This is a genomic window from Mesorhizobium sp. M1217 (assembly GCF_040318275.1).
In the GTDB taxonomy this organism is placed as follows: Bacteria; Pseudomonadota; Alphaproteobacteria; order Rhizobiales; family Rhizobiaceae; genus Mesorhizobium.
In genome coordinates this window covers 1-54,492 of the sequence record NZ_JAMYMA010000025.1, presented here as the reverse complement: position 1 = coordinate 54,492, position 54,492 = coordinate 1, and the positions used below count along the sequence as shown (strand labels likewise).

The 54,492-nt window shown below is 63.3% G+C and carries 58 protein-coding genes (1 of these 58 only partly in view); 31 read left to right on the top strand and 27 right to left on the bottom strand.

What is annotated here, in order from left to right; all coding sequences use genetic code 11:
* Together NKH37_RS30485 and NKH37_RS30480 are read right to left on the bottom strand one after the other, a co-directional pair.
* Positions 1-91, bottom strand: partial view of a Bug family tripartite tricarboxylate transporter substrate binding protein gene (locus NKH37_RS30485; protein ID WP_352453995.1) — the beginning only. It extends 887 nt beyond the left edge of the window; the window shows 91 of its 978 coding nt (coding positions 1-91); the start codon lies at positions 89-91; the stop codon falls past the left edge of the window.
* Between the two features lie 203 nt (positions 92-294).
* Complete coding sequence (locus tag NKH37_RS30480) at positions 295-834, bottom strand: GNAT family N-acetyltransferase (RefSeq protein WP_352816808.1); 540 nt, start codon at positions 832-834, stop codon at positions 295-297.
* Positions 835-1,061: 227 nt separating this feature from the next.
* Between NKH37_RS30480 and NKH37_RS30475 the strand changes: the two genes are divergently transcribed.
* The 4 genes from NKH37_RS30475 (at position 1,062) to NKH37_RS30460 (ending at position 4,744) form a co-directional block, all read left to right on the top strand.
* Positions 1,062-1,517 (top strand): DUF2214 family protein, encoded by a 456-nt coding sequence (locus NKH37_RS30475; RefSeq protein ID WP_023718978.1) that lies wholly within the window; start codon positions 1,062-1,064, stop codon positions 1,515-1,517.
* 184 nt (positions 1,518-1,701) lie between these two features.
* The gene (locus tag NKH37_RS30470; protein WP_023718977.1) at positions 1,702-2,679 is read left to right on the top strand and encodes a tripartite tricarboxylate transporter substrate-binding protein; all 978 of its coding nucleotides are present in this window, start codon (positions 1,702-1,704) and stop codon (positions 2,677-2,679) included.
* A 76-nt stretch (positions 2,680-2,755) separates the two neighbouring features.
* Entirely contained in the window at positions 2,756-3,223 is a 468-nt protein-coding gene (locus NKH37_RS30465) for a tripartite tricarboxylate transporter TctB family protein (RefSeq protein WP_023718976.1), read from the top strand.
* A gap of 9 nt (positions 3,224-3,232) precedes the next feature.
* A complete protein-coding gene (locus NKH37_RS30460; protein WP_023718975.1) occupies positions 3,233-4,744 on the top strand; it encodes a tripartite tricarboxylate transporter permease in 1,512 nt (503 codons plus the stop codon).
* Between the two features lie 34 nt (positions 4,745-4,778).
* Here NKH37_RS30460 and nth read toward each other — a convergent pair whose 3' ends face one another.
* Positions 4,779-5,600 (bottom strand): endonuclease III, encoded by an 822-nt coding sequence (nth, locus tag NKH37_RS30455; RefSeq protein WP_352495480.1) that lies wholly within the window; start codon positions 5,598-5,600, stop codon positions 4,779-4,781.
* A gap of 22 nt (positions 5,601-5,622) precedes the next feature.
* On the opposite strand from nth, the gene NKH37_RS30450 reads away from it, so the two are divergent.
* Positions 5,623-6,117: a DUF2244 domain-containing protein gene (locus NKH37_RS30450; protein WP_023718973.1), complete on the top strand. Its 495-nt coding sequence runs from the start codon at positions 5,623-5,625 to the stop codon at positions 6,115-6,117.
* A gap of 3 nt (positions 6,118-6,120) precedes the next feature.
* On the opposite strand, the gene NKH37_RS30445 is transcribed toward NKH37_RS30450, so the two are convergent.
* Entirely contained in the window at positions 6,121-6,933 is an 813-nt protein-coding gene (locus tag NKH37_RS30445; protein ID WP_353005896.1) for a class I SAM-dependent methyltransferase, read from the bottom strand.
* Between the two features lie 114 nt (positions 6,934-7,047).
* On the opposite strand from NKH37_RS30445, the gene NKH37_RS30440 reads away from it, so the two are divergent.
* The 6 genes from NKH37_RS30440 (at position 7,048) to NKH37_RS30415 (ending at position 12,052) form a co-directional block, all read left to right on the top strand.
* Entirely contained in the window at positions 7,048-7,941 is an 894-nt protein-coding gene (locus NKH37_RS30440; protein ID WP_023718971.1) for a methylated-DNA--[protein]-cysteine S-methyltransferase, read from the top strand.
* Positions 7,942-8,053: 112 nt separating this feature from the next.
* Positions 8,054-8,962, top strand: coding sequence for a ribokinase (locus NKH37_RS30435; RefSeq protein WP_353005897.1), 909 nt, complete (start codon positions 8,054-8,056; stop codon positions 8,960-8,962).
* 6 nt (positions 8,963-8,968) lie between these two features.
* On the top strand, positions 8,969-10,429 hold the full coding sequence (locus tag NKH37_RS30430) for an amidase (protein ID WP_353005898.1): 1,461 nt from the start codon (positions 8,969-8,971) through the stop codon (positions 10,427-10,429).
* 103 nt (positions 10,430-10,532) lie between these two features.
* A complete protein-coding gene (locus NKH37_RS30425; RefSeq protein WP_023675274.1) occupies positions 10,533-11,147 on the top strand; it encodes a LysE family translocator in 615 nt (204 codons plus the stop codon).
* A 98-nt stretch (positions 11,148-11,245) separates the two neighbouring features.
* The gene (locus tag NKH37_RS30420; protein ID WP_352816822.1) at positions 11,246-11,566 is read left to right on the top strand and encodes a hypothetical protein; all 321 of its coding nucleotides are present in this window, start codon (positions 11,246-11,248) and stop codon (positions 11,564-11,566) included.
* A 249-nt stretch (positions 11,567-11,815) separates the two neighbouring features.
* Positions 11,816-12,052, top strand: a complete 237-nt coding sequence (locus tag NKH37_RS30415; RefSeq protein ID WP_353005899.1) for a hypothetical protein — start codon at positions 11,816-11,818, stop codon at positions 12,050-12,052.
* Positions 12,053-12,058: 6 nt separating this feature from the next.
* Here the strand turns inward: NKH37_RS30415 and NKH37_RS30410 are convergent, their stop codons facing one another.
* Positions 12,059-13,000 carry a nucleoside hydrolase gene (locus NKH37_RS30410; RefSeq protein WP_352483583.1) on the bottom strand — a complete coding sequence of 314 codons (942 nt, stop codon included), beginning with the start codon at positions 12,998-13,000 and terminating at the stop codon, positions 12,059-12,061.
* Positions 13,001-13,144: 144 nt separating this feature from the next.
* Between NKH37_RS30410 and NKH37_RS30405 the strand changes: the two genes are divergently transcribed.
* Together NKH37_RS30405 and NKH37_RS30400 are read left to right on the top strand one after the other, a co-directional pair.
* Positions 13,145-13,570, top strand: a complete 426-nt coding sequence (locus NKH37_RS30405; RefSeq protein ID WP_023718964.1) for an Hsp20 family protein — start codon at positions 13,145-13,147, stop codon at positions 13,568-13,570.
* 63 nt (positions 13,571-13,633) lie between these two features.
* A complete protein-coding gene (locus NKH37_RS30400; RefSeq protein ID WP_352483584.1) occupies positions 13,634-13,891 on the top strand; it encodes a BQ00720 family protein in 258 nt (85 codons plus the stop codon).
* A 71-nt stretch (positions 13,892-13,962) separates the two neighbouring features.
* On the opposite strand, the gene ptsN is transcribed toward NKH37_RS30400, so the two are convergent.
* From ptsN to lptC, 6 genes are all read right to left on the bottom strand, one after another.
* Entirely contained in the window at positions 13,963-14,427 is a 465-nt protein-coding gene (gene ptsN, locus NKH37_RS30395; RefSeq protein WP_023718962.1) for a PTS IIA-like nitrogen regulatory protein PtsN, read from the bottom strand.
* A gap of 59 nt (positions 14,428-14,486) precedes the next feature.
* Entirely contained in the window at positions 14,487-15,071 is a 585-nt protein-coding gene (gene hpf / locus NKH37_RS30390) for a ribosome hibernation-promoting factor, HPF/YfiA family (RefSeq protein WP_352483585.1), read from the bottom strand.
* Positions 15,072-15,359: 288 nt separating this feature from the next.
* The gene (rpoN, locus tag NKH37_RS30385; RefSeq protein WP_353005900.1) at positions 15,360-16,886 is read right to left on the bottom strand and encodes an RNA polymerase factor sigma-54; all 1,527 of its coding nucleotides are present in this window, start codon (positions 16,884-16,886) and stop codon (positions 15,360-15,362) included.
* Between the two features lie 198 nt (positions 16,887-17,084).
* Positions 17,085-17,903 carry an LPS export ABC transporter ATP-binding protein gene (gene lptB / locus NKH37_RS30380; protein ID WP_023718959.1) on the bottom strand — a complete coding sequence of 273 codons (819 nt, stop codon included), beginning with the start codon at positions 17,901-17,903 and terminating at the stop codon, positions 17,085-17,087.
* Positions 17,903-18,514, bottom strand: a complete 612-nt coding sequence (locus NKH37_RS30375; protein ID WP_023718958.1) for an LptA/OstA family protein — start codon at positions 18,512-18,514, stop codon at positions 17,903-17,905. Before NKH37_RS30375 ends, lptB begins: the two co-directional genes overlap by 1 nt.
* Positions 18,501-19,214 (bottom strand): LPS export ABC transporter periplasmic protein LptC, encoded by a 714-nt coding sequence (gene lptC / locus NKH37_RS30370; protein WP_023718957.1) that lies wholly within the window; start codon positions 19,212-19,214, stop codon positions 18,501-18,503. The genes NKH37_RS30375 and lptC overlap by 14 nt, the downstream gene beginning before the upstream one ends.
* 305 nt (positions 19,215-19,519) lie before the next feature.
* Here lptC and sppA point away from each other — a divergent pair, with 305 nt between their 5' ends.
* The 4 genes from sppA to lhpI all read left to right on the top strand — a co-directional run bounded on the left by sppA (position 19,520) and on the right by lhpI (position 22,243).
* Positions 19,520-20,476: a signal peptide peptidase SppA gene (sppA, locus tag NKH37_RS30365; RefSeq protein WP_353005901.1), complete on the top strand. Its 957-nt coding sequence runs from the start codon at positions 19,520-19,522 to the stop codon at positions 20,474-20,476.
* A gap of 78 nt (positions 20,477-20,554) precedes the next feature.
* Positions 20,555-20,839 carry an integration host factor subunit beta gene (locus NKH37_RS30360; RefSeq protein ID WP_006200394.1) on the top strand — a complete coding sequence of 95 codons (285 nt, stop codon included), beginning with the start codon at positions 20,555-20,557 and terminating at the stop codon, positions 20,837-20,839.
* Positions 20,840-20,888: 49 nt separating this feature from the next.
* Complete coding sequence (locus tag NKH37_RS30355; protein WP_353005902.1) at positions 20,889-21,221, top strand: DUF1049 domain-containing protein; 333 nt, start codon at positions 20,889-20,891, stop codon at positions 21,219-21,221.
* A 53-nt stretch (positions 21,222-21,274) separates the two neighbouring features.
* Positions 21,275-22,243 (top strand): bifunctional Delta(1)-pyrroline-2-carboxylate/Delta(1)-piperideine-2-carboxylate reductase, encoded by a 969-nt coding sequence (gene lhpI, locus NKH37_RS30350; protein WP_352856876.1) that lies wholly within the window; start codon positions 21,275-21,277, stop codon positions 22,241-22,243.
* A 98-nt stretch (positions 22,244-22,341) separates the two neighbouring features.
* Here the strand turns inward: lhpI and NKH37_RS30345 are convergent, their stop codons facing one another.
* Positions 22,342-22,710 carry a VOC family protein gene (locus NKH37_RS30345; RefSeq protein WP_031193999.1) on the bottom strand — a complete coding sequence of 123 codons (369 nt, stop codon included), beginning with the start codon at positions 22,708-22,710 and terminating at the stop codon, positions 22,342-22,344.
* 87 nt (positions 22,711-22,797) lie between these two features.
* Positions 22,798-23,481 (bottom strand): helix-turn-helix transcriptional regulator, encoded by a 684-nt coding sequence (locus NKH37_RS30340; protein ID WP_352856874.1) that lies wholly within the window; start codon positions 23,479-23,481, stop codon positions 22,798-22,800.
* Positions 23,482-23,605: 124 nt separating this feature from the next.
* On the opposite strand from NKH37_RS30340, the gene NKH37_RS30335 reads away from it, so the two are divergent.
* The 7 genes from NKH37_RS30335 (at position 23,606) to olsB (ending at position 31,056) form a co-directional block, all read left to right on the top strand.
* Positions 23,606-24,091: a DUF1772 domain-containing protein gene (locus NKH37_RS30335; protein WP_352856872.1), complete on the top strand. Its 486-nt coding sequence runs from the start codon at positions 23,606-23,608 to the stop codon at positions 24,089-24,091.
* 89 nt (positions 24,092-24,180) lie between these two features.
* Entirely contained in the window at positions 24,181-25,245 is a 1,065-nt protein-coding gene (locus tag NKH37_RS30330; RefSeq protein ID WP_352592651.1) for an RsmD family RNA methyltransferase, read from the top strand.
* Positions 25,246-26,109: a TrmH family RNA methyltransferase gene (locus tag NKH37_RS30325; RefSeq protein ID WP_353042176.1), complete on the top strand. Its 864-nt coding sequence runs from the start codon at positions 25,246-25,248 to the stop codon at positions 26,107-26,109.
* A gap of 26 nt (positions 26,110-26,135) precedes the next feature.
* Positions 26,136-26,612: a signal peptidase II gene (gene lspA, locus NKH37_RS30320; protein ID WP_023718949.1), complete on the top strand. Its 477-nt coding sequence runs from the start codon at positions 26,136-26,138 to the stop codon at positions 26,610-26,612.
* 52 nt (positions 26,613-26,664) lie between these two features.
* On the top strand, positions 26,665-27,654 hold the full coding sequence (gene acuI / locus NKH37_RS30315; protein ID WP_352495488.1) for an acrylyl-CoA reductase (NADPH): 990 nt from the start codon (positions 26,665-26,667) through the stop codon (positions 27,652-27,654).
* Between the two features lie 88 nt (positions 27,655-27,742).
* Positions 27,743-30,031 (top strand): response regulator, encoded by a 2,289-nt coding sequence (locus NKH37_RS30310; RefSeq protein WP_353005903.1) that lies wholly within the window; start codon positions 27,743-27,745, stop codon positions 30,029-30,031.
* 149 nt (positions 30,032-30,180) lie between these two features.
* Positions 30,181-31,056 carry a l-ornithine N(alpha)-acyltransferase gene (olsB, locus tag NKH37_RS30305; protein WP_023675251.1) on the top strand — a complete coding sequence of 292 codons (876 nt, stop codon included), beginning with the start codon at positions 30,181-30,183 and terminating at the stop codon, positions 31,054-31,056.
* A 9-nt stretch (positions 31,057-31,065) separates the two neighbouring features.
* Here the strand turns inward: olsB and NKH37_RS30300 are convergent, their stop codons facing one another.
* Positions 31,066-31,698: a trimeric intracellular cation channel family protein gene (locus NKH37_RS30300; RefSeq protein WP_023718946.1), complete on the bottom strand. Its 633-nt coding sequence runs from the start codon at positions 31,696-31,698 to the stop codon at positions 31,066-31,068.
* A 75-nt stretch (positions 31,699-31,773) separates the two neighbouring features.
* On the opposite strand from NKH37_RS30300, the gene NKH37_RS30295 reads away from it, so the two are divergent.
* Both NKH37_RS30295 and NKH37_RS30290 read left to right on the top strand, forming a co-directional pair.
* Positions 31,774-32,424 carry a TetR/AcrR family transcriptional regulator gene (locus NKH37_RS30295; protein WP_353005904.1) on the top strand — a complete coding sequence of 217 codons (651 nt, stop codon included), beginning with the start codon at positions 31,774-31,776 and terminating at the stop codon, positions 32,422-32,424.
* 53 nt (positions 32,425-32,477) lie between these two features.
* On the top strand, positions 32,478-33,257 hold the full coding sequence (locus tag NKH37_RS30290; protein WP_352495491.1) for a quercetin 2,3-dioxygenase: 780 nt from the start codon (positions 32,478-32,480) through the stop codon (positions 33,255-33,257).
* A 119-nt stretch (positions 33,258-33,376) separates the two neighbouring features.
* On the opposite strand, the gene grpE is transcribed toward NKH37_RS30290, so the two are convergent.
* A complete protein-coding gene (gene grpE, locus NKH37_RS30285) occupies positions 33,377-34,012 on the bottom strand; it encodes a nucleotide exchange factor GrpE (RefSeq protein WP_023675250.1) in 636 nt (211 codons plus the stop codon).
* A 236-nt stretch (positions 34,013-34,248) separates the two neighbouring features.
* On the opposite strand from grpE, the gene NKH37_RS30280 reads away from it, so the two are divergent.
* Together NKH37_RS30280 and NKH37_RS30275 are read left to right on the top strand one after the other, a co-directional pair.
* The gene (locus tag NKH37_RS30280) at positions 34,249-34,452 is read left to right on the top strand and encodes a hypothetical protein (protein WP_023718943.1); all 204 of its coding nucleotides are present in this window, start codon (positions 34,249-34,251) and stop codon (positions 34,450-34,452) included.
* Positions 34,453-34,573: 121 nt separating this feature from the next.
* Positions 34,574-35,596: a fatty acid desaturase gene (locus NKH37_RS30275; protein WP_023675248.1), complete on the top strand. Its 1,023-nt coding sequence runs from the start codon at positions 34,574-34,576 to the stop codon at positions 35,594-35,596.
* A 146-nt stretch (positions 35,597-35,742) separates the two neighbouring features.
* On the opposite strand, the gene NKH37_RS30270 is transcribed toward NKH37_RS30275, so the two are convergent.
* The 6 genes from NKH37_RS30270 to cysG all read right to left on the bottom strand — a co-directional run bounded on the left by NKH37_RS30270 (position 35,743) and on the right by cysG (position 41,489).
* On the bottom strand, positions 35,743-36,363 hold the full coding sequence (locus NKH37_RS30270; RefSeq protein ID WP_352483597.1) for a DJ-1/PfpI family protein: 621 nt from the start codon (positions 36,361-36,363) through the stop codon (positions 35,743-35,745).
* 137 nt (positions 36,364-36,500) lie between these two features.
* Positions 36,501-37,037, bottom strand: a complete 537-nt coding sequence (locus tag NKH37_RS30265) for a DUF934 domain-containing protein (protein ID WP_023718941.1) — start codon at positions 37,035-37,037, stop codon at positions 36,501-36,503.
* Positions 37,038-37,252: 215 nt separating this feature from the next.
* Entirely contained in the window at positions 37,253-38,017 is a 765-nt protein-coding gene (locus tag NKH37_RS30260) for a phosphoadenylyl-sulfate reductase (RefSeq protein ID WP_023718940.1), read from the bottom strand.
* Positions 37,992-39,662 carry a nitrite/sulfite reductase gene (locus NKH37_RS30255; protein ID WP_353005907.1) on the bottom strand — a complete coding sequence of 557 codons (1,671 nt, stop codon included), beginning with the start codon at positions 39,660-39,662 and terminating at the stop codon, positions 37,992-37,994. The genes NKH37_RS30260 and NKH37_RS30255 overlap by 26 nt, the downstream gene beginning before the upstream one ends.
* 73 nt (positions 39,663-39,735) lie before the next feature.
* On the bottom strand, positions 39,736-40,041 hold the full coding sequence (locus NKH37_RS30250) for a DUF2849 domain-containing protein (protein WP_023718938.1): 306 nt from the start codon (positions 40,039-40,041) through the stop codon (positions 39,736-39,738).
* Positions 40,038-41,489, bottom strand: coding sequence for a siroheme synthase CysG (gene cysG, locus NKH37_RS30245; RefSeq protein ID WP_352592662.1), 1,452 nt, complete (start codon positions 41,487-41,489; stop codon positions 40,038-40,040). The genes NKH37_RS30250 and cysG overlap by 4 nt, the downstream gene beginning before the upstream one ends.
* A 441-nt stretch (positions 41,490-41,930) precedes the next feature.
* Here cysG and NKH37_RS30240 point away from each other — a divergent pair, with 441 nt between their 5' ends.
* Both NKH37_RS30240 and NKH37_RS30235 read left to right on the top strand, forming a co-directional pair.
* Positions 41,931-42,380, top strand: coding sequence for a baeRF12 domain-containing protein (locus tag NKH37_RS30240; RefSeq protein ID WP_023718936.1), 450 nt, complete (start codon positions 41,931-41,933; stop codon positions 42,378-42,380).
* A gap of 227 nt (positions 42,381-42,607) precedes the next feature.
* On the top strand, positions 42,608-44,380 hold the full coding sequence (locus tag NKH37_RS30235; protein ID WP_353042174.1) for a cation:proton antiporter domain-containing protein: 1,773 nt from the start codon (positions 42,608-42,610) through the stop codon (positions 44,378-44,380).
* A 114-nt stretch (positions 44,381-44,494) separates the two neighbouring features.
* On the opposite strand, the gene NKH37_RS30230 is transcribed toward NKH37_RS30235, so the two are convergent.
* The 6 genes from NKH37_RS30230 to NKH37_RS30205 form a co-directional block, all read right to left on the bottom strand.
* Positions 44,495-45,247, bottom strand: a complete 753-nt coding sequence (locus NKH37_RS30230; protein ID WP_023718933.1) for an SDR family NAD(P)-dependent oxidoreductase — start codon at positions 45,245-45,247, stop codon at positions 44,495-44,497.
* Between the two features lie 97 nt (positions 45,248-45,344).
* On the bottom strand, positions 45,345-45,683 hold the full coding sequence (locus NKH37_RS30225; RefSeq protein WP_352483599.1) for a hypothetical protein: 339 nt from the start codon (positions 45,681-45,683) through the stop codon (positions 45,345-45,347).
* 3 nt (positions 45,684-45,686) lie between these two features.
* Positions 45,687-47,939, bottom strand: a complete 2,253-nt coding sequence (locus tag NKH37_RS30220; RefSeq protein WP_023718931.1) for a transglycosylase domain-containing protein — start codon at positions 47,937-47,939, stop codon at positions 45,687-45,689.
* A gap of 291 nt (positions 47,940-48,230) precedes the next feature.
* Entirely contained in the window at positions 48,231-48,482 is a 252-nt protein-coding gene (locus NKH37_RS30215) for a hypothetical protein (protein ID WP_352483601.1), read from the bottom strand.
* A gap of 204 nt (positions 48,483-48,686) precedes the next feature.
* On the bottom strand, positions 48,687-49,307 hold the full coding sequence (locus tag NKH37_RS30210; protein WP_031193995.1) for a ribonuclease D: 621 nt from the start codon (positions 49,305-49,307) through the stop codon (positions 48,687-48,689).
* A 103-nt stretch (positions 49,308-49,410) separates the two neighbouring features.
* The gene (locus NKH37_RS30205) at positions 49,411-50,796 is read right to left on the bottom strand and encodes a M20/M25/M40 family metallo-hydrolase (RefSeq protein WP_352483602.1); all 1,386 of its coding nucleotides are present in this window, start codon (positions 50,794-50,796) and stop codon (positions 49,411-49,413) included.
* Positions 50,797-51,241: 445 nt separating this feature from the next.
* Here NKH37_RS30205 and polA point away from each other — a divergent pair, with 445 nt between their 5' ends.
* Positions 51,242-54,190 carry a DNA polymerase I gene (gene polA / locus NKH37_RS30200; RefSeq protein WP_353005909.1) on the top strand — a complete coding sequence of 983 codons (2,949 nt, stop codon included), beginning with the start codon at positions 51,242-51,244 and terminating at the stop codon, positions 54,188-54,190.
* The last annotated feature ends 302 nt before the right edge of the window (positions 54,191-54,492 follow it).

The following is a 54,492-nucleotide window of genomic DNA, read 5'->3' as shown; positions in this document are numbered from 1 at the left end:
CCTGCGCGAAAGCGGGGATAAAATGCGATGCCGCGAGCCCGGCAGCACCTGCCGCCGCGGTGCTCATCAAGAATCTGCGTCTGTTCAGCATGGGATTCCTCCAAATCGCGACACCTCCTCCGGTGCCTGCCAGAAACGTAGCCTGAATTCAGACCCGCTCGATAAAATTCATGCAGAGTTTGCGTCATCCTGTCAAAGACAGAACACTCCCCATGCGCCACAATCGGCCCGTGCGATGTTCAGGCTGGCGAACTCGACGCCCGACGACGGCAGGCAGTGCCCAGACAGCATCCGTCAGGGCTGCCGCTGCAGCAGGATGGTCGGCTTGTCTTGATAGACGGTTCGCAGCACTTCGCCATAACCGCATTTTGCCGCGACGTTCAGCGAGCCGGTGTTTTCCGGATCGATGATGCAGACGGTCTTCGCGGCTGCAAATGCCTCATCGCCCCAGGCAAGCACCCGTGCGACGACTTCGCTGGCCAACCCCTGGCCATGCACGGCCGAAACCAGAGCCCATCCGGCCTCCGGAATGCCCTCGATCGACGGCGTCATGTCGCGTTTCAGATCGTGGAAGCCGGCCTCGCCGATGAAGCGGCTGGTCGCCTTTTCCTCGACCGCCCAGAAGCCGTAGCCCAGAAGCGACCACAGGCCGGCATGGCGCAGGAAACGCATCCAGCTTTCCTCCCGCGTGCGCGGCTTGCCGCCGATAAAACGGGTGACGACGGGATCGGCCCACATTGCGACATAGGCGTCGAAATCGTCCAGCCGGTGCGGTCGCAGGACCGTGCGAGAGGTCTCAATCACTGGGGCGACAATTGTCTGCGGACTGGTCATGGTCATGCCTCGGTTGTGTTGCCGGTGCCTAATGCCGGTCATCCAACGGTTAGGACAGCGACATGCATGAAATGGGGAATCAAAATCCGTTGCGTAAAACAAGAACCAAGGCTGTGTAGATCATCTTCCAGGCTGATGTGAATCCCGCCAAGCGGTGTTAGTTTTTCGCCAGTATTTGGTTCACTGCGTTCGGTTTCGGCGCTGCCGTCCGACAGAGGGGAAACAGCATGGACACCACCGACCTTGTGCTTGCCATCTTCCATCATCTGCTGGTGTTTTCGCTGGCAGGCATCATCGGCGCCGAATTCGTCCTGATCCGCAGCGACCTGTCCGCCGCGACGCTGAAGCGGCTTGTCGGTATCGATCGCCATTACGGCATCATTGCCATGCTGATCATCGTCGTCGGCATCGGCCGCGTCATCTATGGTCTCAAGGGCTGGGAATTCTACGTCTACAACTGGATGTTCTGGGCAAAGATGGCCGCTTTCGCAATTGTCGGCCTGTTGTCGATTATCCCGACCGTCCGATTCCTGTCCTGGAGCAGGCAGGCGAGCGCCAGTCCCGGCTTCCAGGTGCCTGCGGCGGAGCTAGCGTCCGTTCGCACCTATGTCCGCACCGAGGCATTCATCTTCCTGTTGATCCCGGTGTTCGCGGCGGCGATGGCGCGCGGCTACGGCTATTAAGATAGGTCGGAGGAAGGGCATCGCGCGGCCCGACCTTTCCACTCATTTGCGCGGACAAACGTGCAGTTTGCCGTTTGAGGCGATTGTCATTTGTCGGGTTGCGCTAGTTATTGCTCCATCTACATTCGGTTTGAGAGGAACTCCGCGCAGCGGTTGGTAATTCGTATTCTGGGAGGAAATCACGATGAGAAAATTCGTCGCCGCGCTGGCTGCCGTTGCGGTCGCCATGCTTTACCCGTTGGCCGCGGGCGCGCAGACGTACCCCGAACGCACCATCACCGTTGTCGTGCCGTTTTCGGCCGGCGGCCCAACCGACACCGTCACGCGTCTTGTCGCGGAAGCCATGTCGAAGGACCTCGGCCAGCAGGTCATCGTCGAGAATGTCGGCGGCGCCGGCGGCACGCTAGGCGCCGGCCGCGTCGCGAATGCCGATCCTGACGGCTATACGCTGCTCCTGCATCACATCGGCATGGCGACCAGCGCGACGCTGTATAGGAACCTCGCCTACGACACGCTGAACGCGTTCGAATATATCGGTCTCGTCACAGAAGTGCCGATGACCATCGTCGGCCGCAAGGATCTCGAGCCGACCGATCTGAAGGGACTGGTCGACTATGCCAAGGCCAACAAGGACACCGTCACCGTCGCCAATGCCGGGATAGGCGCGGCCTCGCATCTGTGCGGCATGCTGTTCATGAGCGCCATCGGCACGCCGCTGGTCACCGTTCCCTACAAAGGCACTGGCCCGGCCATGACCGACCTTCTCGGCGGCCAGGTCGACATCATGTGCGACCAGACGACCAACACCACCAAGCAGATCCAGGGCGGCACGATCAAGGGCTATGCCGTAACCTCGGCGCAACGCCTCGACGTGCTTCCGGACGTGCCGACAACGACGGAAGCCGGCCTTCCGCAGGTGCAGGTCGGCATCTGGCACGGAATCTATGCACCCAAGGGCACGCCGGCCGAGATCACCGAGCGCCTGTCGAAATCGCTGCAGGTGGCGCTGAAGGATCAGAACGTCGTCGCCCGCTTTGCCGAACTCGGCACCAAGCCGTCGCCCGAGGCCGACGCCACGCCGGCCGCGCTCAAGGCCAAGCTGGAAAGTGAGATCGCGCGGTGGAAGCCTATCATCGAAGCGGCCGGCCAGTACGCCGACTAAAGCTTGAACGGGGCGCCACCAGCGCCCCGTTTTTACACGGCATGGGCAAGCCCGCGGCGCGGCCCGGGAGGACGTCATGAAACCGTTCGCAATCGACAGAACCAACGGCATTTGCGCAGCGCTGTTCATCTTCCTCGGCGCATTTTTCGCGCTGCAGTCGCTCGGCCTCGAAATCGGCACCGCCTTCCGTATGGGACCGGGCTATTTCCCGCTGGTGCTGGCGATCGTGCTGATCCTGCTTGGCGCCGTCATCCTCGTCCAAGCGGTGCGTTTCGAGAGCGACCCGATCGGCCACATCGCGTGGCGCGGCATGCTGTTCATTCTGCCCGCTCCGATCTTCTTCGGCCTGACGGTGCGCGGCCTCGGCTTTATCCCCTCGATCTTCCTGACGGCGCTAATCGCATCGTTCGGCAGCGGCCGTATGAAGCCGCTGACCGCGCTCGTGCTGTCGGCCGGCCTGACGCTGTTCGCATTCGTCGTCTTCAGCTACGCACTCGGCCTGCCGTTCCGGCGTTTCGGCCCGTGGCTGCCCCTATCATTGTGAGGAGATGAAATGGAACTCCTCAACAATCTCGCACTCGGCTTTTCGACGGCCACATCTTTGGCAAACCTCGGTTTCTGCCTGATCGGCGTCCTTCTCGGCACGCTGATTGGTGTCCTGCCCGGCATCGGCGCCACCGCAACCATTGCCATGCTGTTGCCGATCACCTTCCAGATCGGCGATCCGGTTTCCTCCCTCATCATGCTCGCCGGCATCTATTACGGCGCGCAGTATGGCGGTTCGACTACCGCCATCCTCATCAACATGCCCGGCGAATCTTCGTCGGCCGTCACCGCCATCGACGGCTACCAAATGGCCAGGAACGGTCGCGCCGGGGCGGCACTGGCGACCGCGGCGATAGGCTCGTTCTTTGCCGGCACGGTGTCGACCTTCCTCGTCGCCATCTTTGCCCCACCGCTGACGGCGATAGCGCTGAGATTCGGCGCAGCCGAGTATTTTTCGCTGATGATTGTCGGCCTGGTCTCGTCCGTCGCGCTCGCCCACGGCTCGATCGTCAAGGCACTGGCCATGGTCGTGCTCGGCCTGCTGCTCGGACTTGTCGGCACGGATATCTACACCGGCACGCCCCGCTTCACGCTCGGCATCCGCGAATATGCCGACGGGCTGAATTTCGTCGCAGTGGCGGTCGGTGTCTTCGGCGTCGCCGAGATACTGCGCAACCTCGAAAACGAGCATGAGCGTTCCGTGCTGATCCGAAAGATCTCCGGCCTTATGCCGACCCGCGAAGATTTTCGGCGCATGGCGGCCCCCATCGTGCGCGGAACAATCATCGGTTCGGCGCTCGGCATCCTGCCGGGAGGCGGCGCGATCCTTGCCGCCTTTGCCTCCTACACCGTCGAAAAACGTGTCTCGAAAAGTCCGGGGGAATTCGGCAAAGGCGCAATCGAAGGCGTCGCCGGACCGGAATCGGCCAACAATGCCGGCGCACAAACCTCCTTTATCCCGATGCTGACGCTCGGCATTCCGGCCAACCCGGTAATGGCGCTGATGATCGGCGCGATGATCATCCAGGGCATCGTACCCGGCCCCAATGTTGCGATCGAACAGCCTGCACTGTTTTGGGGTATCATCACCTCGATGTGGATCGGCAATCTGATGCTGATCGTCTTGAATCTGCCGCTAATCGGGCTTTGGGTGAAACTGCTTACGATCCCGTATTACGTGCTCTTCCCGATCATCATGGCGTTCTGCTCGATCGGCGTTTACAGCGTCAACACCAACGTCTACGACCTCTATGCAGTCGCACTCTTCGGCTTGCTTGGCTATCTCCTGACCAAGCTGCGCTGCGAACCCGCGCCGCTGCTGCTTGGCTTCGTGCTCGGCCCGCTGCTCGAGGAAAACCTGCGCCGCGCCATGATCCTCTCTCGCGGCGATCCGAGTACCTTCGTGACGAGACCAATCAGCGCCAGCCTGCTCCTCATCGCGCTCGCCGTGCTCGTCATCGTGTTTCTCCCCGCGGTCAGGAAGAAGCGCGAGGAGGTGTTTGTCGAAGAGAGCTCCTGAACGTGGACGGCGCCACATAGGAGGAACTTCAGAGTCACTTGGCTGGCACTGATTCAGTAGCCGCCTCTACTGGCCCGAGCGGCGCGATCTCGACCAGTGGTGCAGGCACGCTGGTCGTCTTTTCCTTGGCCTTGCAGATATCGGCGATGACGCAAGCCGGGCAATCCGGCTTGCGTGCCTTGCAAACATAGCGGCCGTGCAGGATCAGCCAATGATGCGCATGCCGCATATATTCATCCGGAATGATCTTCAAAAACCCTTGTTCGACCTGTTCCGGCGTCTTGCCCGGCGCCAGGCCGAGCCTGTTGCCGATGCGGAAGATGTGCGTGTCGACCGCCATCGTATGCTGGCCGAAGGCGACGTTGAGTACGACATTGGCGGTCTTGCGGCCGACACCCGGCAGCTCGACCAGTTGATCGCGATCATCGGGCACCTTGCCGCCGTGGTCGCGGATCAGGGCTTCCGACAACGCGATGACGTTCTTGGCCTTGTTGCGCCACAGCCCGATGGTGCGGATATGGTCGCCGAGCCTGGTCTCGCCCAGCGCCAGCATTTTCTGCGGCGTGTCGGCGATCTTGAACAGCGCCCGCGTCGCCTTGTTGACACCGGCGTCCGTCGCCTGCGCCGAAAGCACCACCGCCACCAGCAGCGTGAAGGCGTTGATATGTTCGAGTTCGCCTCTCGGTTCCGGCCGCTGAACGGAAAAGCGCCGGAAAATCTCATGCACCTCGGCCGGGCTGTAAAGCGCCCGCGACCTCGCCGGCCGCGGACGCGGCTTGGCGTTCGAGCCGTCGCGGCGGCCGGGCAACAGGTCTTTTTTTAGCGCCGAAGAGTTTTTGGACTTGGGGCTTGTCATTGCTTTCCTATAATATTCTGTAATGAGCGACACAAACGCCTCATTTCAGGCCGACGAGCCATTCTTCCAGGCGCTGCTGATACCGCACCGGTCGCTGGGCAAGACCGGCTTTGTCATCCTGATGGGCGCATTGCTGTTCGGGTGGCTGGTGACCGGAGCGTTTTTCCTGTCGCGCGGCGCCTGGCCGGTGTTCGGCTTCTTCGGCCTCGATGTTATTGCCATCTATATCGCCTTCCGCGCCAATTATCGTGCCGCTCGGGCTCGCGAGGAGGTGTCGGTGTCTCGCACCAGCCTCGATATCCGCAAGACTGCCCCGTCAGGCAAATCGGAAGCACATCGCTTCAATCCGTTCTGGGCACGCTTTTCGATCGCCCGCCACACCGAAATCGGCATCACCAGAATGGCGGTCGAGGCGCAAGGAAAAACAGTCTCGATCGGTGGCTTCCTCAACCCCGACGACCGCGAAAGTTTTGCCACCGCATTTTCGCGCGCTCTGGCGACCGCCAAGGCGCGCTGACGATCAAAACCGAAATCTCAACAGCCTGCCGACCCTCCGAAGAGCCGGAACGTGGCTCCAGAGGCGAAAGACCAGTCCGGCGAACCAGCTCACACGGGCGGCATGTTCGGGTTTGTACGCCATCGTTTCCTCGACCAACCGCAGGCCGGGCACTGACCGTTCCAAGTCGCGCGGATCGTTGATCGCCCAGTGGAGTTCGGCTCCGGTGGCGCGGAACGACCGGTTGAGGCGCACGAGCTTTAGACCCAGGTCGCTGTAGGCATCGCAGATAAATTCGCCGCTGGCCAGATGCGACACAAGCCGCGAAACCAGTCTTGGGCCCTCGTCAGCGGCAAGGTAGGGGGTCAGGCCCTCCGCCACGACCATCGCCGGGCGATCGCCGGGCACTTCATCCAACCAGCCAGGCTCCGTGACGGATGATCCGATCAGGTGGTAATGCTCGCGCATCGGGTAGAGCTTGCGCCTGAGCTCGATGACTTCGGCGTAGTCGACGTCGAACCAGTCGACGCCGGCTGGCGGGTCGATACGGAATATTCGTGTGTCCAGCCCGCAGCCGAGATGCAGTACAATGGCGTTCGGGTTGTTCGCCAGAAAAGCCGAAACCCAGTCGTCCAGCGTCTTGGCCCGGATCGCCAGACCGCCGAGATTGTTGTCGACCTTGAGCCGCGAGAAATCGTAGTCGATGCGGCGAACCGCCTCGTCCGCAAAGCGGTCTTTCAGCAGCGAGTTGGGAAGCCGGCTTTCCAGCGCCTTGCCGTAGACGGTGATCAGCAGCGTTTCTTTTTCCTTGGTCAGCTGCATCTTCTCGCCGGCCATGATTGTCCTCCCCATTCAAAGCCAACTCTATCTGGGTACATGCTGCGGGAAAGCAAGTTTCGGGTGGTGATCGGCGCCGCGAAGGACGATATTCGCACTCAAGGAGATACTACCATGAACGCCCAAATGCCTCTCAAAACGACAGCAATCCTTCAGAAAGACATCACGCCTGAAGGCGGCGACTACGAAATCGTCCGTCGTGCCATCGAAAAGATCAGCCTCGACTATCGCGACCAGCCTTCGTTGGAAGTGCTGGCCGAGGAGGTCGGCGAGACGCCGACCGGGCTGCAGAAGCTGTTCACCCGCTGGGCCGGCCTGTCGCCGAAGGCTTTTCTGCAGGCCGTCACCCTCGATCATGCGCGCAAACTGCTGGATTCCGGCATGCCGCTGCTGGAAACTTCGTTCGAACTCGGCATGTCCGGCCCAGGCCGGCTGCACGATCTGTTCGTCACCCATGAAGCGATGTCGCCGGGCGACTACAAGACCCGCGGCGCAGGGCTCACCATCCGCTACGGCTATCATATCTCGCCTTTCGGCATCGCTTTGATCATGGTGACGGACCGCGGCCTTGCCGGCCTCGCCTTCAACGACCCCGGCGGCGAGCGCGCGGCCTTTGCCGACATGTCCAGCCGCTGGCCGAATGCGACCTATGTCGAGGACATGGCGGCGACGGCGCCCTATGCCGCGCGCATCTTCGATCCGACGCTGTGGCGCGCCGACCAGCCGCTGCGCGTCGTCATGATCGGCACCGACTTCCAGGTCCGCGTCTGGGAGGCCTTGCTGCGCATTCCGATGGGCAAGGCCTGCACCTATTCCTCGATCGCCGCGCGCATCGGCGCACCGAGCGCCAGCCGGGCTGTCGGTGCCGCGGTCGGTGCCAATCCGATGTCCTTCGTCGTGCCGTGCCACCGGGCTCTCGGCAAGTCCGGCGCGCTCACCGGCTACCATTGGGGCCTGACGCGCAAACGCGCCATCCTCGGCTGGGAGGCGGGACAAGTCTCTTCTTGAATAGCCAACGAATGGAACGATAGGAGCGAAGGGCCCCGAGGGTGACAAGCAGCGATCTTACGGAGTAGCTTCCCGCGCAATTAGAGTGACATGCGTTAGCGGGAGGCACTTCTTGATCGTCGTCATCGGTTCCATCAATCTCGACCTCATCGCCAGTGTCGACCGTTTGCCCGGTCCCGGCGAAACGGTGCGCGGCTCCGGTTTCGCCACCGCCCCCGGCGGCAAGGGAGCCAACCAGGCGCTGGCCGCCGCCCGCGCCGGCGCCAAGGTGCGCATGGTCGGCGCGGTCGGCAAGGACAGCTTCGCCGGCGAGGCTTTGGCGCTGCTGCGCGACGGCAAGATCGACCTGTCCGGCGTCGGCGAGACCTTTGCCTCGACGGGTACCGCGTTGATCATGGTCGGCGCCGACGGCGAGAACGTGATCGCCGTCGTGGCGGGCGCCAATGATTCGGTCGTGCCGGGTGACCTTTCCAAGGCTTTCCTGAAAAGCGGCGATGTCGTGCTGCTGCAGTTGGAGGTCCCGTTGCAAACGGTCGAGACAGCGCTTGACGCGGCAAGGACGGCCAACGCGGTCACCGTGCTCAACACCGCACCTTTCCACGGCGACGCGGCCGGCTTCCTCGGCAAGGCCGACTATCTCGTCGCCAACGAGACCGAGTTCGACCTCTATGGTGAGGCGCTGTCGTTGAGTGGCCGCGACCGCCCGGCACGGATGCGCGACTATGCCTCGAGAACCGGCCGCACCATCGTCGTCACGCTTGGCCCAGACGGCGTTCTCGCCGCGACGCCGGACGATCTCCTGATGGTTCCGGCGCTGAAGATCACTCCGCTCGACACGGTCGGCGCCGGCGACACGTTCTGCGGCTATTTTGCTGCCGGACTGGCGGCAGGCCTGCCGCTCGACCAGGCGCTTGCCCGCGCTGCCGCAGCCGGTTCGCTGGCCTGCCTGAAAGCCGGCGCCCAGCCTGCCATCCCGCTGGCCAGGGATGTCGACGCCGCCATGCCGACATCTGCCGGCTGAAGCGCGATGACAGCCACGCGCCCGACCACCAGGCATGCCGTGCCGCCCGCCGGCGACATCTGCCGCCTGTCCGCCGTGGAACTGGCCGACAGGATCAGGCGCCGGCAGCTTTCGGTGCGCGAAGTGATCGTTGCATTCCTGGACCGGATCGAGGCGGTGAACCCACAGGTCAACGCCATCGTTTCATTGCGTGAGCGTGCCGACATCCTGCGCGAGGCCGACGAGGCAGACGCTCATTTGGCGCGAGGAGCAGATACCGGATCGCTGTTCGGTCTGCCGATCGCGATCAAGGATCTTGCGCTGACAAAAGGCCTGAGAACCACCTTCGGCTCGCCGATCTTCGCCGATTTCGTGCCTGAGGAAGACGACTTCTTCGTCGAGCGTGTTCGGCAGGCCGGCGCCATCATCATCGGCAAGACCAACGTTCCCGAATTCGGGCTCGGCTCCAACACCTACAATACCGTGTTTGGACAGACGCTCAACGCGTTCGACCCAGCGCTGACCGCCGGCGGCTCGAGCGGCGGCGCGGCGGTCGCGCTGGCGCTCGACATGGTTCCCATTGCCGATGGCAGCGACTTCGGCGGCTCGCTACGCAATCCCGCTGCCTACAACAATGTCTATGGCTTCCGCCCGTCGCAGGGATTGGTACCGGCCGGCCCTGATCTTGATGTGTTTCATGCGCAAATGGGCGTCGAAGGGCCGATGGGGCGTAACGTGCGCGACATCGCCCTGCTGCTCGACGTTCAGGCCGGCTATCATCCTCGCGCGCCGCTGTCGCATGATAAGCCAGGCTCGTTCCTCGAAGGGCTGGAAACGCCGGCGGCCGGCGGGCGCATCGCCTGGCTCGGCGATCTTGACGGTCATCTGCCGATTGAAGCAGGCATTCTACAGCTTTGCGAGGCAGCACTCGGCCGGTTAGCGGATCTATCCTTCGAGGCCGAGCCGCTGATGCCGGAATTCGACTTCGAAGCGCTGTGGCAGGCCTTTGTAACGCTTCGCCAGGCGAGCAGCGGTTGTGCGCTCAAGGTGCATTACGACGATCCCTTGAAACGCCGCCTTCTCAAGCCGGAGGCCGTGTGGGAGGTGGAACATGCACTGGGCCTCACCGCGCCGCAGGTCCACGCCGCCACGGTGAGGCGCTCGTCATGGCACCAAACCCTGCTGTCGCTCTTCGATCGATTCGATCTCATCGCGCTGCCGACCGCGCAGGTCTTCCCTTTCGAGGTCTCCACCCACTGGCCGACGCAAGTGGCCGGGCGTGCCATGGATAGCTATCATCGCTGGATGCAGGTTTCAGCGTTCGCCACGCTCGGCGGCTGCCCGGCGATCAATGTGCCGGCGGGCTTCGACCCCAAGGGCAGGCCGATGGGCATGCAATTGATCGGGCGGCCACGCGGTGACCTCTCGGTGCTGAGGGCGGCTGCCGCCTATGAGGCAACGCTACCATGGCAGGCCGGCGCCTGCTGAAATCAGCTCCGCATTGTCGGCGCCTCGCCGGCTTGCACGCAACTCATCGCCATGCATTGATCGCGACAGCGCGCCGCACGAGCGGCATTCTGCGGAGGGAAAAATGTCGCTGGAACTCTACGCCACCTACGTCGTCGCTTGCATCGTCATCATTCTTGTGCCGGGGCCGACGGTCACGCTGATCATCGCCAACAGCATCCGCCACGGCTCGCGCGCCGGCCTCGCCAATGTCGCCGGCACCCAGGCCGGGCTGGCCATCATGATCGCCATCGTCGGCATCGGGCTGACCTCGCTTATCGCCGGCATGGGCCACTGGTTCGAATGGGTCCGGCTGATCGGCGCCGCCTACCTGATCTGGATGGGCGTGCAGATGTTCCGCTCGAAAGGCAAGCTGAACGCCGACGGATCGGCTAAAAAGCCGCGCGGCGGCTTCTTCCTGCAGGGCCTGCTGGTGGCGATCAGCAATCCGAAGACGCTGGTGTTCTTCGGCGCCTTCTTTCCGCAGTTCATCGCCCCCGAAGGCAATTACGCGTTACAGATCGGCGTCATGGGTCTCACCGCCATGATCTTCGCCGCCGTCTCGGATTCGACCTACGCGTTGGCCGCCGGCCGCGCCGGACGCCTGCTCTCGGCCGGCCGCGTCAAGCTCTTGTCGCGAATCAGCGGCAGCTTCCTGGTGGGCGGCGGCCTGTGGCTGGCGTTTTCCAAGGCGAAGTAACAGCCGCGAGCCGGGACGCAAATAGCAATCTCCTGGAACAGGAAGCCCGATTGAAAGTCAGCCTTCTGTGCACCACATGAATCGATAGTTGGGGATTCATGCCGGTGCCATGGACTTTTGTGGATGTGAAAAGGCACGCGATCGGCGTGATCCTGATTGTTGCTTTGTTTGCGGCGGTGTTGGCCCTCGATCCGCTCAAGTGGACGAATAACGCCAGCCCGATCCGCTCGGTGGGCCCAATCGATGCAGCCGTCAAAAGTGCCCATTGGGGCAAAGGCCGAAGTGTCTACATGCTGGTCCTTGAAGACGGTTCATCTGTTTTCATCGACGACGATCGTCCGCGCCTGATCGGCTCGCACGTCGGCATCGAGCGCGTCACGCGCGACAATGGCTTTGTCTTCTACCGATTTCCAAATTGAACGGCGATCGATCAATGAAGCTGTTTTCGAAGGTAAAACGAGTGACAGAGCTCTCTTCGAAGAAATCGCTCTTGAACAACGCCCCTGCGCTACTCAACTCTAAGTGATGGGTCCGACAAATCTTTCTCTTAGAACCGCCTTCTTCTGCTTCGGGAAGAGTTTCGCGATACAGTCGTTGGCGTCGCTTTCTTTTGCTCATTCGCTCTTGTGGCCGCCGTGGCGATTGTAACAAGACAGAATAGCACGATCATGGGCACGCAACGCGTAGGAGGCATCGTCGAAGATGTTGCGACGATGCCTCTAAATCCGAAAGGTTCCGTCGGCCATGGACTTTATTATAGATATGAAGTCCGTCTCCATGACGGCAACGCACTGGTATTTATCGATGGTGAGGTGGAGACGCCCCACATGATCGGATCGGAAGTCTCGATCGAACAACAGCACCGCAATAACGGCACCAGCACCTACCGCCTGCTCAATGACTGAGCGGCACTAAAGCCGCCCCAGCCTTTCCAGCAACAGCGCGAAAAACGCATCGTGATCGATGTCGCGCATCACCATGGCGTTCTTCGGCCGCTTGGTCACTCCCCACCAGTCGATCACCGTCATGCCCATGGTGAGCTCCGAGGCAGTTTCCACGCTGACATTGCAGTTGCGGCCCTTGAACAGCTTCGGCTTCAACAGATAGGCGATGACGCAAGGATCGTGCAGCGGGCCGCCATCGGTGCCGTATTTCTCTTCGTCGAAGCGTTCGAAGAATTCCAGCATGTCCGCCGTCGCCGTGCCGACCCTGGTGCCGAGCTTGCGGAAAGCCTTCGTGCGCTTGGCGGTGGTCAGCGCCTTGTGGGTGACGTCGAGCGGCATCATCACGATCGGAATGTCGGATTTGAACACGACATCGGCGGCATGCGGGTCGACATAGATGTTGAACTCGGCAGTCGGCGTGACGTTGCCGCCCTCGAAGAAGCCGCCGCCCATCAGCACGATCTCCTTGATGCGCGGCGCGATTTTCGGCTCGCGGATCAGCGCCAGGGCAACATTGGTGAGCGGCCCGAGCGCGCAAAGCGTGATCGTGCCGGTCTCCTCCTTCATCAGCGTCTCGACGATGAAATCGACCGCATACTGATCCTGCAGCTTCATCTTTGGCTCAGGCAGTTGCGGTCCGTTGAGGCCGGTCTTGCCATGCACTTCCTCGGCGGTGACGAGTTCACGCGCCAGCGGCCGGATGGCGCCTGCATAGACCTTGACATCCGGCCGGCCGGCCAACTCGCAGATCTTGCGTGCGTTTTTTTCGGTGAGTTTCAGCGGCACGTTGCCGGCCACCGCGGTGATGCCGACGATCTCCAGCTCGGCGCTGCCGAGCGCCAGCAATATGGCGACGGCATCGTCCTGGCCGGGGTCAGTGTCGATGATGATCCTGCGAGATTGGGGCATTTCAATTCCTTGTTTTGGCAAGTCTTTTTGGGCGGGACGTGTGACGGCTTGAAGTCTGCCGGGCGGCGGACCATATCAAGACCATCGGGAAAAATGCCATCCGGGTTTTTCCACTTTATGTCGCTCTTGAGAGGACACTGTAACATGAGCCGAATGACGCCTTTTTCCAGCCCGCTTCTCCTCGGTTTCGATTCCATGGAAAAGACACTGGAGCGCTTGGCGAAGTCGGGTGACAGCTATCCTCCGTACAACATCGAGCGCCTCAGCGGTGCCGACGGCAAAACCGAAAGGCTGCGTATCACGCTCGCCGTCGCCGGTTTCGCGGAAAGCGATCTCGATGTCTCCACGGAGGAGAACCAGTTGGTCGTGCGCGGCCGTCAGAACGACGACACCGAGCGCGAATTCCTCCACCGCGGCATCGCCGCGCGCCAGTTCCAGCGCTGTTTCGTGCTGGCCGACGGCATGCGGGTGATTGCGGCGGAATTGAAGAACGGCCTCTTGTCGATCGATCTCGATCGGCCGGAGTCCGAACGGCTGGTACGAAAAATAAACATATCGGTGAAAGACTGAGTTTTGCCGATAGCTCTCATGCGGGATGGCCTTGAGCGGCGTCTCGCGGCAAGGAGGCTTGAAATGACCAGAACTGACGAAAATATCATCATGACCAGCGGCGAATTCGCTCATCTCGGCGAAGGTTCGGTCGCCTATCTCAGGAAAGTGTCGAGCGACGATCTGCGCGGCCGTTTCCCGGGCCTCGGCGAAATCGCGCCCGGGCTGGAACTGTGGGCCCTGTTCGCCGCCAACGGCCAGCCGATCCTGCTTTCGGATGCTCGCGATCGGGCGCTGGCCGGCGCCTTGGAAAACGATCTGACCCCCGTCGCTATCCACTAACAACACGGCGCGCCGATCTGGCTGAAACGGACAGGGCCGCTCACGGCGGCCCTTCAACGGGTCCAATCAACTCAGGCGGCGTGCGAGGCCTGTGTATCCGACAGCAGCGCGTGGATGGCCACGGCATCGCGCGTGCCCCTGATCTTGGCAACCGTGTCGGCATCGCGCAGCACCCGCGCGATGCGCGACAGCGCCTTGAGGTGGTCGGCGCCGGCACCTTCGGGGGCCAAAAGCAGAAACACCAGGTCGACCGGCTGATCGTCGAGGGCCTCGAAATCGACCGGTGTCTCCAGCCGGGCAAAAACTCCAGCGATCCGCTTCACCCCGGCCAGCTTGCCATGCGGAATGGCGATGCCGTTGCCGACGCCGGTCGAACCCAGCCGCTCGCGTTGCAGGATGGTGTCGAACACCTCCCGCTCCGGAATGCCGGAAATTGCCGCCGCCCTTTCAGACAGCAATTGCAGCAGCTGCTTTTTGGAGTTCGCCTTCAACGCCGGCATGATTGCCGGAACGTTGACGAGATCGCTCAGATCCATGCTTGAAATCCCTTGTTCGCCTGCCGTCGCCAGTCCCCACGCTTGCGTGCGGCTGGTTTTTACCCCTGCGCGACCTTGGCCGTAGACGGGTCGATCCAGCCGATATTCCCGTCCGGCCGGCGATAGACGATGTTGAGATGGTCGTTTCCGGCATTGCGGAAGACCAGGACCGGGCTGTCCTTGGTGTCGAGCTCGATCACGGCTGACGCTACCGACATGGTCCGCAGCGTCATGGTCGATTCGGCGACGATGGCCGGCGCGAAATTCTCCGGTATCTCCTCGTCGTCATCGGCAAGCGGGGCCATCACCGTATAGGCGACGTCGGTGAGTTCGCCATTGCTATTGCCTGAATTGTGCGACTTCAGCCGGCGCTTGTAGCGCCTGAGGCGGGTTTCCAGACGGTCCGCCGCGGCATCGAAGGCAAGCGTCGGATCCTGGGCATCGCCGGTCGCCTGCAGCGAAGCACCGGAATCCAGCCGGATCATGCAATCGGCCGTGTAGCGCGACCCCGATTTGACGACTACGATTTGCCCTGAAAAGCCCCGATCGAAATATTTCCCGATCACTTCCCCGACACGGTCGTTGATGCGCGTACGGAACGCATCGCCGATATCCATGTGTTTTCCCGATATGCGCAGTGTCATCTGAAAACTGACCTTCCTTGCTCAGGCTTCAAACTGTCCCGAGTTTATACTCGTGGTCCGTGCGCACAAGCTTTGCGGCGTCACTTGCGCCGATTTTAAATCCGAACTTTCCGGTTGATCACAAGCCGCCTTCTTGGCCGTCCGTGGCCTACGTCGTGACGGACCATCTCTCGTGCGGGCATCAGCGAACTCAAATCCACTCGCCAGCCCGTCTCATGCGGGCGGGCTTCTAGCCACTTCGTTGCCGCTTGTCAATGAACGCGAAAGCTGTGGAAATTCTGCCGGAGTTCAACGGCCGGCGCTGGCCAAAGCGCGTTTTTCGCGCCGCCGTTGCACCGAAGAGGGTATGTTCATGCCTTCCCGGTATTTGGCAACCGTGCGCCTGGCAATGTCGACGCCGCTTTCCCGCAGCATGTCCACGATGGCATCGTCGGAAAGCACATCGACGGCTTTCTCTTCGTCGATCAGCTGCTTTATGCGGTCGCGCACCGCTTCCGACGAATGCGCATCGCCGCCACCCGACGAAGCGATCGAGGCGGTAAAGAAATAGCGCAGCTCGAACACGCCGCGCGGCGTCAGCATGTATTTGTTTGCCGTGACCCGGCTGACCGTCGATTCGTGCATGCCGATAGCGTCCGCCACCGTGCGCAGGTTGAGCGGCTTCAGGTGCCGCACGCCGTGGACGAGAAAAGCGTCCTGCTGGCGCACGATCTCGGAGGCGACCTTCAGGATAGTCTTCGCCCGCTGGTCGAGGCTGCGCGTCAGCCAGTTGGCATTCTGCAGGCATTCGGCGAGGAAATCCTTTTCCGCCTGGTTTTTCGCATGCGGCGTGACCTGAGCGAAATAGATGTGATCGACCAGCACGCGCGGTAGCGTCTCGGCGTTGAGCTCGACCGTCCAGCTGCCGTCATTGGCTGCGCGCACCTCGACGTCGGCCACGATCGCATCGCTGGCACCGCGCGAAAACGCCATTCCCGGCCGCGGGTCGAGCGCCCGGATCTCGGCCAGCATGTCGAGCAGATCCTCCTCGTCGACACCGCAAATCCGCTTCAGCGTCTGGAAATCGCGCCGTGCCAGGAGTTCGAGATTGGCGATCAATGCCCTCATCGCCGGATCGAGCCGGTCGCGCACGGCAAGCTGCAGCGACAGGCATTCGGCGAGATCGCGGGCGAAGATGCCGGCGGGCTCGAATGTCTGGCAGACCGCCAGGACCCTTGCCACCGCCGTGGCGTCCGTGCCGAGGCGGGCCGCGATCTCGGCCATGTCCGCACGCATGTAGCCGGCCTCATCGACGCCGTCGGCAAGCTCGCCGGCGATCAGGCGCGCGGCCGGATCGGCGAAGGCGAGCGCGACCTGCTCGCCGACATGGTCGCGCAGCGTGATGGCAGCCGCCGCCATATCCGCGACATCGAAGCCGTCGGAGGAAGAGGCGGAACTATTGCCGGACGCCGATTTCCATTGCGCCGTCAGGTCGGGGCCGAGCCGCTCGCTCGTTCCAGGATCATCGGGAAACAGGTTTTCCAGCGACGTATCGAGCTTTTCCGAGATCGCCTCGGCGCTCCACGCCGTCTCCGCTTCGAACCAGTCGCCGTCGGCGGCCGGTTCCGATGCGGCGTCGCTCTTCTGCGCCTGGTCGCTGGCGGCGTCGTCCTGCGGTTCGGCGCGTTCCAGCAGGGGATTGCGTTCGATCTCGTCGTCGATGAAGCGTTCCAGTTCGAGGTGGGTGAACTGCAGCAGGCGGATCGACTGCATCAGCTGCGGCGTCATCACCAGCGACTGCGACTGTCGTAGCTGTAGTTTTGCCGCCAACGCCATGGTTCGGTTTCAAACGCCCCGTCTACGCACCCGCACTGCCGGAAAGAATTTTCCAGGCCAGCATAGAAACTGGCCCGGCTTTTGCTTGTCAAGGCGAGGTGCGGAAAAACTCGCCTGCCAGCGCGTTTTTCAGGCAGAAAATCGAAGAAAAAGCTGCCGGACTACGCCGGAAATCCCGTTCGAACCGGAATTTCGCATTTAGAGCGTAAATCCCTCGCCAAGATAAAGCCGCCGCACATCGGCATTTGCGACGATTTCGTCGGCTCGGCCATGGGTCAGCACCTGACCGGCATGGATGATGTAGGCGCGGTCGATCAGGCCAAGGGTCTCACGCACATTGTGGTCGGTGATCAGCACGCCGATGCCACGTGCCGTCAAGTGGCGCACGAGCTGCTGGATGTCGGCGACGGCGATCGGGTCGATGCCGGCGAACGGTTCGTCGAGCAGCATGTAGGCGGGGCGGGTTGCCAACGCACGGGCAATTTCGAGGCGCCGCCGCTCACCGCCGGAGAGCGACAGCGATGGAGCCTTGCGCAGATGGCTGATGTGGAATTCCTCGAGCAATTCGTCGAGCAGGCGCTCACGCTCCTTGCGGCTCTTTTCGACCACTTCGAGCACGGCCCGGATGTTTTGCTCGACGTTCAGGCCGCGAAAAATCGACGCTTCCTGCGGCAGATAGCCGATGCCGAGACGGGCGCGGCGATACATCGGCATCGACGTGACGTCGAAGCCGTCGATTTCGATGGTGCCTTCGTCGACCGGCACCAGCCCGGTCACCATGTAGAAACAGGTGGTCTTGCCGGCGCCATTGGGGCCGAGCAGCCCAACCGCCTCGCCGGCGCGCACGCCCAGCGTCACGCCGCTGACGACTTTGCGGCCCTTGTAGCTTTTGGTCAGCCCCTTGGCGATCAAGGTTCCCTTGAACTTTGCCGCTTCGACGGTGACCCTGGCCGGTGCCGCAAGTTTGCTGGCGGCGCGCCCTGGAAGACGCGCCAGCAGCGACGATATGCCGGTCATCAGGGTTTCGCTGCTCCAGACTTCGCCTGCGGCGTGATCGACATCATGACGCGGCCGCCGCAGGCGTCGACCTGGGCAAGGCCGCTCTTCATCTGCACGGTAAGCTTGCAGCCGACAAGCACGTTGTCGCCTTGCGAGAGCACGACCTTGCTGCCCGAAAGCACCAGCACCTCGGTCTTCATGTCGAAGGTGCCGCGGTCGCCGGTGGCAACCTGATTGTCCGATTTGATGTAGACCTTATCGTCGACCACGAGATGGTCGATGTTGGCGGATCCGGTCATCGCCGCGGCACCCGCCGGCTCGGCGCCTTTGGCGGCGGCTGCATCCCTGACGTAATAGACCGTCATTTTGCCGGCCTTGAGTACGGTTGGACCCTGGACGACGTTGACGTTGCCGGTGAAGACGGCGACGCTTTCCGCCTGGCGCACCTCGAGCTTGTCGCTTTCGATCTGGATCGGCTTGTCGCCCGACAGCCTGAGGCCGGACATTTGGCTGGTGGCGCTGGACTGCGCCAGCGACGAAGCCGTCCCCAGGGTGAGCCCCAATGGCAGCCCGAGGGTCAGCAACGCCGAAACCGCGGCGAGGCGCCGTGCCGAACTACTGAACCGCATTGGTCTCTCCGCTCTTTGCCTCTGCCGCCTTCAAACTGGCGGGATCGATGTCGACGCGCACCTTGTTCTCGAAAACCAGGACCTTGCCATTGTCCTGGACCGACATCGAATCCGCCCTGATCCGCGACCCGCCGCGGCTGACATCGACGGGTTCGCTTGTCTTCATAGTGCCTTCGCCCATGTCGAGATAGACTGATTTGAATTTTGCCACCACGCCATCCGTGGTCGATACCGTCACGTCGCTGGTCAGGCTGAACGTGTTGCCGTCGCGATCATAGGTGCCGCGCGCGGCATCGATGGCGGCCGTGTTGTCGGCCGCAATCGGCAGCCTGGCCTTGATGCCTTCCAGATCGATGATGCCTTGTTTGCTGACGTCCTGTATGGCGCGCAGGGCCGTCATCGAATAGGGCAAGTTCTGCTTGGTGAAGCCGTTGAGCTTGGGATTGGCCATCACCAGCTTGCCATTGGCAAAGGAGCCGCCGTCGGCCTGCACCTCGATTGCAGCGGGAGCCATGAGATAGGAATAGACCGGAAACGCGACCGCGATCAGGGCGGCGACCAGCGGCACGGCCAGCTTGAGGATCCGCACCCGGCGCGAATGACGCTGCGCGATGTCAAAGGCGTCGACCCGCGCCCGGCCTGCGGCCTTGGGAGCCAACTCCGTCTCGGTGTTGGTCGGTTCGATTGGTCCCGCTAACATGACTGCTTCTTCTAAACCCCTGCCCGCCAGGCCGCCCTATAGGTCGGGTGCCGGCGCCCTCAAGCAAGCACAAGCCGAGGAAAATCGCAAAAATATGACAGCCGCCCCTATACAACGAAAATGGCCCCAGCGCAGCCTGAACCTCATACCAGATATAGGCGCACAGTGTTAGAGCCTGTGGAACGCGACAGGTTGAAGCTTGCCCGAACGCCGAAGACGGCTTTGGCGAAGGCCGTCAGGAAACGGTAGCCGGGCGCGAATGGTTGCTTTAAAAGCATCTGCTCCCACCGACTACGAGGCTGACCATGGCATTGAGAGCCGACGACCTGATCGACCGCCGCCGCTTGCGCCGCAAGCTGACATTCTGGCGTGTTGCGGCGATTCTTGTCGCCGCAGCCGGGCTGATCGCCTTTTCCGCGTGGATTTATGGTGACGAATTCACCGGCGCGGCTGTCGACCACATCGCTAAGGTCAAGATCGAAGGTACCATCACCGAAGACGAAGAACTGATCAAGCGGCTGGAAGCCATCCGTCAGTCGCCGCGCGTCAAGGCTGTGATCCTGTCGATCGATTCACCCGGCGGCACCACCGTCGGTGGCGAGTCGATCTACGAGGCAGTGCGCAAGCTCGCCGCCGACAAGCCGGTGGTGGCCGAGGTCGGCACGCTCGCGGCGTCGGCGGGTTACATGATAGCCACCGCGGCCGACCATATTGTCGCACGCAAATCCTCGATCGTCGGCTCGATCGGCGTTCTGATCCAGTACCCGGACGTCAGCGGCCTCATGGACAAGCTCGGCGTCAAGCTGGAGGAGGTGAAATCCTCGCCCTTGAAGGCCTCGCCTTCCCCCTTCAAGCCGACCAATGACGATGAACGCGCCATGGTCCGCAAACTCATTCTCGACAGCTACGACTGGTTCGTCGGCATCGTCGCCGAGCGCCGCAACATGACCAAGCCGGAGGCGCTGGCGCTCGCGGACGGGTCGATCTTCACCGGCCGGCAGGCGGTCGCCAACAGATTGATCGACGCGGTCGGCGGCGAGGCCGAAGCGATCGACTGGCTTGCAGGCAAGGGTGTCGATGCCAAGCTCAAGGTGGTGGAATGGAAGGACACGGAAAAACGCGGTGGTTTCCTGTTCTCCAAGGCGATGGCGCAGACCGTCGGCGCTGCGCTTGGCCTGCCTGGCCATGGCGGCGACGTCCTTCACGAAATTGGAGCGGACCGCTTGTTTCTTGACGGTCTCGTTTCCGTCTGGCACCCTTGAGGAGCCGCTTGGGAGTGAAAAAGCAAATAAAATCATTCTGATAATTTCGGCGGCACTGCTTTCACGGGGAGCCTTTTCATGATCAAATCCGAACTTGTGCAGATCATCGCCACGCGCAATCCGCATCTTTTCCTGCGCGATGTCGAAAACATTGTCGGCGCCATCTTCGATGAAATCACCGACGCGCTTGCCGAGGGCAACCGGGTCGAGTTGCGCGGCTTCGGCGCGTTTTCGGTGAAAAACCGCCCTGCCCGCACCGGCCGCAATCCGCGCACCGGCGAATCCGTAGAGGTCGAGGAGAAATGGGTGCCGTTCTTCAAGACCGGCAAGGAATTGCGTGAAAGGCTGAACGGAGGCAAATAGGCGCGGCGCCCGCCGACCCGTTGCTGCCTTTTCTTCCGAACGGAAAAACATGTTCAATCGCTTCATCCTCATCGTGGTTTTCGTGCCGCTGGCCGTCATCCTGATTGCGCTGGCCGTCGCCAACCGCGAACCGGTGGCCTTCACGCTCGATCCGTTCAATCCCGGCAATCCGGCGCTGACGCTGACCGTGCCGCTGTTCATTTTCCTGTTCCTGGCGCTGGCCATCGGCATGATCGTCGGCAGCCTGGCGACCTGGATCAAGCAGGGCCGCTACCGCAAGCTGGCGCGCCAGCGCGGCGCCGAGGCCGAGAACCTGCGTCTGGCGGTCAGCCGCGCGCCCACCGCGTCGCAGAGCCCGGCCTTGCCGAAGCCGATGAACTGAGCCGCGGCTCGGGCCGGAAGCGCAACCGGCCTATTTCTCCACGGAGCCCTTTCATGCTGACCATTTCCGCCGCCGAGGTCGACCGCGCGCTGACCTTTCCCGGGCTGGTCGAGACATTGCGCGCCGCTTTTCGCGACGGCGCCGTGCAGCCGGTCAGGCACCATCACACGGTCGAGCGGCCCGACGGTGCCGCCTCGACGCTGCTTCTGATGCCGGCCTGGACCGACTTCAACGCCGCCGGCACCTCGGTCGATGGCCATATCGGCGTCAAGATCGTCACAGTGTCGCCCGACAACAACGCCGTCGGCAAGCCTGCGGTGATGGGCCTCTACCTGTTGCTGGACGGCGCCACCGGCGAGCCGCAGGCCTTGATCGATGGCCAGCGGCTGACGCAGTGGCGCACCGCCTGCGCCTCGGCGCTGGCCGCCTCCTATCTGGCCCGCGAAGACGCATCACGGCTGCTGGTGGTCGGCGCCGGCGCGCTGTCGCCATTCCTTGCAAAGGCGCATTCGGCGGTGCGGCCGATCAAGAACATCCGCATCTGGAACCGCACGCCGGCCAACGCCGAAAAGGTCGCGGTGAAATTGCGTGCCGAGGGTTTTGCGGCCGACGCCGCAGGCGATCTCGACGTCGAACTCGGCCAGGCCGATATCGTGTCATCGGCGACCATCACCACCGCGCCACTGATCAAAGGGGTACTCTTGAAACCGGGAACCCATGTCGATCTGGTTGGCGGCTTCACGCCGGCGATGCGCGAAAGCGACGACGACGCGATTGCACGCGCCCGCGTCTATGTCGACACCCGCGCCGGCGCCACCAAGGAAGCCGGCGACATCGTCCAGCCGCTGGCCTCCGGCGTGCTGAAGCCGCAAGCCATCGTCGCCGACCTCTATGAACTGGCACGCGGCCAGAAAAAAGGCCGACAGGGCAATGACGAGATCACGCTGTTCAAGTCGGTCGGCGCGGCCCTCGAGGACCTGGCCGCCGGCATTGCCGTGTATCGCGCAAGCGTAGGGCAGTAGGGCAGTAGGGCAGTAGGGCAGTAGGGCAGTAGGAAACCGTGCTAATCGTGCGGCGCCGCGCCTAGTGCTACTTTGCTCTCGCCTACTGCCCTACTGCCTTACTCCTTTTGCCAATAAACCCGCAGCCGGTGGTTGTCCGGATCGAGCGCGACGAAGGTGCGGCCGAAATCCATGTCGGTCGGGCTCTGCAGGATGGTCAGCCCACGGTCGGCCCACTCGGCATGGGTGGTGTCGACAGCGCCAGGCGTATCCAGCGCAAAGACGACCTCGGCGCCGCCGCCTGCGGCCGCCGCGGCCGGCTCTACGGTATGACGCGACCAGAGGCCGAGTTTGAAGCCGTTGTCGAGCACGAACAACACGAAGGTCGGCGAGGTGTCGACTGGCTCGCGTCCGAGCAGCGCGCTGTAGAAGGCGCCGCTTTGCTCAGGCTTGTCGACATAGAGGATGACGAAATTGGGCGGTGTCATGAATTTGCTCTCCAGATGGTTTCGACTGGAGCAGCATAGCGTGCACCACTGCCAGATTCTGGCAACAGTCTTAACTGAGCGGCAGCCTTAGCTTGGCTTGTCGAGCGTCGCCCGCCATTCTTTGAGCAGCACCTGGCGACGGCGCGGATAACGCGTCTCGGTGGCGTTGAGGCCGGATATCCGATCGGCGCGAAAGTGCCTGAAATCCTGGCGCATCTCGCACCACGCCGCGACGACGCGCACCTTGTCGAAGAAGCCGAGTGCAAACGGCCAGACGGTGCGCTCGGAGGCAGCGCCGCCGGCATCGCGATAGACAAAGCTCAACTTGTGCTCCTCGCGGATGGCTTGCCGCACCATGCCGAGATCGATGCCTTCGGTGACCTCGGTGCGCGACCCGACCAGCAGCGTCGAGGCATCGAGCTCTTCGCGCAAATCGTCCGGCAGCACCGCGGCGATCTTGGCCAGCGCGTCGGTGGCGGCGTTGGCAAGCCGCCAGTCCGGCTGCTTGGCCACCCAGCGCGAACCGAGCACGATCGCCTCGATCTCCTCGTCGGTGAACATCAAGGGCGGCAGCATGAAGCCTGGCCTGAGCACGTAGCCCAGCCCCGCCTCGCCCTCGATCGGCGCGCCCTGCCCCTGCAGCGTGGCGATATCGCGATAGAGCGTGCGGATCGACACACCCATTTCGCCTGCAAGGCTGCGGCCGCTGACTGGCCGGCGATGCCGGCGCAGGATCTGGATCAGGTCGAGCAGGCGTTCGGCGCGGGACATGGATCGCAACCCGATTTGGATGGATGCCCAATTTGCATGGACGATAGTGCGCCTGCGCTTTCGGCGGCAAGCAGGATGATCGCCGACCGGAACGTATGCGGCCTGACGCCGTTGTCTGGCCATTATGGATATACGCGGTTTTCTGTTGTTCTGGTCTGTTTTGACCGCCACCGTTGCTGCCCTAAGCCTCGGACCATCCTTCGCCCACGTACTGGAATCGGTGCCGCGGCTGACCAGATGGCCGCCTTCGCTCTGGCGAGAAACCACGGTCTTCAATGCTCAGTTCCAGTTCTTTTTGACTGTCGGCGCACCGCTGGACGTGGCGGCCGTCGCCTGTCCGGGGCTCCTCGCATGGATGCTGCGCGGCGACCGCCCGGCATTCTGGTGGGTGTTGGCCGCCACCATGCTTTATCTGATGGCGCTTGTCGCGTGGGTTGCGCTCGTCAAACCGGCAAACGATGTCCTGGCCACCTGGGTGCCTGGACCGATCCCGGGCAATTTCGAAGCTATCCGGAGCCGCTGGGAAGCCGGCCATATGGTCGTCACCGGCTTCAAGGCCGTCGGTTTCATCGCGCTCGCAGTCGGGCTGCTGTCGATCAGGCGTGGCTGATCCGTTCGCAAACGCCTGCAGCCCTTTTGTTGCGCCGGTCAATTCGCTGTGGCAGAAGCGGCGCAGCCGCCGTCCGGAGATGCGCCTTCTTGAAACCTTTTCGCGACAAACGCCGCGACAGCCGCCCGCCCGCGAAAAAAGGCGGGATAGAGCAGCCGCGGCGGCGCGACCCCAATCCAACCGCTGGTCCGGAGACGAAACCGCAGGACCGGTCCGAGCAGAAAGCAGCGCCGCGCCCACTTTCGCGCCGCGATGGCGCGCTGCCTGCCGAACATCTGCCGCTGATCCTCGAAGTCGGCGCCAATCAGGATTACGCACTGCTCGACAGCGGCGCCGGAGAAAAGCTCGAGCAATACGGCCCCTACCGCATCGTTCGGCCGGAGGGCCAGGCGATCTGGCAAAAGGCATTGCCGGCCAGGGACTGGGAACGCGCCGATGCCATTTTCACCGGCGATACCGACGAGGAAGGCATCGGCCGCTGGCGCTTTCCGAAGACGCCGCTCGGCGAGACCTGGCCGATGAAGCATGACGGCATCGACTATCTCGGCCGCTTCACTTCGTTTCGCCATGTCGGTGTCTTTCCCGAGCAGGCCTCGCACTGGGACCACATGGCCGGGCTGATTGCGGCGGCAAAACGGCCGGTGAAGGTGCTGAACCTGTTCGGTTATACCGGTCTTGCCTCGCTGGTGGCGGCGCGTGCCGGCGCCGAGGTCACCCATGTCGATGCTTCCAAGAAGGCGATCGGCTGGGCGCGCGAAAACCAGGAGATGGCGGGCCTGTCGCAAAGGCCGATCCGCTGGATCGTCGACGATGCCGTGAAATTCGCCGAGCGCGAGGAGCGCCGCGGCAGCCGCTACGACATCATCCTGTTCGACCCGCCCGCCTATGGCCGCGGACCGAAGGGCGAGGTCTGGCATCTGTTCGAAGATTTGCCGGCGCTGACCGACATCTGCCGTGCGATCCTGACGCCGAAGCCGCTCGCTGTGGTGCTGACCGCCTATTCGATCCGCGCCTCTTTCTTCGCCATCCACGCCTTGATGCGCGACACCTTCGCCGGCATGGGCGGCACGGTCGAATCCGGCGAATTGATCATCCGCGAGAAATCCGCCGGCCGGGCGCTTTCGACCTCGCTGTTCTCGCGCTGGGTGGCCTGAATGAGTGCGTACGAACGGCACGCGGGCGCGCCAGGGCAGGTGAAGGAAGTCACCAGCCTCGCCAATCCGCTGGTCAAGGACATCAAGGCGCTCGCGCAGAAGAAATTCCGCGACCAGCAGAATGCCTTCATGGCCGAAGGCCTGAAGCTGGTCATCGACGCGCTCGATCTCGGCTGGTCTATCAGGACATTGGTTTTCGCCAAGGCCGGACGTGGCAATGCGGCGGTTGAAAAAGTTGCGGCGCGCACGGTTGCCGCCGGCGGCACCGTACTTGAAGTTTCGGAAAACGTGCTGGTCGCCATCACCCGCCGCGACAATCCGCAAATGGTCGTCGGCGTGTTCTCGCAGAAATTGCTGCCGCTGAAGGACATTCGCGCCCATGATGGCGACGTCTGGGTGGTGCTCGACCGCGTCCGCGACCCCGGCAACCTCGGCACCGTCATCCGCACGGTCGACGCCGTCGGCGCCAAAGGCGTCATCCTGGTCGGCGAGACCACCGATCCCTTTTCGGTCGAGACGGTACGCGCCACCATGGGCTCGATCTTCGCCGTGCCGGTCGCCAAGGCGTCGGCCGAGGCTTTTCTCGCCTGGCGAAAGAGCTTTCCCGGCCTCGTCGCCGGCACCCATCTTAAGGGTGCGGTCGATTACCGCTCGGTCGATTTTTCAAAAGGCCCGGTGCTTTTGATGATGGGCAACGAGCAGCAAGGCCTGCCTGACGAGCTTGCCGCAAACTGCGACAAGCTGCTGCGGATACCGCAGGCAGGCCGCGCCGATTCGCTCAACCTTGCGGTGGCCACCGGCGTCATGCTGTTCGAGATCCGGCGCGGCGCGCTGAAGCTCGGCCCGGAGGATGCCCGATCGTGACATCCCAAACCGTGAAACTGCAAACCATGAAGTCCTGGAGCCCCTACGCTTTTCTGGTTGTCGCCGCGATAGCGCTCGACCAGTGGCTGAAATATCTGGTCGAGACCGGCCTTGCCTTCCAGGAAAGGCTCGATCTCCTGCCGTTCCTGGCGCTGTACCGCACCTACAACACCGGCATCGCGTTTTCGCTGTTTTCGTCCTTCGGCGACACCGGCCTGGTGGTCGTCGCGGTTCTGGTGGTCGCTTTCGTTCTCTATCTTGCGGCCCGCACGCCGCCCGGCCACCTGCTTGCCCGCGTCGGCTTCGCGCTGATCGTCGGCGGCGCGCTCGGCAATCTGATCGACCGCGCTGCCTATGGCCATGTCATCGACTATATTCTGTTTCACACGCCGGTCTGGTCCTTCGCGATCTTCAACCTCGCCGATGCCTTCATTTCGGTCGGTGCCGTGCTGGTCGTCTTCGATGAGCTCATTGGCTGGTGGCGCGGAACATCGAGCGATTGACCTCACTCGCCCGGCACCGCACATTTCTTATTTGCAAGCCCGAGGAGAAAAAATGCCCGAAGCCTTCAAAGCCATCCTCGTTTCGCGCGACGCCGAGAAAAACCAGTCGGTCGCGGTGACCGAGCTCACCGAGGCAGACCTGATGGAAGGCGACGTCACCGTCGCGGTGGAGGCGACGACGGTGAACTACAAGGACGGCCTTGCAATCACCGGCAAGGCGCCGGTGATCCGCCGCTGGCCGCTGGTGCCGGGCGTCGATTTCGCCGGCACCGTCATCTCGTCTTCCAATCCCGACTGGCGCGAGGGTGACAAGGTCATATTGAACGGCTGGGGCGTCGGCGAGACGCATTTCGGCGCCTTTGCCGGACGCGCCCGCGTCAAGGGCGACTGGCTGGTACCGCTGCCGGACGGCATGAGCCCGCATGATGCGATGGCGGTCGGCACCGCCGGCTACACCGCCATGCTTTGCGTCATCGCGCTGGAGCGCCACGGCATCGTGCCCGACCGCGGCCCTGTGGTGGTGACGGGCGCTGCCGGTGGCGTCGGGTCGGTCGCGGTCTCGATCCTGTCCAGCCTCGGCTATCACGTCATCGCCTCGACCGGCCGCAGTGCCGAAAGCCCCTATCTGACCGACCTCGGTGCCGCGGAAGTGATTTCACGCGACGAGCTTGCGCAGCCTGCAAAACCGCTAGCCAAGGAACGCTGGGCCGGCGGCATCGACGCTGTCGGCAGCCACACGCTGGCCAACGTCCTGTCGATGACCTCCTATGGCGGCGCCGTTGCCGCTTGCGGCCTCGCCGGCGGCATGGACCTGCCGGCAAGCGTCGCCCCGTTCATCCTGCGCGGCGTCTCGCTGCTCGGCATCGATTCGGTGATGGCGCCCAAGGCGGTCCGCATCGAGGCCTGGCGCCGCATCGGCACCGATCTCGATCACGCAAAGCTTGCCAGCCTGTCGACGAGCATCGGCTTCGACGGCATCATCGGCGCCGCGCATGACATCGTCGAGGGCAAGATCCGCGGCCGCGTGGTGGTGGACATGTGAGGCTCCAAAGGGAAAAAAAGAGCGCGACCGCTAAAATTCGAACGATCAACCACAACCTTCAATAAGCTCTGTCTGGCAGGAATTCCGTATGATTGCGGAACCCGGCATCAGAGAGGCGGAACCAGCCGAACGGGCCGACCGGGCGGCCCCCGAGGCGTCAGGGCGGCAGCTTGTCGCCGCGCCGCCGCTGGCGCCGGAATTGCCGGACGCCAACCGCCACGGCCTGCCCTTCCTGACTCTCGTCGCCATCGTCGTGCTGGCAGGCCTGTCGCATCTGACCGGAGCGCCGATCTTCATCACCATTGGCCTTTTGGCGACAGCCATCGCCGGGCTCGCCATGCATCTGCGCAACAGGCGCACCCAGCGTCGCGCGGTGGCCCTGCTCGATGCCACGACCGCCCGCAGTCGCGCCGAGATCGAGACGCTGGCCGACCGCATGTGGGAGATGCAGGAGAGCGAGGAGCGCTTTCGCGGTCTGATCGATGCACTCGGCGATCTCGTCGTCCACCGCGACGGCGACGGCCATATCGTCTACGCCAACAAGGTTTTCGCCGACCTTGTCGAAACCGACCAGCGCGACCTCGCCGGCAAGACCCTGGCGGAACTAGGCATCGATGTCGGCATCGTTCCCGACGCCGCCTTTTCCGACCATGAATGCCTGAGTTCCACTGATGTCGCCATTCGCACGCCGGACGGCCCACGCTGGTTCTCTTGGATCGAGCTGTCGGTGCGCGACAAGGACAGCGGCGCCGTTTCGCATCGCGCCATCGCCCGTGACATCACCGCCCGCAAACGCGCCGAATCCTCGCTGATCACCGCCCGCGAACGGGCCGAATATGCGAGCCAGGCCAAATCGCGCTTCCTCGCCACCGTCAGCCACGAGATACGCACGCCGATGAACGGCATCATGGGCATGGCCCGGCTTCTCGCCGACACCAGCCTTTCGCCCGAGCAGCGGACCTATGTCGGCGCCATCTCGACCTCGGCCAGCGCGCTGCTGGCGCTGATCGAGGACCTGCTCGACTATTCCAAGATCGAGGCCGGCCGCTTCGATCCCGAACCGCAACCGATGTCGGTGCGCGAGATCGCCGACAATGTCATCGAGCTTTTGGCGGCGCGGGCTTTTGCCAAGGATATCGGCCTCGGCTGCCATGTCGAACCCGACGTGCCGCAGCTGATCACCGCCGACCCCGGCAGGGTCAGGCAGGTGCTGCTCAACCTTATCGGCAATGCCGTCAAGTTCACCGACAGCGGCGGCGTCCTGGCAAGCATCGGCCGCGTCCGCACCGAAACCACCAACCGCATCCGCTTCACCATCACCGACACCGGCCCCGGTCTGCGCGAGGAGGACATGGAGCGCATCTTCGAGGACTTCGAACAGGCTGACGGCACCTCGACCCGTACGCATGGTGGTGCCGGCCTCGGTCTCGCGATTTCCAAGCGCCTGGTGACGGCGATGGGCGGCACTATCTCGGTGTCGAGCCGGCTTGGCCAGGGATCCGAATTCGTCTTCGAGATTCCCGCTATTTCCGCCGTCGAGGCGCTGCAGATCCGCCAGAACGCGCTGTTGGGCCGGCATGCGGTAATCGTGTCGAAGAACCTGGTCGAGGCCGAAGCCATCGCCCGCACCATTCGCGCCAATGGCGGAACGGTCGATCTGGCCGCCGCCGCCGCCCAGGCCGCCCCTTTCGCCGAGGGCTGCAACGTGCTTCTGGTCGATGCTGCCATGGAGCAAAGCGACGGCAGGCTGCTCAGGCGCCTGCGCCAGAGCGGATTTGTCGATTGCGAGGCGGTGACGCTGATCGCGCCGACCGACCGCGGCATGCTTGGCGAGTTCCGTGCCAACGGTTACGCCACCTTCCTGGCGAGGCCGGTGCGCGGCGAGACATTGCTGCGCGTGCTTTTGACCAGCCACGCACCGGTCATCGCCGAGCCGCAACCGCAAAAGCGCGGCGCGCAGGCTGGGCACGCCATTGGCGGCCGCCAGCAGGGCCTGTCGGTGCTGATCGCCGAGGACAACGACATCAACGCCATGCTGGCCCGCGCCACCCTCCTGAAGGCCGGGCATCGGGTGAAAGTGGTCGGCAACGGCAAGGCCGCGGTCGAGGCGGTCATCAGCACCGGCCATAAGCACCGCTACGACGTGGTGCTGATGGACCTGCATATGCCTGTCATGGACGGGCTGGACGCCATCGCCGCCATCCGCCGCCATGAGGAGGAGACCGCGGTTCCGCCGGTGCCGATCATGGTGCTGTCGGCCGACAGCCAGGAAAAGACCCGCCACGCCGTGCTCGCCCACGGTGCGAGCGGCTTCGTCACCAAGCCGCTCGACCCTGATGCCCTGGTTCATGCGGTTGAAGGGCAAGTGGCCGCTTGAGGCACAACATAGACGGTCGATAGATTACCCAGCCGACGAAGTATTGCCCGCAGAGCCGTATCACGGTACTGTCACAATCCTGTTGCACCTACACCGTATCCCCGTGCCAAGAGGGATGGCTCGAAGGAGAATCACTCGTGCATACAGTCATGCCGGAATGTGATGCTCGGCCGAACGCCAGCGGGCCTTTGCTCGTCGGCCGGAACGCCGATGCCGTCATAAAAGGCGCATCGCTCGGCCGCATCGGCAATCTCGAAGTGCGGCTCGCCCGCAACGAGGCCGAGATCGCCGCCGCGCAGGAAGTGCGCTACCGGGTGTTCTACGACGAGCTTGGTGCCAGGAAGGACCTGTTCCAGATGCAGGACCGCCGCGATGCCGACCGCTTCGATCCCCTCTGCGACCATCTGCTGGTCTTCGATACTTCGCTTTCCGGTCCCGAGCATCGCCGCATCGTCGGCACCTACCGCCTGCTGCGGCAGGAGATTGCCGCGGCGGCGGGCGGCTTCTATTCCGAAGGCGAATTCGAGTTGACCAAGCTGATCGCGCGACATCCCGGCCAGCGCTTCCTCGAGCTCGGCCGCTCCTGCGTTCTGCCGGAATACCGCTCCAAGCGCACCATCGAGGCGCTGTGGCAAGGCATCTGGGCCTATATCAATCATTACGGCATTGGCGTGATGACCGGCTGCGCGTCGTTCCACGGCACCGTGCCGGCGGCACATGCAGAGGCGCTGACCTATCTTGCCCACCACTGCCGGACGAATTCATCGTGGGACGTGCGTGCCGTCGCCGGGCGCTATTGTTCGATGGATCTGATGCCGATCGAAGCCGTTAACACCAAGGCGGCGATCGCCGCGATGCCGCCGCTGGTCAAGGGCTATCTGCGCGTCGGCGCGCGCATCGGCGACGGTTGCGTCATCGACCGTGAATTCTCGACGGTCGACGTGTTCGTGGTGATGCCGGTCAAGGAGATCGGTGCCCGCTACGTCAATTATTATGGCGGGGAAGCGCAGCGGTTTGCAGCCTGACACCTTAAATCAGGGAATATCTTCCGGACGCCGGCCAGGCTTGCTTTTGTAGGACGGAAAGGCCCAGCCGAATTTCAGCGCGCCGCCGCGTACGCAGAAAGCCGCCATGAAACCTGCCAGGCCCGACGCAAGCGGCGGCAGTCCGGCGAAATCGCCAAGTGTGTAGAGGCCGGCGCCGGCAAGCGCTGCGGTAACGTAGATTTCCGGTCTCAGGAGCACCGAAGGCTCGCCTGTCAACAGATCGCGCAGAATGCCGCCAAGGGTTGCGGTGAGCATGCCGGTGACGATCGAAACTGCAGGTGACCCGGTGATCGTCAGCCCCTTGGCCGCGCCAATCACCGAAAATGCGGCAAGACCTATGGCGTCGAGCCAGAGCAGCAATTTGTAGCGCGACTCGAAACGATGTGCGCTGAAGAAGACGACGACCGCCACCGCCGCACAGATTAGCACATAGTCGCGGTTTCCCACCCAGAACACGGGCACGTTGAGGATGACGTCGCGAAACGTTCCGCCCCCGATGCCGGCAACGCTAGCCAGAAACAGGTAACCGATAATGTCGAGCTGTTTGCGCGAGGCGGCCAGCGCACCGGTCGCCGCGAAGACGGCGACGCCGGCATAGTCGAGAAGCTCGATCGGGTTCATGGAGGGAATAATGAAATACCGAGTGGGGAATAGCGAGTGGCTCCTGCGAATCTGGATTGACTCCAGATAAATTAAATGATTGAATTGTTCATTCAATTATTTGGGTGGACGTCTATGTCCCCTCGCCGCTACAGCATGGCTTCCCGGACTGCCGCCTTCACCAAGACGAGGCAGCGGATTCTCGACGCGACAATCAAGCTGCACACCCAGAACGGCATCTTTGGCACGACTTGGAAGGATATCGCTACGGAAGCCGATGTCGCCGTTGGCACCGTCTACAAGCATTTTCCTACTCTGGATGACCTGGTGCCGGCGTGCGGCGAATTGCTGATGGAGCGCCTGCGTCCTCCGTCGCCCGAAGCAGTGAGGGAGATAATCGGCGACGCGACCGATCCTGAAGAACGGCTACGCCGGGTCGCCAACGAGCTGTTCGCCTTCTACCAACGTGGCGGACGGCATCTCGAAAGCGACCTGCGCGAGCGCGAGCTTCCGGCCATGCGGGAATGGGAGGAATACCTGCGACACATGGTGGCCGGATTCGTGCGTGAGGCACTGGCGCACGACGGTCCGGGCGATGATGTCGTGCAGGCAATCAGCTTTCTATTCGACTTTCCGACGTTCAACGCCATGCGGATACGCGGTATGACGGTGGACCTCGCCGTCGAAACGGCAACGACAATGGCGCTCTGCTGGCTCAAAGGCAGAGGCCGGACGAGCACGTCTTGAGCGAACAGAATGCGGGAGGCGAAACAAAGGTCAGATGGCAAAGGGAGGAAGTCATGGACACGAATGTCGTTGAAATCACTGAATTTGCATTGAAGCCCGGATTCACCGAGCAGATGTTCCTGCAGACTAGGGATGAAGTGAATGACGAGGTGCGAAAGCTCAGGGGTTTCCTCAACCGTCGCCTGCTCAAATCCGCAGGCGGCTGGACGGAGATATTCGAATGGGCGGACATGGACAGCGCCAAGGCGGCTGGCGAGGTCTGGTCCTCCCTGCCCGGCATCAAAAACTATTGCTCGATGGTGAATTCCGCCTCGATCAAGGTCGGCTACCATTCTGTGGCGGCCGTGGCTGGCGGCGAAGCTGGCAGGAGCACTCCCCACGCCTTTTGCAGTCACGCCTTGGAAGGAGAGGCGCGCTGGTGGCTTGGCTCGCTAGCGGTGATCAAGGCGACAGCGGTCCAGACCGCGGGCCAGTTCACGCTGATCGAAGTGCTCGAGAGCGAAGGTGAGGCGCCGCTGCATGTGCACCATCGCGAGGACGAGTCATTCCTGGTGATGGAAGGCGAGATCGAGTTCGAGATCGGCGGTAAGGCGATTATGGCTGGACCCGGTTCGTTTCTCTTTGGGCCACGCGATGTGCCGCACCGCTATACGGTCAAGCGTGGGCCGGCCCGGATGCTGTTCTTCTTCACGCCTGGCGGTTTCGAGGAACTTCTGAGGGCGACCAGTGTGCCCACCGCCGACAGGCGCATTCCTCCGGACGGCGAAGGAATGCCGGACATGGAGACATTCCCCGACGTGGTCCGCCGCTATGGCTGTGAACTGCTGAGCTGAGGGCAGGAAAGCCTGCACGGCGAACTGTTTGATCGCCCTGAAATCGGATAGGTTGGGGGCGGTCGATCATCCCTCACGCTTTGATGGCGGTTGCTGGCTAACGGAGCCCTACTCCCAGTTCACGCATCCTTCTCAGCCTGCTCGTTCACCGGCCCCGGCTCCACCGGCGCTTCGCTTGCCACATGCTTGGGGCCGCCCTTGGCGACGCCGACCATGGCCGGCCGCAGCACGCGCTCGCCGATCGAATAGCCGGGCTGCACGACCTGGACGACCGTGTTGGCCGGCACGTCGGGATTGGGCACCTCGAACATCGCCTGGTGGAAATTCGGATCGAATTTCTCCCCCTCGGGCTCGAGCTTCTTCACGCCGTGGCGCTCCAGCGCCGACAGCATGGCGCGCTCGGTGATCTCGACGCCGTCGATCAGCGCCTTGAAGCCGGCATCACCCGACGCCTTGGCCTCCTCCGGGATGGCATCCAGCGCACGGCGCAGATTGTCTGATACCGACAGCATGTCGCGGGCAAAATTGGCGACCGCATAGGCGCGCGCATCGTGGACGTCTCGGGCGGTGCGGCGGCGCAAATTCTCCATGTCGGCCGCCACGCGCAGCGCGCGATCCTTCAGCTCTTCGTTTTCCTTCAGAAGCCGCACAAGCGCTTCATAGTCGCCGTCGACGCCGCCTTCCCTTGGCTCCGCGGCAGCCTCGGTCTTCTCGGCTTCATCGGGCGCGCGTTCGTCTTTTGCCTGGTCGCTCATCGCCGTTTCCCGTCATTTTCAAATGGTGTGGATTTGCGCCCGATATCGAGGTTTAGCGGCCAAAAATCAAGGGGCAAGCGATACTGCAGCCGCTGTTGCGGCTCGATGGCGGACGGCGCAAACCTTTCGATTTAATTCAAACTTTACCGTAACCGCCGGCTTTGCTTGCCAGGCTACTACAATGCGGGAACCATTCCTCCCTTGGAAGAGTTTCGAAGCCGACACAGGATTTTGAGATGATGCCCCGCAGGAACGGCGAAAAACGCAACGGGCTCGCCGCCGATATCCGGCGCCAGCTCGGCACCGAAGCGACCAAGCGCTTTCTGCGCACCTTGCCGGCCTTCCGCACCGAGTCCGATATTCCCGACCGTCTGAAGGAATTGCTCGACCGCCTGGACGGCGTGGAAGCCAAGGTGGTCGCAGGCGGGCGCCGTCGGTAGCGCGCCGTTGCCAGGGACGCGACCGGCAATTGTGGCCGGTTGCCATCGCGCGACGTTTACGCGCAGTAACTTTGCGTGATCTCCGTCTTGCGGCAGCGCCCTGCTCCGCCTATGTTTCATGATGAACATGATTTCCCCCGAAGCTGTGGCAAACAGCAAGCGCGCCTGGTTGAAAATCCTGTCGCGCTATAAAAAGCCCGACAGACGTCGCAGCGCTGTCGAACTCGCCATCACCCTCATCCCTTTCGCCACGTTATGGGCGCTGTCCTCGGCCGCCTATGCCTATGGCCATTGGTGGGGTCTGGTCCTCATCCTTCCGGCCGCCGGCTTTCTGGTGCGGATCTTTATGATCCAGCACGATTGCGGTCACGGCTCCTTCTTTGCCAATCGCTATGCCGACGACTGGATCGGCCGCGTCCTTGGCGTGCTGACGCTGACGCCCTACGATTGCTGGCGCCGCGCCCACGCAACCCATCACGCCAGCGCCGGCAATCTCGACGAGCGCGGCACCGGCGACATCAAGACACTGACCGTCGCCGAATACCGGCAACTGTCGTGGCGGGGCCGGCTCGCCTATCGCCTCTATCGCCATCCGCTGGTGATGTTCGGCCTTGGCCCGATATGGATTTTCATTTTCGAGCAGAGACTGCCCTTGGGCATGATGCGGGGCGGCCTCACCCCTTGGGTGTCGTCGATGTCCACCAACCTCGCCATCGCCGTCATCGCCGCTCTGCTCATCTGGTTCGTCGGCCCCGGCGCGTTCCTGGTCGTGCATCTGCCGATCGTCATTCTCGCCGGATCGGCCGGCATCTGGCTGTTCTACGTCCAGCATCAGTTCGAGGAAACGGAGTGGACAAAGGACTCCGAGTGGGAATTCCAGCACGCTGCCCTGCACGGCTCGTCCTATTACGACCTGCCGCCGGTTCTGAACTGGATCACCGGCAATATCGGCGTCCACCATGTGCACCACCTCTCGGCCAAAGTGCCGTGTTACCGGCTTCCGGAAGTGCTGAGGGACTATCCGGAGTTGCGTGAGATCGGCCGCGTCACGCTTCTCGACAGCCTGCGCTGCGTCAAGCTGGCGCTATGGGACGAGAGCCGCAGCAAGCTGGTCTCGTTCCGCGAAGCGCGGATGGCCGTGTAGACGCACCGCCGCACCTAAAGCGCGTCGCGCTCGACCGGCCTCATGCGACGCGCTTTAAGTTCTTGTTTATGCATGCCGTTATCGCAAAACCGCTGCACACTTTTGCGCGACATGCATTAGGGGCGCGGCGGCTCCAAATTCCGAGCTTAAGCCGCCTGGCGTTGGTCGCGCATCAGGATCTCTCCCTGGCGAATCTCGGTGCCCAGCACTTTCAGACATTCGCGCATGAAGGCGGCAAGGCCCGGCCAGCCCTTGGCCGACACCAGATTGCCGTCGACATGGGCACCGGTCGGCGCAACATCGATATAGATGCCCCCGGCCAGCGTGACTTCCGGCTCGCAATATTGCAGCGCCGCGACTTCCCTGCCGCGCACCACGCCGTCGACCGCGATCAGGATCTGCACGCCGTGGCAGATGGTGAAGATCGGCTTGCCGGCCTCATGGAAATGCCGCACCAGCGCCTGCACGCGCTTGTCGATGCGGATATATTCCGGCCCGCGCCCGCCCGCCGCGTAGACGGCGTCGTATTCGGCCGGGTTGACCTCGGAAAACGTCTTGTTGAGGATGTAGTCGTGGCCGAGCTTTTCCGTATAGGTCTGGTGGCCTTCGAAGTCGTGCAACGAGGTCTTCAGGATGTCGCCGGCCTTCTTGTCGGGGCAAACGACATGGACCGTATGGCCCACCGCATGCATGGCCTGTTCAAAGACGAAAATCTCGTATTCCTCGCTGAACTCGCCAACGAGCATCAATATCTTCTTGCCAGCCATACCCGGTTCCTCCCTTGTGGCCACATTTATTCGGATCGCAAAATAATGGACCTATCCTAAGACGGGGACGGGCAAAATAAAAGATCGAATCGGCAATGTGGTCCGACCAGATCGTGCTTCTGGTCCCCTGGAGCAGATCAGCTGGCGCGCACCCGCCGCCAGGAATATTTCGGGCCTTTGGCCTCCGGCTTCACCGCCGGCTGGTAGAACAGCGGCAGTCCGCCGGTGCGGCCTTGCTCGAGCCGCTTCAGCAGCACCGGGTGCGAGATCTCGAATTCGTCGAAGCCGAGGCGCAGCATGTGCGGCAGCTGGTCGATAAGCACCTGCCCGGTGGCGCGCATGGCGCCGGTGAAATGGTAACGGCTGCGCAGCAATTCGCCCTTGGAGAACGAGCGGCCGTCATTGAACGCCGGGAAGGCCAGCGCCACCAGCGACAGCTGATCGAGCAGGCCGGCGATCTTTTCGAGCTGATCGCCGGGCTGCAGCAGCACGCCGATGCGTTCCTTCGCCGACCGCCGCACCTCCCGATCGAGGCCGAGAAACGCCTGCAGCGGCAGGATGAAGCGGCCATTGCCGACCAGCGCCTCGGCGCTTTCGGCATGAACCCACTCGTCCTCGCAAAAACCATTCGGCGTCCACAGCCGGGTGGCGTTTTCCGCTATCAATTCGCTCATCAAGAAATTCCCAAGTCCACAAGGTTCTAAAGTGCAAAACACCTCAGGGGGTGTTGAGATTCAGGTCAGGCCGAGCCGGAGCCGAAGGCGGGCGCGAAGCGACCAAACTGCGTGGCTTCCGAGAACCGGAGCGGAGCGTACTTTTGGGTACGTGAGCGCCGGAAGCGCAGGAAGCCGCCGTTTGCAGGCCGGCATCACCTGAATATCAATATACCCTAAAGTGAGGCATCGGTCAGCGACTTCTCCAGCCCCGACAAATGGATGCCGCATTCGGTCTTGGCGTGCCCGGCCCAGCGGCCACTGCGCGCGTCGTCGCCCGGCTGCACCGGCTGCGTGCAAGGGAAACACCCGATCGACAGATAGCCATAGGCGACCAGCGGGTTTTCACGCAGCGCATGTGCGCGCATGTAGCTGGCCTGGTCTGATGTCGTCCAGTGCGCCAGCGGATTGATGCGGATGCGCGAGCCGACCGCCTCGAACACCGGAAGCGCTGCCCGGGTCGCGGCCTGGAAGCGCTTGCGCCCGGTGAACCAGGCACGGAACGGCTCGACGCCGCGCGCCAGCGGCTCGACCTTGCGCACGTCGCAGCAGGCGTCGGTATCGGTCTCGTTCAGATTGCCGGTCGGGTCGATCCTTGCCAGCGCCGCATCGTCGGGCCTGATCACCCGGATATCGGTCAACCCGAAATCGGCGACCAGCGCGTCACGATAGCCGAGCGTTTCCTCGAAATGCTTGCCGGTGTCGAGAAAGATCACCGGCAGCGTGCGGTCGATCTCCGCGATCATGTGCAGCAGCACCGCCGAATCCGCGCCGAAGGACGAGACGGCGGCGATTTCGCCGTGAAAGAATTCCCGGGCCGACCGCTCGATAATCTCCAGCGGCTTTAGATGGCCATAGAGCGCGTCGAGACCCGCCGCTTCGGCGGCGATGCCGGCCTCGACGTCGATGATCCGGTCAAGCGGCCTTGGTTTCGCCAGCATAGAGCGCCTCCTTGAACGGCGCGGGACCGACACGGCGGTAGGCGTCGATAAATCTTTCGTTTCTGTCCAGCCGAAGCCCGAGATAAGTCTCGACGATCTGCTCGATGACATCGGTGATCTCTTCCGAACTGAAGCCGCGGCCGATGATCTCGCCGACCGAGGTGTTCTCGTCGGCCGAGCCGCCGAGCGTCACCTGGTAGAGCTCGGCGCCTTTCTTCTCGACGCCGAGGATGCCGATATGGCCGACATGGTGATGGCCGCAGGCATTGATGCACCCGGAAATCTTCAGCTTCAATTCGCCGATCTCGCGCTGGCGCTCCAGCGAGGCGAAGCGCCGCGAGATTTCCTGTGCCACGGGAATCGAACGCGCTGTCGCCAGCGCGCAATAATCGAGGCCGGGGCAGGAGATGATGTCGCTGATCAGGTTGGAATTGGCCGTCGCCAGCCCGATATCGACAAGCGCGTCATAGACCGCCTTGAGGTCGGCACGCGCGACATGCGGCAGGATCAGGTTCTGCTCGTGACTGACGCGCAGCTCGTCGAAGGAATATTTTTCGGCAATGTCTGCGACCGCTTCCATCTGGCTGTCGGAGGCGTCGCCGGGCGTCTCGCCAATGCCCTTGAGCGAGATGGTCACCGCCGCGTAGTCGGGATGGCGATGGGTGACCACATTCTGGTCCAGCCATTCGGAAAAGCTCTTCGAGTCGAGCCGGGCAAGCTTGACCGCCTCGTCGCCTTCCGGCCGATCGACAAGCGCCGGCGGCGCGAAATAGGCGTCGATGGCGCGGATGTCTTCTTCCGGCAGCCTCAGCTCGGCGTCCTTCAACTCCTGCCATTCGGCCTCGACCTGGCGGGTGATCTCCTCGACGCCGGTCTCGTGGACCAGGATCTTGATGCGCGCCTTGAACTTGTTGTCGCGACGGCCGTAGAGGTTGTAAACGCGCAGGATCGCCGTGCAGTAGGACAACAGATCCGCTTCGGGCAGGAAGTCGCGGATCTTCTTGGCCACCATCGGCGTGCGGCCCTGGCCGCCGCCGACATAGACGGCGAAACCAAGCTCGCCGGCGGCGTTCTTCTTCAGATGCAGGCCGATGTCATGCGTCTGGATGGCGGCGCGGTCGCGCTCGGCGCCGGTCACCGCGATCTTGAATTTTCGCGGCAGGAACGAAAACTCCGGATGCACCGACGACCATTGCCGCAGGATTTCGGCATAGGGGCGCGGATCGGCAACCTCGTCGGCGGCGGCGCCGGCGAAGTGGTCGGCGGTGACGTTGCGAATGCAGTTGCCACTGGTCTGGATGGCGTGCATCTCGACGCTTGCCAGGTCCGCCAGGATCGCCGGGATGTCCGACAACGCCGGCCAGTTGAACTGGATGTTCTGGCGGGTCGTGAAATGCCCATAACCCTTGTCGTATTTGCGTGCGATGTGGCCGAGCATACGCAGTTGCTTGCTGTTCAGCGTGCCGTAGGGCACGGCGATGCGCAGCATATAGGCATGCAGCTGTAGATAGACGCCGTTCATCAGCCGAAGCGGCCGGAACTGGTCCTCGGTGATCTCGCCGGCAAGCCGCCGTGCGACCTGGTCGCTGAACTCGGCGACGCGGGCCTTGACGAAATCGTGGTCGAACTCATCGTAACGGTACATTTTCAGGTCTTTCCGGGCGCGTCCGCCCGTTATTTTCTTCGTTCGAGCACGATCGGGATCATGCTTGTGTCATCTATGCCGCGCGTGCGGCCTGCGGACGGGCCTGCTTGCCCAGATCATGGCGGGTGGTCGGGCCGGCGGCACGGATCTTTTCGCGCAGCCGGACCGCCTCGACAGTGCCGTTGACCACAGTCACGTCGATCAGATTGACGTCGACCACCTCATTGTCGGCGGAGGCCTTGGCGCCGATCGCCTCCAGCCGGTCCTCGGCCGCCTTGTCATGGGCGATGTCGGCATGGTCGATGATCTCGGCCCAGCCGCCATTGGCGTACCAGACGGCTATGCCGTCGGCGAGACGGTTCGCGGTCAGCACTTTCATTGGTTCACTCCTTCCGCGGCAGCACGGGCCACGCTGTCCTGCCTGTGTGCGGCCAGCGGCTCGGACCGTTCGAAATTGGCGCCGGCGACGGCGTCGCCGATGATCGTCATCACCGGGCCGCTGAGGTCGGCGCGCGCCTCCAGCGACGGCAGGTCGGCGAGCGTGCCGTGGAAACGGCGGCGGTTGGCAAGACTGGCATTCTCGACCACGGCGACGGCCGTGTCCGGCGACAGGCCGGCTTCGATCAGCCGGCCGGCGACCTCGGCGGCGACCGAGCGCCCCATATAGACGGCGACCGTCGCGCCCGAAATGGCGAGCTTTGCCCAATCGGGCAGCGAATTTCCCTTGAGGTCGTGGCCGGTGGTGAACACCATCGACGACGACACGCCGCGCAACGTCAGCGGCAGTTCGAAATCGGCGGCGGCGGCGAAGGCCGCGGTGACGCCCGGAACCACTTCGTAGGCGACGCCGGCATCGCGAAGTGCCGCCATCTCCTCGCCGGCCCGGCCGAACACCAGCGGGTCGCCGGACTTCAGCCGCACGACGCGCTTGCCGGCGTGGCCAAGCTCGACCAGCAGCGCATTGATCTCGGCCTGGCTCTTGGAATGGCAGCCCTTGCGCTTGCCGACCGGCAGGCGTTCGGCATCGCGGCGGCCCATGGCGACGATGGCCTCCGGCACCAGCGCGTCATGGACGATCACGTCGGCTTCCATCAGCAGGCGATGGGCGCGCAGCGTCAAAAGGTCCTCGGCGCCGGGACCGGCGCCTACAAGCGCGATATGGCCCGATGCCGGTTCGTTCGAAAGCAGCAGGCCGACGGCGGCATCATGCGCCTGCGAAAGCTCGCCGGCCTCCACGGCACGGGCCGGCGCGCCGCCAAAGAAATCGCTCCAGAAGCGGCGGCGGGCATTGCCCTTCGGCAGCAGCTTTTCGGCGGCGCCGCGAAACGACGCGGCAAGTGCCGCTAGCGGCCCGAGCGAGGGCGACAGCATGCGGTCGATGCGGCTGCGCAGCATCTGCGCAAGCACCGGGCCGGCACCTTCCGTGCCGATGGCAATGGCGACCGGCGCGCGGTTGACCAGTGCCGGCGTGAAGAAATCGCAGAGCTCCGGCCGGTCGACGGCATTGACCGGAATGCCCAGCCGGCGCGCATCCCCGGCAACGCGGCGGTCGAGCGCCTCATCGCCGCTGGCGGCAAACACCATCACCGCACCATTGAGATGTGCTGCATTATAGGCGTCGGCAATGTGGGTGGCGCCCGTCTCGGCGATGCAGGCCAGCAGATCGGCGCTTGCGGCATCGCTGACGATGCGCAGCACAGCGCTCGACTGAGCGAGCAGCCGCGCCTTGGCCAGCGCTTCCTCGCCGCCGCCGACGATGGCGACGGCTTCGCCCTCGACCCGCATGAAGACGGGAAAGGCATTGAGCTTAGGCTTGGCTTGCGGCATGACGAGCGGAATCCTGGAACCGTTTGCCAGTTCTACGCGGGGCCGCGAAAAACCAGAAGGCACCCACTCGCGCATCGCTTCGTAGCAGGCAATCTCTTTTCTGCAAGCATAACGGCCAAGAGAAAAATATTCCACATTCAGATGCGGAGCGGATTGAAGCTGCTGTTGCGGCCCCTGATCCGCTGCCTTTCTAGCGGCTTGCCGAGCTAGCCACAAAACAGATTTTTCTAATTTCTACCAATTTAGTAGATTAAAGCCGCCGGATGCCAACCGAGCCATCAAAGACAGCCTGGCGCTCTCGCCGGCTCCTGTCGGAGATACCGGGTCAGAGTACCGGAACATTCACGCCTCGGCACGCGTTTGCTCTATAGGCTCAAGCCCGGTCATGCCCCTGCGGCAAAGGCCCGGCGATGGGCTTGAAAAATCAAAAAGGAGCGCCCCATGAGCAACGTCAGACTGAAACGCGGACTGTGGATCGTGGTGGCAGATGGCGAAAAGGCGCTGTTCCTCGAGAACCGAGGAGACGTCCAATATCCCGACCTTCAGGTCGTGCACGAGATGGAGCAGGAAAATCCGGCAACCCGAGAGCAAGGCACGGACCGCCCCGGCCGCTACAGCGACGGCCCTTCCGTCCACCGCAGTGCGGTCGAGGACACCGATTGGCACCGCCTCGGCAAGGAGCGTTTTGCCGACGAGATTGCCGACCGGCTCTACAAGCTGGCGCATCGCGGCACCTTCAAGGAGATCGTGCTGATCGCACCGCCGCCGGTGCTGGGCGACATGCGCCGGAAACTGCACAAGGAGGTCACCGACAAGATAACGGCCGAAATTCCAAAGACGCTGACCAACCACAGCATACCCGATATCGAGAGCCTGCTGCAGGCGACCTGATCGGGCATCGGCGGCGCAGCAACTTTCATTTCGGTATCAATAACCTGCCTGGAGCAGGCCGCGCCGGGTGGCAACGCTTGCCGGCTTTCTGCCTTTTGCTTCTTTGCCATCGATTTCATAGGGATTGCGGGTTGTCTCGCGACTGTCCCAGCCCCCATACTGCCAAGGCGGCGGCTTTTGGACGGCGCATGTCCGACATCGCGATTCCCGAAGGCGCTCCATAGACAATGCCGCATGACACGCCCCTTATCGCCACCATCGTCGCCGGTCTGGGGCTGGCTTTCGTCTTCGGCGCACTTGCCAATCGTTTTCGCGTGCCGCCGCTGGTAGGCTATCTCATCGCCGGCGTTCTGGTTGGACCGAACACGCCGGGTTTCGTTGCCGATGCCGGCCTCGCCAATGAACTTGCCGAGATCGGCGTCATCCTGCTGATGTTCGGCGTCGGCCTGCATTTTTCGCTGAAGGACCTGTTGTCGGTCCGCGCCATCGCTGTGCCCGGCGCCATTGTGCAGATCGGCTTCGCGACAGCTCTTGGCGCCGGCCTTGCCTGGATGCTCGGCTGGTCGATGGGCGCTGGGCTGGTCTTCGGCCTGGCGCTTTCCGTGGCCTCGACCGTGGTGCTGTTGCGTGCCCTGCAGGAGCGGCGGCTGATCGAGACCGAGCGTGGCCGCATCGCCGTCGGCTGGCTGATCGTCGAGGATCTGGCGATGGTGCTGGCGCTGGTGCTTCTGCCGGCATTGGCCGGCGTGCTCGGCGGCCAAGAGCAGGTGGAGGTGCACTCCAGCGGTCTGCTGTCGCTGCCGGCGAGCTACGGCGTCTGGGGCGTCGTCGGCATGACGCTGGCCAAGGTCGCCGCCTTCGTCGTGGTCATGCTGGTGGTCGGCCGCCGGCTTATCCCCTGGATCCTGCATTATGTCGCCCATACCGGATCGCGCGAACTGTTCCGGCTGGCGGTGCTTGCGATTGCGCTTGGCGTCGCCTTCGGCGCGGCCAAGCTGTTCGGCGTGTCGCTGGCTCTCGGCGCTTTCTTCGCCGGCATGATCATGAGCGAATCCGAGCTCAGCCATCGGGCGGCCGAGGAATCGCTGCCGCTGCGCGACGCCTTTTCCGTGCTGTTCTTCGTTTCGGTCGGCATGCTGTTCGACCCGTTCAGCCTGATCAGCAATGGCTGGCCGATCCTGGCGACGCTGGCCATCATCGTTATCGGCAAGTCGCTGGCAGCCTTCGTCATCGTCGTCGTTTTCCGCTATCCGGTCGCAACGGCATTGATGATTTCGGCAAGCCTTGCCCAGATCGGCGAATTCTCGTTCATCCTGGCCGAACTCGGCGTCGGGCTGAAACTGCTGCCCGAACAAGGCCGCGACCTCATCCTCGCCGGCGCCATCCTGTCGATCGTCCTCAATCCGCTGATGTTTCTTGCCGCCGACCGGATGAAACCCTGGCTGGAAGCACGCGCCGGCAGGACGGCGCCGTCCGGCGAAGCAAGGCCGATCGGCCCGGCGACCGAACCCGGCCAGGTGGCTTCGGTCGCGGCGCCCGCGAAGGAGGATGGCCCGCCGCCCAGGACGAGGCTGACCGGCCACACCATCCTGATCGGCTACGGCCGCGTCGGCAGCCTCGTCGGCGCGTCGCTGAAGCAGGCCGCCCTGCCCTTCCTCGTCATCGAGGATGCCGACAAGACGTTGGCGAAGCTCAAGGCCGAAGGCGTCGAAACCGTGGCCGGCAACGCGGCGAATGGCGACGTGTTCGCCGCATCCAATGCCGAGGGCGCGAAGCGGCTGATCCTGGCCATCCCCAACGCCTTCGAGGCCGGGCAGGTCGTGCTGCGCGCCCGCGCCGCCAATCAGACAATCGAGATCATCGCCCGCGCCCATTCCGATGCCGAGGTCGAGCACCTCAAGGGCCTTGGTGCCGACACCGTCATCATGGGTGAACGCGAGATCGCCCGCGGGATCGTCGAGGAGGTTTTGGCAGCACCGAAAGCGCCCACGGCAGCCTAAGCCTGCGCTGCCCCGCCAGCGTAGCGGTCAAGCCCCTTCTCCCCGTTCTTCACGGGGAGAAGGTCCCGGCAGGGGGATGAGGGGCAGCGTCAACGATTGATCAAAACCAACCGCTCAAACGTGCTGGCCGCCGTTGATGTGGATTTCTGAGCCGGTCACGTAGGACGCCTGCTGCGAGCACAGGAAGAAGATGATGTCGGCGACTTCCGCGGTGGTGCCGAGCCGCCTCAGCGGAATGGTCTCGACGATTTTTTCCGTGCCCGGCGACAGGATCGCGGTGTCGATCTCGCCCGGCGCAATGGCGTTGACGCGAATGCCGTGCGGACCGAAATCATGCGCCATCTCGCGCGTCAGCGAGCCGAGTGCCGCCTTCGAGGTCGCGTAGGCGGTGCCGGCGAAAGGATGCACGCGGGTGCCGGCGATCGAGGTGACGTTGACGATCGAACCCTTGGCTGACGCCAGCTCCTTGAACAGGCCCCGCGCCAGCATGATCGGCGCGAAGAAATTCACCTGGAAGACGTCGCGCCAGACATGCATCGGCGTGTCGATCGAGTTCATGCGGCTGTTGCCGTCCTTGAGCTTCGGCGAGATGCCGGCATTGTTGACCAGCGCGTGCAACTGCCCGCCATGGGCCTCGAGCCGGTGGCGGATCTCGGAGATGGCGATGCCGACATCTTCCTGGTCGGCGAGATCGACCTTGATGTGGTCTTCCGGGCCGGCCGGCCACGGGCAGTCCTCGGCAAAGGCCTGGCGCGAGCAGGTGATGACGCGCCAGCCTTCGCGTGAAAAGCGCTTGACCGTGGCATGGCCGATGCCACGGCTGGCGCCGGTCAGCACGATGGTTTTTCTGGTGTCGGGTTCAGCCATGTCGCGGTCTCCGGCGCGTGATCTAACCGAATATGGTTACAATGACGAGAGGCCGCCAGAAGATCACAGGGCCGGTTGCGTGGCTGCTGGCAACCGTTCAATAGCAGGTCGGACACTGCACATACAGGCCGAGATTGAGAACAAAGACCAGAGCCGCCAACGTCCAGATAACCCCTAGGAACGCGCCACGCGAGCGCCCGGCCAGACGCGCAACGCCCCAGGCCACCCCATAAGGCAACAAAAGACCCATGATGACGGAGCCGTATACCGCTCCGATTCTTTCCTGATCGAGGTATGCCGGATTGGGGAAATAGAGATACGGCAGATGCCGAATGACCACGACACAAACGGTCATCCCGAGCAGCAAGAGCCACTGCCACGTGCTTAGACGCTTGTATCCTTTGACGTCAGCCGGCTTGGCCGGTTCACCGGACATCGCCTAACCTCCGCCCAGAATGTCCAGGATCGAGGTCTGCCGCTTCTTGACCGGGCCGCCAACTTCGCCGGGCGGCACCGGATGCTTGATCGATCCGGTGGCACTGTCGACGCCCGGCATGGCAAGGCCGCCGGCATCGACCGTCTCAGCAGGGCGCACGGGACGCGAAGCGGGCTGCGTAGCTGCCGCAGGCGGCGCCGATTGGCCAACGGACGCGACCGGCGCCGGCGGTGCCGTGTCGGCCGGTATCTCGTCCGGGACGACGGTGTCGGGCGGCGTCGATTTCCAGGTTCCGGGCAGCGGCCGCACCGGCACGCCCTCATGCGCGGCGACCATGAACTCGTGCCAGGCCTGCGCGGGCAAGGCGCCGCCGGTGACCTTCTTCATCGCGCTGCCGTCATCATTGCCGAACCAGACGCCGGTGGTGAGGTTGGCGGTATAGCCGATGAACCAGGCGTCGCGCGAGTTCTGGCTGGTGCCGGTCTTGCCGGCCGCCGGCCAGGCGAACGCCGCCTTCCTGGCCGTGCCGATCTCGACCGTGCCGGTCATCATCGAGTTCATCATGCCGACGACATCGGGCTTGACGACGCGCGGCGCACCGCCGCCATTGTTTTCGTAGAGCACCTTGCCGTCGCTCGTCGTGACGCGGCGGATGAAATGGATGTCGGGCTTATAGCCGCCATTGGCGAAGGGAACATAGGCCGAGGTCAGTTCCAGCGGCGTCACTTCCGAGGTGCCCAGCGCGATCGAAGTGTTGGCCGTCAGCTCGGACTGGATGCCCATGCGGTGCGCCGCCTCGACCACCGCATTCGGTCCGACTTCCATGGTCAGCTGCGCGGCCACCGAGTTCAGCGATTTTGCCAGCGCCGTCGCCAGCGTCACCTTGCCGAAATATTTGCCGCCGTAATTGTCGGGCGTCCAGTTGCCGATCTTGATCGGCGCGTCATTGCGCACGCTGTCCGGCGTACGGCCGGATTCCAGCGCCGCCATATAGACGAACGGCTTGAACGCCGAGCCCGGCTGGCGGCGCGCTTCCGAGGCGCGGTCGAACTGGCTGGTCGAATAATCATAGCCGCCGACCATGGCGCGCACCGCGCCGGAATTGTCGATCGACACCAGCGCGCCCTGGCTGACATTGAGCTTCTTGCCGCTCTGGTCGATCAGCCGGCGGATCGATTGCTCGGCGAGCTTCTGCAGCGTCAGATCGACGGTCGTGTCGACGACGATGTCGCGGCGCACGTCACCGATCAGGTCGGGCAGTTCTTCCATGATCGTATCGGCGACATAGTTTTCCGAGCCGGTCCAGTAGGACGGCGCGCGCGTCGCCGGCGCGCTCATCGCCGTGGTCATCTCCTTGGCGCTTATCTTGCCCTCGTCGCGCATCGCGGCGAGCACCAGCTGCGAGCGCTGCTCGGCCGCCTTTGGGTCGCGTGCCGGCGACAGCCGCGACGGCGCCTTGAGCAGACCGGCGAGAAGTGCCGCCTCCGACAGCGTGACGTCGCGCGCGCTCTTGCCGAAATAGCGGCGCGAGGCCGCTTCGACGCCATAGGCGCCCGAGCCGAAATAGACCCGGTTGAGGTACATTTCGAGGATCTGGTCCTTCGTATGCTTGTGCTCGAGCCACAGCGCCAAAAGCACTTCCTGCACCTTGCGCTCCAGCGTGCGGTCCGGCGTCAGGAACAGGTTCTTGGCCAGCTGCTGGGTCAGCGTCGAGCCGCCCTGCGAAAAATGCCCGCCGAGCACATTGGTCATCATTGCCCGGGAAAGGCCGATCGGGTCGATGCCGAAATGCGAATAGAAGCGGCGGTCTTCGATGGCGATGACGGCCTCGGGAATATAGGGCGACATTTCGTGCAGGCCGACGGCCTCGCCGCCGCTCATGCCGCGATTGCCAAGCAGCTGGCCGTCGACCGAGACGATCTTGATGTTGGGGGCGCGGTCGGGAATGGCCCAGGTGGTGGCCGCCGGCATTTTCGCGCCGTAATAGACGACGATGCCGGCAGTGGCGATACCGCCCCAGATGGCCAGCACGAAGCACCAGTAGAACAGCCGGCCAAGCACGCCGAACGCGCCGCGCCGGCCTTTGCCGCGCCCGCCGCGTGACGGCTTGGCCTTGGTCGATTTGCGCTTTGCGGCGGCTTTGCGGTTGTTCGGCACGACGCGGTCCTCCTCGCTCACCGAAAAACCGGCCGAGGATCTCGCCCCCGGCGATGCCTCGAAGCTGGGTTCGATGCGACTGTCTTTCCGGTTCGCCATGCGCTGTGCTGTCTTCCCCATGCCTATGGCGTTCGGGTTGAAGACTAGATGCGGCGATTTAAGGGCGGGTTAAATCGGGAAAAATCGAAGTAAACTGTATTCAATCACTTGCGAAGCACGCCCGGCTCGCGACAGTGCCAAAGCCGAAACGAAAAAACCCGCCTCGGCAGGCGGGTCGTTGGCGCCAATAAGCACCATAGCGGGATTAATAGCATAGCTGCCGGCACAAAGCAAGAACAAAATACGCTTCGCCTCAGAATAATCACTTCAGTTCGACGGTTGCGACCACCCTCAGTCGTCCGCGTCCGGGTCGTCGGAGGCGGGCCGCCAGCTGATCGGTTCGATCTTCTTTTGCGTATGGCCGTCCGTATAGGCCCACCAGCCGGCGTCGCTTTCGTCCCAGTCGCCGCCGGCCGCCTTCAGCCGGTCGAGCGAACGGTATTGCGCGATGCTTTCGTTCATCACGCCGTCCCTATCCTGCCAGTAGACGGTGACCTTGGAACCGTCCTTGGGTGCCGTTTCGATCGGTTTTCGCGCAGCCATTTCCATTCCTCCCGGTGAAGCGAACGGAGCGCCGGGACAAGCGCCCTCGGTTCCTGGCCGATGGCCTTTATGAGAATTCGCTCCGGCGAGACATATGGCGTGGTTTTCGAGAACCGGAGCGCAGCGGACATTTGGGTCCGTGAGCACCGGAAGCGGAGAAAACTGCGCCAGATGGCCGCCGGAGTAGAATTATCATGAAGGCCATTAGCTGTGGGCGAAGATATCCTCCTCATCCCAGCCCATCAGGTCGAGTTTCGCACGCGTCGGCAGGAAGCGGAAGCAGGCATCGGCCTCCCTGGTCCGGTTGTCGCGCGCCAGCCGCGCGCTCAGCACGTCGCGCAGCCGGTGCAGGTAGAGCACGTCGGAGGCGGCATATTCGAGCTGCTCGGGCGACAGCGTCTCGGCCGCCCAGTCCGAGGATTGCTGCGCCTTCGACAGGCCGACCCCGAGAAGCTCGAAGCAGATGTCCTTCAGCCCGTGCCGGTCGGTGTAGGTGCGCGTCAGCCGCGACGCGATCTTGGTGCAGAACACCGGCTCCGGCATGACGCCAAAGGCGTTGTAGAGTACGGCGAGATCGAAGCGGCCGTAGTGGAAGAGCTTGGTGATGCTGCGATTCTTCAGCAGGCTGACGAGGTTCGGCGCCTTCCTCTGGCCGGGCGCGATCTGGATGACGTCGGCCGAGCCGTCGCCCGGTGAGATCTGCACGACGCAGAGCCGGTCGCGATGCGGGTTCAGCCCGAGCGTCTCGGTGTCGATAGCGACCGCCCCGACATCGTAATGCAGCAGGCCGGGCAAATCGTTTTTGTGGAAACGTATGTCGCTCATCGTCTTCTCCGGTCGCGGCCCCGTGCAGCGATACGCGACGGGCCGTGCCCGTCCTTGCCGTGATCCGGTGAAAAATCAACACAAAGTTGATTGTGACGCAATTTCAGCGTGTCAGCGCCTCGAGAATGCGCGCCCAGGAGCGCTGGCCCTTGTGGAAAGAGCTCATCTCGTACTTCTCGTTCGGCGAGTGGATGCGGTCGTCGTCAAGACCGAAACCGACCAGCAGCGATTCCATGCCGAGATAGGTCTGGAAATCGCCGACCACCGGGATCGAGCCGCCGCTGCCGGTCACCACCGCCGGCTTCGGCCACTCGTCGGACAGCGCCTGCTTGGCCTTGGCGAGAAAGGGCGAGTCGTAGGAAAGCTGGATCGCCGGCGAGGCGCCGTGCGGATGGAATTCAACCGAGCAGTCGGCCGGAACGCGCTGCCTGACGAATGCCTGGAAGGCGGCGCGGATTTTTGCCGGATCCTGTTTGTGGACGAGGCGGAAGGAGACTTTTGCCGAGGCTTGCGCGGCGATCACCGTCTTGAAGCCCTTGCCGGTATAGCCGCCGATGATGCCGTTGAACTCGGCCGTCGGGCGCGCCCAGGTCAGTTCGAGCACCGAGCGGCCCTTTTCGCCGGACGGAATCGACAGGCCGATCGGGCCGAGGAAGGTCTCGGCGGTCTCGCCCAGCGACAGCCACGACTGCAATATCTGCGAGGGCGTTTCCTCGACGCCGTCATAGAAACCCGGAATGGTGACGTGACCATCCTCATCGTGGATGTCGGCCAGGATTTTTGCCAGGATGCGGATCGGATTGGCGGCCGCACCGCCATACAGCCCGGAATGCAGGTCGCGGTCGGCGGCCGTCACCGTGATCTCCTCGCCGACCAGCCCGCGCAGCGAGACGCAGATCGACGGCGTATCGCGGTCCCACATGCCGGTGTCGCAGACCAGCGCGAAATCGGCCTTGAGCTCGTCCGCATTCGCCTCGAGAAACGGTTTCAGCGACGGCGATCCGGACTCCTCCTCGCCCTCGAACAGGATCGTGATTCGGCACGGCAATCCGCCATGCACCTGCTTCCACGCGCGGCAGGCCTCGACGAAGGTCATCAGCTGACCCTTGTCGTCGGCCGCGCCGCGGCCGGTGATCACCTTGTGGCCGGGCTCGATCTCCTTGACCGCCGGCGCGAACGGGTCGCTTTCCCACAACTCGATCGGATCGATCGGCTGCACGTCGTAATGGCCGTAAAACAACAGATGCGGCGCGCCGGCTGGCCCGTCGTGATGCGCGACCACCATCGGATGCCCTGGCGTGTCGCGCACGCTGGCGTCGAAGCCGATCAACTTGAGCTCGGCGACCAGCCATTCGGCGGCCTTGCGGCAGTAGGCCGCGTAGTCCGGATCGGTGGAGATCGACTTGATACTGAGCAGGCCGAACAGGCGTTCCAGGCTCTGGTCGAAGTTCTTGTCGAGGCGGTCGAGGACAGGGGAAACTGCGGACATAGGCGGGCCTTTCGATTCTGGCGGCGAATCTAGAGCCCATGCGGCCAAACGGAAAGCCCGCGAACGTTGGGCCACGGGCAGGATCGGGTCGAAAGGCAAAAAAATGCCGCCGTGGTGGAGGGGGAACCACGGCGGCCTTACTCGAAACGATGCGGCAGCCCGGAGAGGGGGGATAGGCTGCCGCAAGTGTCCGGGATAGGCGGGGGACGGGCCTTGCTCCGGACTTCGGCGAAAACTGCCGATGGCGTTTATCTGTGTCTGCGAACGTGGCGATTCAAGGGCACAAAAATTACACTTTCGTAACATAGGCGTGAGCGAACAAAGCTCCGGCCAAGCCCTCATGGGTCGGCCGATCTCGCGCCATTTGTCAGGGTGTTGCCGGAACGCTTGCCACAAGCCGCCTTTGGCATGGACCGCGGCGCTGCGCCGCGCTATCCCTCGTGCCATGAAAAAAGGCGATCATCTCTTCCTTATCGACGGCTCCGGCTACATCTTCCGCGCCTATCACGCACTGCCGCCGCTGACGCGCAAGTCCGACGGGCTGCCGACCAGTGCCGTGCTCGGCTTCTGCAACATGGTCTGGAAGCTGACGCAGGACGCCCGCAACACCGATGTCGGCATCGTGCCGACGCATTTCGCCGTGATCTTCGACTATTCGTCGAAAACCTTCCGCAACGACCTCTACCCCGAATACAAGGCCAACCGCTCGGCGCCGCCGGAAGATTTGATCCCGCAATTCGGCCTGATTCGTCAGGCGACCAGGGCCTTCAACCTGCCATGCATCGAAACGGAAGGCTACGAGGCCGACGACCTGATCGCCACCTATTGCCGGCTTGCCTGCGAAGCCGGCGCCGACACCACCATCATCTCTTCCGACAAGGATTTGATGCAACTGGTTGGCCCAACGGTTGCCATGTACGACCCGATGAAGGACCGCCAGATCGGCGTTCCCGAGGTGATCGAGAAGTGGGGCGTGCCGCCGGAGAAAATGATCGACCTGCAGGCGCTGACCGGCGATTCGGTCGACAATGTGCCAGGCGTGCCCGGCATCGGGCCGAAGACGGCGGCGCAATTGCTCGAACAGTTCGGCGACCTCGATACGCTGCTCGCCCGCGCCGGCGAGATCAAGCAGGACAAGCGGCGCGAATCGATCATCGCCAACGCCGACAAGGCGCGCATTTCGCGTGATCTGGTGACGCTGAAGAACGGCGTGCCGGTGACCGAAGGGCTTGACGAATTCGTGTTGCACGCGCCGGACGGTCCCAGGCTGATCGGCTTTCTCAAGACCATGGAATTCTCGACGCTGACCCGCCGCGTCGCCGAAGCGACCGGAACCGACGCGGGCGACGTTGCGGCCACTGCCGTCACGATAGAGCGTGCCGATACCGCGCATGGCCCCGATATGGGTTTTGGCGTGCCCGCGGCCGCCGAGAGCGCACCCCCGTCGGACGAAGCGGCTTCCGAAGTCCCGGCCGAAGCCAAGCAAGGCGACACCCCATCGCTGCTTTCGGCGCTTCGCCTGGAGGCTGCGACCGCCCGCAAGATCGACACCGGCGCCTACGCCTGCATCCGCGACGCCGCGACGCTGAAGGCCTGGATCGCCGAGGCGATGGAGAGAGGCATCGTCGCCTTCGACGTTAAGGCCTCCTCGCCCGATCCGATGCGGGCCGAACTGATCGGCCTTGCCATGGCCGTCGCGCCTGGCCATGCCGCCTACGTGCCGCTTGCCCATAAAAACGGCAATGGCGACCTGCTCGGCGGCGGCGCGGTCGACAACCAGATCTCGATCCGCGACGCACTAGCGTTGCTCAAGCCGCTGCTCGAGGACAAATCTGTCCTCAAGATCGTGCACGACATGAAATACCGCCTCGTCGTCATGAGCCGTCATGGCATCGAGATCGGCCCCTATGACGACACCATGCTGATCTCCTACGTGCTCGAGGCCGGCACCCATGGTGGCCATGGCCTGGAGGCGCTGGCCGATAAATGGCTCGGCCACGCGACCATTCCGCTGAAGGAACTGGCCGGTTCGGGAAGAAACTTCGTCGGCCTCGATCAGGCCGACCTCGGCAAGGCGACGGCTTACGGCGCCGAGCACGCCGACGTCGCGCTCAGGCTCTGGCAGGTGCTGAAGCCACGCCTTGCCGCCAAGGGCCTGGTCTCGGTCTATGAACGGCTGGAACGGCCGCTGGTGCCAGTCCTGGCACGGATGGAACAACGCGGCATCTCCGTCGACCGGCAGATCCTGTCGCGGCTCTCCGGCGAACTGGCACAAGGTGCGGCGCGGCTCGAGGACGAGATCTACCAGCTGGTCGGCGAGCGCATCAACATCGGCTCGCCAAAACAGCTCGGCGACATCCTGTTCGGCAGGATGGGCCTGCCCGGCGGTTCGAAAACCAAGACCGGCCAATGGTCGACCTCGGCGCAGCTTCTCGAAGACCTCGCCGCCGAAGGCCACGAATTGCCGCGCAAGATCGTCGATTGGCGCCAGCTGACCAAGCTGAAATCGACCTATACCGATGCCCTGCCCGGCTTCATCCATCCCGACACCAAGCGCGTCCACACCTCCTACGCGCTTGCCGCGACGACGACCGGCCGGCTGTCGTCCTCGGATCCCAATCTGCAGAACATCCCGGTGCGCACCGTCGAGGGGCGAAAGATCAGGACGGCCTTCATCGCCGACAAGGGCAACAAGCTGGTTTCCGCCGACTACAGCCAGATCGAATTGCGCGTGCTCGCCCATGTCGCCGAAATCCCGCAGCTCAAGCAGGCCTTCGCCGACGGCGCCGACATCCACGCCATCACCGCCTCGGAAATGTTCAACGTGCCGGTCGAGGGCATGCCTTCGGAAGTGCGCCGCCGTGCCAAGGCGATCAATTTCGGCATCATCTACGGCATTTCGGCCTTTGGCCTCGCCAACCAGCTGTCGATCGCACGCGAAGAAGCCGGTGACTACATCAAGAAATATTTCGAGCGCTTCCCCGGCATCCGCGACTATATCGACGCCACCAAGGCCTATGCGCGCGAGCACGGCTTCGTCGAGACCATCTTCGGCCGCCGCATCCACTACCCGGAGATCAGATCGTCAAACCCCTCGATCCGGGCGTTCAACGAGCGCGCCTCGATCAACGCACGCCTGCAGGGCACCGCCGCCGACATCATCCGTCGCGCCATGATCCGCATGGACGAGGCGCTGGAGAAGGCGAAGCTTTCCGCCCGCATGCTGCTGCAGGTGCATGACGAACTGGTCTTCGAGACGGCCGAAGCCGAGGTCGAGGCGACGATTCCCGTCGTCTGCCACGTCATGGAGAACGCCGCCATGCCGGCGGTATCGATGTCGGTGCCGCTGCACGTCGACGCCCGCGCCGCCAACAACTGGGAAGAGGCGCATTAGGGCGGGGCCGATCAACTGCAATCTGTAGCGATTCGTCGCGCCCCCCTCTGTCCTGCCGGACATCTCCCCCACGAGGGGGGAGATTGGCAGCTTGGGCGCTGCGCACCATCGATTGGAAGTGGCAAACGCCGGGATGTTAGCCGATCTCCCCCCATGTGGGGGAGATGTCCGGCAGGACAGAGGGGGGCGCTGTCCCGCCAGTTGTGTGCGTCAAGTTCTGCAAAAATGGCGTGGCAGTAGCTGTGACGTCGGCGTGTCCGCCGCGCAGCCCCCGTGTTTAGCGGAGCGGCGGACACACGGCG

What these genes read in the sequence shown, in the direction of transcription:
- NKH37_RS30345 (WP_031193999.1), bottom strand. Translation starts at nt 22,710, where the DNA reads ATGACACCGCCCAATTTCGTCATCCTCTATGTCGACAAGCCTGAGCAA.
- NKH37_RS30470 (WP_023718977.1), top strand. Translation starts at nt 1,702, where the DNA reads ATGAGAAAATTCGTCGCCGCGCTGGCTGCCGTTGCGGTCGCCATGCTT.
- NKH37_RS30260 (WP_023718940.1), bottom strand. Translation starts at nt 38,017, where the DNA reads ATGCTGGCGAAACCAAGGCCGCTTGACCGGATCATCGACGTCGAGGCC.
- NKH37_RS30360 (WP_006200394.1), top strand. Translation starts at nt 20,555, where the DNA reads ATGATCAAATCCGAACTTGTGCAGATCATCGCCACGCGCAATCCGCAT.
- NKH37_RS30280 (WP_023718943.1), top strand. Translation starts at nt 34,249, where the DNA reads ATGATGCCCCGCAGGAACGGCGAAAAACGCAACGGGCTCGCCGCCGAT.
- polA (WP_353005909.1), top strand. Translation starts at nt 51,242, where the DNA reads ATGAAAAAAGGCGATCATCTCTTCCTTATCGACGGCTCCGGCTACATC.
- lptC (WP_023718957.1), bottom strand. Translation starts at nt 19,214, where the DNA reads ATGTTAGCGGGACCAATCGAACCGACCAACACCGAGACGGAGTTGGCT.
- NKH37_RS30445 (WP_353005896.1), bottom strand. Translation starts at nt 6,933, where the DNA reads ATGGCCGGCGAGAAGATGCAGCTGACCAAGGAAAAAGAAACGCTGCTG.
- NKH37_RS30325 (WP_353042176.1), top strand. Translation starts at nt 25,246, where the DNA reads ATGAGTGCGTACGAACGGCACGCGGGCGCGCCAGGGCAGGTGAAGGAA.
- NKH37_RS30400 (WP_352483584.1), top strand. Translation starts at nt 13,634, where the DNA reads ATGACCAGAACTGACGAAAATATCATCATGACCAGCGGCGAATTCGCT.
- lptB (WP_023718959.1), bottom strand. Translation starts at nt 17,903, where the DNA reads ATGACCGGCATATCGTCGCTGCTGGCGCGTCTTCCAGGGCGCGCCGCC.
- ptsN (WP_023718962.1), bottom strand. Translation starts at nt 14,427, where the DNA reads ATGGATCTGAGCGATCTCGTCAACGTTCCGGCAATCATGCCGGCGTTG.
- rpoN (WP_353005900.1), bottom strand. Translation starts at nt 16,886, where the DNA reads ATGGCGTTGGCGGCAAAACTACAGCTACGACAGTCGCAGTCGCTGGTG.
- cysG (WP_352592662.1), bottom strand. Translation starts at nt 41,489, where the DNA reads ATGCCGCAAGCCAAGCCTAAGCTCAATGCCTTTCCCGTCTTCATGCGG.
- NKH37_RS30255 (WP_353005907.1), bottom strand. Translation starts at nt 39,662, where the DNA reads ATGTACCGTTACGATGAGTTCGACCACGATTTCGTCAAGGCCCGCGTC.
- NKH37_RS30425 (WP_023675274.1), top strand. Translation starts at nt 10,533, where the DNA reads ATGTCGCTGGAACTCTACGCCACCTACGTCGTCGCTTGCATCGTCATC.
- NKH37_RS30215 (WP_352483601.1), bottom strand. Translation starts at nt 48,482, where the DNA reads ATGGCTGCGCGAAAACCGATCGAAACGGCACCCAAGGACGGTTCCAAG.
- NKH37_RS30265 (WP_023718941.1), bottom strand. Translation starts at nt 37,037, where the DNA reads ATGAGCGAATTGATAGCGGAAAACGCCACCCGGCTGTGGACGCCGAAT.
- NKH37_RS30310 (WP_353005903.1), top strand. Translation starts at nt 27,743, where the DNA reads ATGATTGCGGAACCCGGCATCAGAGAGGCGGAACCAGCCGAACGGGCC.
- NKH37_RS30340 (WP_352856874.1), bottom strand. Translation starts at nt 23,481, where the DNA reads ATGTCCCGCGCCGAACGCCTGCTCGACCTGATCCAGATCCTGCGCCGG.
- NKH37_RS30270 (WP_352483597.1), bottom strand. Translation starts at nt 36,363, where the DNA reads ATGGCTGGCAAGAAGATATTGATGCTCGTTGGCGAGTTCAGCGAGGAA.
- hpf (WP_352483585.1), bottom strand. Translation starts at nt 15,071, where the DNA reads ATGACACTGCGCATATCGGGAAAACACATGGATATCGGCGATGCGTTC.
- NKH37_RS30475 (WP_023718978.1), top strand. Translation starts at nt 1,062, where the DNA reads ATGGACACCACCGACCTTGTGCTTGCCATCTTCCATCATCTGCTGGTG.
- NKH37_RS30465 (WP_023718976.1), top strand. Translation starts at nt 2,756, where the DNA reads ATGAAACCGTTCGCAATCGACAGAACCAACGGCATTTGCGCAGCGCTG.
- NKH37_RS30415 (WP_353005899.1), top strand. Translation starts at nt 11,816, where the DNA reads ATGGGCACGCAACGCGTAGGAGGCATCGTCGAAGATGTTGCGACGATG.
- NKH37_RS30450 (WP_023718973.1), top strand. Translation starts at nt 5,623, where the DNA reads ATGAGCGACACAAACGCCTCATTTCAGGCCGACGAGCCATTCTTCCAG.
- NKH37_RS30405 (WP_023718964.1), top strand. Translation starts at nt 13,145, where the DNA reads ATGAGCCGAATGACGCCTTTTTCCAGCCCGCTTCTCCTCGGTTTCGAT.
- NKH37_RS30420 (WP_352816822.1), top strand. Translation starts at nt 11,246, where the DNA reads ATGCCGGTGCCATGGACTTTTGTGGATGTGAAAAGGCACGCGATCGGC.
- olsB (WP_023675251.1), top strand. Translation starts at nt 30,181, where the DNA reads ATGCCGGAATGTGATGCTCGGCCGAACGCCAGCGGGCCTTTGCTCGTC.
- NKH37_RS30300 (WP_023718946.1), bottom strand. Translation starts at nt 31,698, where the DNA reads ATGAACCCGATCGAGCTTCTCGACTATGCCGGCGTCGCCGTCTTCGCG.
- NKH37_RS30430 (WP_353005898.1), top strand. Translation starts at nt 8,969, where the DNA reads ATGACAGCCACGCGCCCGACCACCAGGCATGCCGTGCCGCCCGCCGGC.
- nth (WP_352495480.1), bottom strand. Translation starts at nt 5,600, where the DNA reads ATGACAAGCCCCAAGTCCAAAAACTCTTCGGCGCTAAAAAAAGACCTG.
- NKH37_RS30335 (WP_352856872.1), top strand. Translation starts at nt 23,606, where the DNA reads ATGGATATACGCGGTTTTCTGTTGTTCTGGTCTGTTTTGACCGCCACC.
- lhpI (WP_352856876.1), top strand. Translation starts at nt 21,275, where the DNA reads ATGCTGACCATTTCCGCCGCCGAGGTCGACCGCGCGCTGACCTTTCCC.
- NKH37_RS30275 (WP_023675248.1), top strand. Translation starts at nt 34,574, where the DNA reads ATGAACATGATTTCCCCCGAAGCTGTGGCAAACAGCAAGCGCGCCTGG.
- NKH37_RS30225 (WP_352483599.1), bottom strand. Translation starts at nt 45,683, where the DNA reads ATGTCCGGTGAACCGGCCAAGCCGGCTGACGTCAAAGGATACAAGCGT.
- NKH37_RS30440 (WP_023718971.1), top strand. Translation starts at nt 7,048, where the DNA reads ATGAACGCCCAAATGCCTCTCAAAACGACAGCAATCCTTCAGAAAGAC.
- NKH37_RS30250 (WP_023718938.1), bottom strand. Translation starts at nt 40,041, where the DNA reads ATGAAAGTGCTGACCGCGAACCGTCTCGCCGACGGCATAGCCGTCTGG.
- sppA (WP_353005901.1), top strand. Translation starts at nt 19,520, where the DNA reads ATGGCATTGAGAGCCGACGACCTGATCGACCGCCGCCGCTTGCGCCGC.
- NKH37_RS30410 (WP_352483583.1), bottom strand. Translation starts at nt 13,000, where the DNA reads ATGCCCCAATCTCGCAGGATCATCATCGACACTGACCCCGGCCAGGAC.
- NKH37_RS30375 (WP_023718958.1), bottom strand. Translation starts at nt 18,514, where the DNA reads ATGCGGTTCAGTAGTTCGGCACGGCGCCTCGCCGCGGTTTCGGCGTTG.
- NKH37_RS30240 (WP_023718936.1), top strand. Translation starts at nt 41,931, where the DNA reads ATGAGCAACGTCAGACTGAAACGCGGACTGTGGATCGTGGTGGCAGAT.
- NKH37_RS30480 (WP_352816808.1), bottom strand. Translation starts at nt 834, where the DNA reads ATGACCAGTCCGCAGACAATTGTCGCCCCAGTGATTGAGACCTCTCGC.
- NKH37_RS30210 (WP_031193995.1), bottom strand. Translation starts at nt 49,307, where the DNA reads ATGAGCGACATACGTTTCCACAAAAACGATTTGCCCGGCCTGCTGCAT.
- NKH37_RS30290 (WP_352495491.1), top strand. Translation starts at nt 32,478, where the DNA reads ATGGACACGAATGTCGTTGAAATCACTGAATTTGCATTGAAGCCCGGA.
- lspA (WP_023718949.1), top strand. Translation starts at nt 26,136, where the DNA reads ATGAAGTCCTGGAGCCCCTACGCTTTTCTGGTTGTCGCCGCGATAGCG.
- grpE (WP_023675250.1), bottom strand. Translation starts at nt 34,012, where the DNA reads ATGAGCGACCAGGCAAAAGACGAACGCGCGCCCGATGAAGCCGAGAAG.
- NKH37_RS30355 (WP_353005902.1), top strand. Translation starts at nt 20,889, where the DNA reads ATGTTCAATCGCTTCATCCTCATCGTGGTTTTCGTGCCGCTGGCCGTC.
- NKH37_RS30205 (WP_352483602.1), bottom strand. Translation starts at nt 50,796, where the DNA reads ATGTCCGCAGTTTCCCCTGTCCTCGACCGCCTCGACAAGAACTTCGAC.
- NKH37_RS30230 (WP_023718933.1), bottom strand. Translation starts at nt 45,247, where the DNA reads ATGGCTGAACCCGACACCAGAAAAACCATCGTGCTGACCGGCGCCAGC.
- NKH37_RS30460 (WP_023718975.1), top strand. Translation starts at nt 3,233, where the DNA reads ATGGAACTCCTCAACAATCTCGCACTCGGCTTTTCGACGGCCACATCT.
- acuI (WP_352495488.1), top strand. Translation starts at nt 26,665, where the DNA reads ATGCCCGAAGCCTTCAAAGCCATCCTCGTTTCGCGCGACGCCGAGAAA.
- NKH37_RS30220 (WP_023718931.1), bottom strand. Translation starts at nt 47,939, where the DNA reads ATGGCGAACCGGAAAGACAGTCGCATCGAACCCAGCTTCGAGGCATCG.
- NKH37_RS30295 (WP_353005904.1), top strand. Translation starts at nt 31,774, where the DNA reads ATGATTGAATTGTTCATTCAATTATTTGGGTGGACGTCTATGTCCCCT.
- NKH37_RS30235 (WP_353042174.1), top strand. Translation starts at nt 42,608, where the DNA reads ATGCCGCATGACACGCCCCTTATCGCCACCATCGTCGCCGGTCTGGGG.